Source organism: Flavobacteriales bacterium, from assembly GCA_016124845.1.
Lineage (GTDB): Bacteria > Bacteroidota > Bacteroidia > UBA10329 > UBA10329 > UBA10329.
Genome location: WGMW01000016.1, coordinates 1 through 57671, shown reverse-complemented (window position 1 = coordinate 57671; position 57671 = coordinate 1). Strand labels below are relative to the sequence as shown.

Here is a 57671-nt window from a genome sequence, read left to right as displayed (position 1 = left end):
GTAAATGGTACTCTTGGACCTTTCGGTTTTCAGGCTCTTTTCCTGGTGAGGGAGATCATCTTTCCAATGGAGATCCAAGGTTGTGGCCGTACGCTCGATGACATCGTCAACACCCACAAAATTCATGTCGAAGTCGATCATGTAGGAATTCCCGGTAAGCGTGTACAGGTATTCGATGTACTTGTTGTCGCCAGCGTAAAGACGCATGCCCAGACTCTTCTTTTCATCACCTGTTACAGAAAAGCCTTTTGTGGTAGGTTCGAAGTAGAGTTCCTGTGTACTTATTCTTCTATTCTGTGCAAAGAAATCGAGGGAGAAACGGTTCTGTTCGCCTTCAAAAAGCAGTAGCGGTAGCGAATCGTAGGTCTGATATTTTTTCAGTTGAACCGAAAGCGGATAGCCTCCTTTTTTGCTAAGCGTGATCGCCAGCAGTTCATTCTCGATAACAACGGTTCCATCTTCGCCAGTAGCAGCATCACCAAATGCCCCGAACTGCTCTTGCAGGCGTACGCTCTTGGTCGAGTCATCCAACGCCATAAAGGCAACGGAATCTTTTTTCGCCTCTGCAACGGCTTCATCAATCACAGGTGCGTCCAAACGCTGTTGCGCCTCTTCGGCAGCAACGATGGAATCCTGCACACGTTTCGCTTCGGCACGCTCTTCTTCCGAAGGCATTTGCCACCATTGAAAACCGATGAAAATGAGCAGGATGAGGGTTAGCCCAATGGCTGAATTCTTATCCATTCCGACTTTTTAATTGGGCGGCAAAGTTAGGGTTTGATGCTTCAAACCCAACTTAACTTTTGATGCGTGAGGAATGTCCCTGTTGGTTCAGCACTTGAGTGCTGCGCCAACGAACTTGGCAAACAACGGATGCGGCTGTGCCACGGTACTCTTGTATTCGGGATGAAACTGAACTCCAATGAACCACGGATGTTCTTTCAGCTCCACGATCTCCACCAAGTTCGAATCTGGGTTGATGCCAGAGGCGATCATTCCTGCCTTTTCGTAGTCGTCCAAGTACTTGTTATTGAACTCATAGCGATGGCGATGGCGTTCTTTGATATTGGCTGTTCCGTAAACAGAATATGCCTTTGTGCCTTTCTTCAGCTTGCATGGATATGCACCCAAACGCATGGTGCCACCTTTTTTGGTCACCTTTTTCTGTTCTTCCATAATGGCAATGACAGGGTGCGTGGTCTTCGGGTTCATTTCGGTGCTGTTGGCATCTTTAAAACCAAGCACATTGCGACCGAATTCCACCACCGCGCATTGCATTCCCAAGCAGATGCCGAGGAAGGGAATGTTGTTTTCGCGGGCGTGTTGCACTGCAAGGATCTTTCCTTCAATTCCTCGGTCACCGAATCCAGGCGCAACCAAGATTCCTTTCAAGCCGCGAAGTTTCTGTGCCACATTGGTTGAATCAAGTTCTTCGCTATGGATCCATCTTACATCCACTTTGCATTCGTTCTCAACGCCTGCGTGGATCAGTGCTTCCGCGATGGATTTATACGCATCCTTCAACTCCACGTATTTCCCGATCAACCCGATTCGTACTTCAGATGTCGGGTTTTTCAGAATGCCGAGGAAATGTTTCCAGTTGGTCAGGTCCGGTTCATTCTTGGATGGCAGCTTCAACTTACTGATCACCACGGAATCCAACTTTTCCTTTAGCATCAAAAGTGGCACATCGTAAATGGTCTCCGCGTCTAGCGATTCGATGACCGCATTCTGAGTCACATTACAGAAAAGCGCAATTTTCTTACGCTGCTCGCGAGGTATCTTCCTGTCGGCACGGCAAACAAGAATATCGGGCTGCAATCCGCTTTCCAAAAGCGTTTTTACCGAGTGCTGCGTGGGCTTGGTTTTCAGCTCGCCCGAAGTGGCCAAGTATGGAAGCAGCGTCAAATGGATCACCAAATGATTGCCCGCGCCAACTTCCCAGTTGAACTGACGAACTGCCTCTATATAAGGTAGAGATTCGATGTCGCCCACGGTCCCACCGATTTCGGTGATCACAATATCGTACTTCCCGGTTTCGCCAAGCAGTTTGATCCTGCGCTTGATCTCGTCCGTGATGTGCGGGATCACCTGCACCGTCTTGCCCAGGAATTCGCCTTCGCGTTCCTTGTTGATCACCGTTTGGTAGATGCGGCCAGTAGTAACGTTATTGTCCTGACTTGTTGGAACACCCAGAAAGCGCTCGTAATGACCAAGGTCGAGGTCGGTCTCGGCACCATCATCGGTCACGTAGCATTCGCCATGCTCGTATGGGTTCAGTGTTCCCGGATCGACATTGATGTATGGGTCGAGTTTTTGGATGGTGACACGGAAACCGCGTGCCTGCAATAGTGTGGCCAAAGAGGCCGAAATAATTCCCTTTCCCAATGAGGATGTTACTCCTCCCGTCACAAAAATATACTTGGTTCCCGGCATCTCTTAAGGTGGTTCGTTTGGTTGATGTCCGGGGGACAAACATACGAATATCTGATGCCCGGAATGGTTGAAAATCCGGTTGATTATCAATGATTTTCAACAGCCCTGCGGGCGGAATAGATTCTTAGTTTAGCCCCACCATGAACCGTCAACAATTATTTCAGCAGATCCGGAAAAAGCGCAGTTTTCTGTGCATCGGACTTGATACTGATATTGCCAAGATCCCTGACCATCTGATGGGTTATCAGGATCCCATTTATGAGTTCAATAAACGGGTTATTGATGCAACGCATGACCTTTGCGTTGCCTATAAACCGAATACGGCTTTCTATGAAGCGTTCGGTTTTGAAGGTTGGCTTTCGCTGGAAAAGACCGTGCAGCATATTCCCGACAAGGTTCTGAAATTGGCCGATGCCAAGCGGGGCGATATCGGCAACACGACCAGAATGTACGCCCGCGGCTTTTTCAACCAGATGAATTTCGATGCGATCACACTATCACCTTACATGGGTTCGGATAGTGTGTTGCCGTATTTTCAGTACGAGGGTAAGTGGGTGGTGCTGTTGGCGCTTACATCCAACGAGGGCGCGGCCGATCTTCAGTACCTGAATACCGAGAACGGACAACTCTTTGAGTCGGTATTGCGGCAGGGGAAAGAATGGGGAACGGTGGACAATACCATGTTTGTGGTGGGTGCCACCAAAGCAACCATGCTCAAAAAGATCAGAAAGATCGTTCCCGACCATTTTCTATTGGTGCCAGGTGTTGGCGCGCAGGGTGGAAGCCTGACGCAAGTTGCCAAGTACGGCCTGAACGACCATTGCGGTCTGTTGGTCAACTCATCACGTGCCATCATCTACGCCAGCAAAGGCGAGGATTTCGCAGAGGCCGCCCGTGCCGAAGCACTCATTCTTCAGCAGCAGATGGAAGTGATCTTGGAAGAAGCGGGGCTTTTGTAAGCACCGAGACGCGTATTCTCCACGAAGCCACGCTTATAACAGCATGAAATTTTAGTTTTGTGTTGTCTAATTCGAAAATGGTAAACGATTTGGGAATATCTGTGCCAGATGAGATTGTGCTGAACAAGATTTACCTCATAAGAGGAGAGAAGGTGATGCTTGATAGGGATCTGGCTGAGCTTTACGGTGTAGAGACCAAGTACCTTAAACGACAAGTGAGGAGAAATGAGAATCGATTCCCTGTGGACTTTATGTTTCAGTTGGATGAAGATGAGTTTAAGGAATGGAGGAGTCAATTTGTCACCTCCAATTCTCCCGATACTATGGGATTGCGGTATGCACCGTTTGCATTTACAGAACAGGGTGTGGCCCAGTTGTCAAGTGTGTTGAACAGCGAACGGGCCATTGCCGTGAACATTCAGATCATCCGTCTATTTACCAGAATGCGAAAACTGATACTGAATAATCAGGACATTCTTGCTCAACTGGAACACATGCGCGAAAGAATGGCTGGACAGGATGAGCGCATTGACCTGATTTTCGAATACCTCAAACAGTTTGAAGAGAGCAAACAACAGGAAACAATTCAACAGAACCGAAGAAAGATCGGTTACAGACGCAACGATGGCGAATAGTCATTTGCTTCGGTCCGGGTTGAAAGAATCGCTGTAAACGGAGAAGCGCCCTTTGAATCTGTAAAGATGCTGAACACAGAAACGTGACATGAATTCTCCATCTTTACTCCATGCCTTTTCCCAAGGAAGAACTTCTACATCACATTTGGCAACATCGGCTGTTCAGCCAGAAAGACCTTAGAACAACCGAGGGACAGCCGTTGGAAATTCTTCGTCCTGGGGAATTGAACGCTGATGCGGGGCCTGATTTCCGAAATGCCAGAATAAAGGTTGGTGGTACGGAATGGGTCGGAAATGTGGAGGTTCACATCCGCAGTTCGGATTGGTTGCGGCACAACCATCAGCACGATGCCAATTACGCCAACATCATCTTACATGTGGTTTTTGAGGATGACCTGAAAGAGCCGTTGGGTCCGTTCTCAACCTTAGCGTTGAAACCACTTGTTTCCGATCAGATTCTGAGACGGTATGAGAACCTGAGCAGTTCTTCGGACGAACTCCCTTGTGGAAAACAGTTTTTGGAGGTATCCGAACTGGTTCGCAATGCATGGTTCGATTCGTTGCTGATCGGTCGGTTGCAACGCAAATCGGAGTGGATGCATGCGTTGGTGGATGAATGCAAGGGTGATCTGGAACAGGCGTTTATGATCGTGCTGTTCCGCGCGTTTGGGATGAAAGTGAATGCCGAACCGTTTGAAGAACTTGGCAAACGGACTTCTTGGAAAGTGCTGGCAAAACATCAGGACAACCCATTTCAATTGGAGGCTATTCTATTCGGCAATGCGGGTTTTTTGGAATCTCCTAAGGATGATCATCAGCGACAGCTGAAAAAGGAATTCGACTTTCTGAGACACAAATACGGTTTGCAACCGATGGATAAAAGTCGCTGGAAGTTTCTGCGCTTGCGTCCTGCCAATTTCCCGACCGTTCGGATAGCGCAGTTGGCAGCGCTGTTCCATCAGACAGGGGCGTTTTACAGATGGTTCTCTCAACAAGAAGAGAAAGTGAATCCGCAATTGCTAAAAGTGAATCCATCCGAATATTGGCGAACGCACTACAATTTCGGTTCAGAATCCAGCGTAAAACCGAAACCATTGGGCAACACCATGGCGCAGCATATTCTTATCAACGCGGTTGCTCCGTTCCTGTTCGTGTCTGCTCATCGCGAAGCAAAACCTGAACTGCAAGACCGTGCATTGGCCATCTTGCAGCAACTCCCAGCCGAAAGGAACGTCAAGGTAAATGCGTTCGCAGATCAGGGTTTACAGGTGGATAACGCGGCCGAATCGCAGGCGCTTATTGAACTCAAAACCAATTTCTGCGACCTCAAAAAATGTTTAATTTGCAGCATCGGTGCCAATATTCTTAAGAGGGAATTATGAGTTCTGAGGAGAAAAACAAGGTTGTTTCGCTGTTCGAATTTCAACTTTTCGGGGTGTGCTCGTGGCTGGGCGACAAGCTCGGTATCAAGGCCACCAGCATCCGCATGTATTTCATTTATCTGTCGTTCTTCACGTTCGGCAGTCCGATCATCGTTTATTTCATCGCTTCGTTCATCCTCGAACACAAGCACTATTTCAAACCTACCTTGCATAAGCGAAGTAGTGTTTGGGATCTCTGACGAATCCGTTTCTTTAGTGCCGCTATGAAACGAATGCGGTCCATCTACTTCCCGTTTGCCATCATTCTGGCGCTCTTCGTTACAGGCGTGGTGGGGTTCATGTTTCTGGAGCACTACGATTTTTTCGAGGCGCTTTACATGACCGTCATTACCATTAGCACGGTGGGTTTCAATGAGGTAAGGCCGCTGACGCATGAAGGACGGATCTTCACCATATTTCTCATACTGGGCAGTTTCGGTACATTCGCGTACACCATCACGGAGGTCACCAGATATGTGATCGATGGCGAATTCAGAAGACTGCTATTACACATTCGCGTGGACCGATCCATCAATAAATTGAAAAATCATACGATCATTTGCGGCTACGGGCGCAACGGTAAACAGGCGTATCAGACCTTGGCCGAACATGGAGAGCATTGCGTAGTGGTGGAAAAGGACAAGGCCATCATCTCCGATCTGATGGAAGCAGATAAGATCCTTTATGTGGAAGGCGATGCTACGCAGGATGAGGTGTTGATGCGTGCGGGAATCAAAGATGCGCGTGCGCTGATCTCGGCACTTCCGAACGATGCGGATAATTTGTTTGTGGTGCTTACAGCGCGGGTCAATAATCCGAACATCAAGATCATCAGCCGAGCATCGGAGGACAATTCAGATACCAAGCTCCGACATGCGGGAGTAAATAACGTCATCATGCCCGACCGTGTCGGAGGTGCGCACATGGCGCAGCTGGTGGTAAAACCCGATGTGGTGGAGTTCATTGACCTGCTCATCGGTCAATCAACGGTCGAGACGCATATTGAAGAGATTCCGTGTCAGGCCTTGCCGAAAAGTTATTTCGGTAAGAGCATCATGGATCTGGATGTGCGTAAAAAGTGGGGAGCAAACATCGTTGGATTCAAGACCGAGGATGGCGAATATGTGTTCAATCCAACCCCTGACACCCTCATTCAGAAAGGGTCAAAACTGTTTGTTCTCGGTACGTTCGAAGAGATCAAGAACATGAAAAACGATATAACCAAAAATTGACGTGAAGAAGATTCTGGTTACAGGTTCCAACGGATTGTTGGGGCAGAAACTCGTTTACAAACTCAAAGTCCGCGATGACGTAGAACTCATTGCCACCGCTCGTGGTGAGAATCGACTGCTCGATCAATCGGGCTACACCTATTTTTCCATGGATATTTGTGAGCGAGCGGATGTTGACAGGGTCATCGACCAGGTAAAACCCGACCATATCATTCACACAGCCGCTATGACGCAGGTGGACGACTGCGAACTCGACCATGAGGCATGCGACCGTGCAAATGTGGATGCCGTTCGGTACATCGTGGATGCGGCTGAGCGCAACGATTGCCATTTGGTACACATTTCCACCGATTTCATTTTCAATGGCAAAGAAGGTCCGTATGATGAGGAAGGCGTTGCCGATCCGCTCAGCTATTATGGAATGGCAAAATGGAAAGGCGAGCAGATCGTTCAGAAAAGCAAGCTGCGTTGGGCCATTCTTCGTACCGTTCTCGTTTATGGAATCGTGGATAATATGAGCCGTTCCAATATTGTGCTTTGGGCAAAGGGCGCGTTGGAGAAAGGGAATCCCATCAATGTGGTTGATGACCAGTTCCGCTCACCGACCCTGGCAGAAGACCTTGCAGATGGATGTATTTTAGCTGTTGAGAAGAATGCCACAGGAATTTACAACGTTTCAGGGAAGGATCAAATGTCAATTGTGGAATTGGTGCGTACTGTGGCCGATTATTATGGTTTGGATAAAAGCCTCATCAATCCAGTTTCATCCGAAACGCTCAATCAACCCGCCAGGCGACCACCTGTCACGGGATTCATTCTTGATAAGGCAAGACGCGAACTCGGTTACGATCCGCACAGTTTTGTGGAAGGCATTGCTTTGATGGAAAAGCAGATGGAGGCCATGAAGGGCTGAGTTTGTTTCACAGAGATTTCTTGAGAAAGAGAGTGACACAGAGGGTTTGCCAAGCATTTTACACCAAGACGTCTCTGCGCATCTCACCATCTCCATCATCATCTCGGTGCAATAACCGCAAGGCATCCGACCAAACCGTTACATTTGTCCTTAACCATCTTTTCAACCAAGAATAACACAAACTTTATGAAGCAACTATTTGCACTTTTTACAGCAACCTTGGCACCCATGTTCACCTTTGCGCAGGACGCAATGGGTTTGGACGAAAAGATCGACTACTACTTCGGTGTCGCCACAGGTTGGTTTGTCGAAGCCATCTTCTACCAGATTCCATTCACAGACGACATTAAAGTGTTCTGGGTTCTGTTTCCGCTCATTTTGGGGGCGTTGTATTTCACTGTGGTTTTCAAAGTTCCTGGGCTTCGCTTGTTCGGAGTGGCCGTGAACACCGTTCGTGGCAAGTACGAGCACGTGGAAGAATTGCCGTCTGACCTGAACATAGTTGGAGGAGACGAACCCGATACCATCCGTGTGGAAGGTGCCGATGGCGAAGTGAATCACTTTCAGGCGCTTACGGCAGCATTGTCAGCAACGGTTGGCCTTGGAAACATTGCTGGAGTGGCCGTGGCCGTGGCCATCGGAGGTCCGGGTGCCACGTTTTGGATGATTCTTGCTGGACTTCTCGGCATGTCGTCCAAGTTTGTAGAATGTACCCTTGGTGTCAAATTCCGTGAGGTAGATGCCAACGGCCGTGTGTACGGAGGTCCGATGTATTACCTCTCCAAAGGACTCTCTCTGAAGAACATGGCGGGTCTTGGAAAAGTGTTGGCAACTCTTTTCGCCATCATGTGCGTGGGCGGTTCGTTCGGTGGCGGTAACATGTTCCAGTCCAATCAGGCGGCAAGCATTTTCCTCAATTCCATTGGAGTTGAGTCAGCTTACGGAGGAACTGTCTTCGGAATAATCCTCGCAGCACTGGTGGCCGTGGTCATCTTGGGTGGTATTCAGCGTATCGCATCGGTTACCGAGAAGATCGTACCGTTCATGGCGGTCATTTACGTGGGTGCCGCGCTCGTTATCATCTTCATGAATGCCGAGCACATTCCAGCCGCATTTTCGGCCATTTTCAGCGGAGCTTTTACAGGAGTTGGTATTGCAGGTGGTGCGGTCGGAGTGCTCATTCAAGGCTTCCGCAGGGCGGCCTTCTCCAATGAGGCCGGAATCGGCTCGGCCGCCATTGCTCACTCGGCCGTTAAGACCAAGCATGCGGCTTCCGAGGGCATCGTGGCCTTGCTCGAACCATTTATAGACACCGTGGTCATCTGTACCATGACAGCCCTTGTCATCGTGATTTACAACATTAATGGGTTGTTTGAGTACGGAAATGCAGATGGAAATGCGGTTATCGATGGGGTGGGAACACTCTCAGGGGTCGATCTGACGACTCACATTTTCGATAGTGCCATCCCACATTTCTCTTATGTGCTTACGGTGGCCGTGGTGCTGTTCGCCTTCTCTACTATGATCTCATGGTCGTATTACGGCCTACAATCCTGGACATTCCTCTTTGGAAAGACCCGCACCAACGAGATCGTGTACAAGGTCCTTTTCTGCCTCTTTGTCATTGTCGGTGCAGCATCCAACATGGGCAACGTGCTCGGCTTCTCCGATGCCATGATCTTTGCCATGATGGTCCCTAACATGATCGGTCTCTTCCTCCTCGCCCCATACGTCAAGCAAGAGTTGGGCAGGTACCTCGAGGCAATAAAAGGGAAATAACGTTTCCACATTATTGAATAATTCATAAACTTTGTTTCTGTTAAATCAGGAACATGGTACCAGACTGGTTCAAGGAATACCTTTCCTTTCACAAAAGCGAGCGGAACGCCATTATCGTTCTGATAGTTTTTCTTATTGGATTGATCGGTTTCAACATGTGCCAACGTTTATTCTATAAAGACGATTGGCAGGAAGTACGTCTCAAGTTCGGCCCTCAGATATTGGCGTTTGTTGAGAAAACCGATTCGTTGGAGGAAAAAGAGGACGATCACAAGCCTTGGATTCCAGAAACAAGGGAGCTGTTTGCTTTCGATCCCAATACATTGGACAGTATAGGTTGGGTAGCGTTGGGTTTCAGCCCCAAACAGGCCGCTTCCATCATCAACTATAGGAATGCAGGAGCTATTTTCCTAAAACCGGAAGATCTCAAGAAACTCTTTGTGGTGGATGACGAACGTTACGAAGAACTCAAACCCTATGTCGAGATCCAAGAACTTCCAGAAGAATCACCCAAGTTCGAAACGCCACCTAAATGGCAGAAACCCAAATACGAACCGATCGTGGTGGAACTCAATTCGGCAGATTCTACCGAGTTGGTGAAACTGAAAGGCATTGGTCCATCCTATTCCAAGCGCATCATCAAGTACCGCGATATGCTTGGTGGCTACGTTTCAAAGGAGCAGTTGCTCGAAGTTTATGGAATGGATTCTGCCCGTTTCCTCCCAATTCTGGAAAGCCTTCAGTTGGATACAACCATCCGCCAACGAATCAACATCAACACGGCCGAAGCCAAAGAACTTGCGCATCATCCATACATCGATTGGAATCAGGCCAAGGCCATCGCCAACTACAGGAAGCAGCATGGCAATTACACCGATCTCAACCAGATCAAAAAGATCCATCTCATAAACGAGGAAGTATTTGGCAGACTGAAACCATACTTGACGGTAGAGTAATTTGGCCTTGGCTGTGCTATTCGCTGATGGCCCTTCGCTATTCCCTCAAGTTATTGTAAAATTGCAGCCTGCTGTAAAACACGCATGCTCCAAACCCGCATTAAAGACGCCATTCGCGATGTTCCGGATTTCCCCAAACCGGGAATTCTGTTCAAGGACATCACTCCTATATTACTGGATTATCAATTGTGTGCAGAGATTGCGGAAAGCATCGCCACGCAAGTGGCCGATTGGAAAGTTGATGCCATTGTTGGGGTCGAAAGTCGCGGTTTCCTTTTTGGGATGATGGTGGCGCAAGCGCTCAAAGTACCTTTCATTCCGGTCCGCAAAGCGGGAAAACTCCCTTACCAGACCATCTCGCATGAATACGAATTGGAGTACGGAACGGCCAAAGTGGAAATGCACACCGATGCCATCCAACCAGGTTGGAATGTGCTCATCCATGATGACCTCTTGGCTACGGGTGGAACAGCCTGCGCAGCTGCAGAACTCATTCAGAAACAGAACGGAACGGTGGCAGGCTTTGCCTTCATCGTAACCCTCGATTTCCTCAATGGCAGGGAAGAATTGAATCGCTACTCAAATAACTTTAACAGCCTTGTCAACTACTGATGTTTCGGTATTCGTCATATTCGCAATCAATTCGAAATTCGTAACAGTACAACAAGGCTAAATTTAGAACTGAACCTAACATGGATTTTTCACAGAGCGAAAGCCAAAAGATGATCGCAGACATGTGTCGCGATTTTGCCGAGAAGAACATCCGTCCAAAAATGATGGAATGGGATGAATCGCAGGAATTCCCCGTTCCTCTTTTCAAAGAAATGGGCAAGTTGGGGCTAATGGGCATTTTGGTTCCAGAGGAATATGGTGGCGCGGGCCTTAGCTATTTCGAGTACGTAACTGCATTGACCGAGATCAGTAGCGTTTGCGGAAGTATCGGCCTTTCGGTGGCTGCACACAACTCACTATGTACTGGCCACATACTTCAGCATGCCAACGAGGAACAGAAGAAAAGATGGCTACCAAAATTGGCCACGGCCGAGTGGATCGGTGCTTGGGGTCTTACCGAGCACAACACAGGTTCAGATTCTGGAGGCATGGCCACCACGGCCGTGAAGGATGGGGAATACTGGGTGATCAATGGAGCCAAAAACTTCATCACGCATGCGATTTCTGGAGACATCGCAGTAGTGATGACCAGAACGGGAGAGAAAGGAGATTCGCACGGAATGACCGCATTCGCAGTAGAAAAAGGAACACCGGGTTTCTCTTCAGGTAAGAAAGAGAACAAGTTGGGAATGCGTGCATCAGAAACCGCAGAGCTGATCTTCCAAGATTGCCGCGTACACGAAAGCAACATGATCGGTCAGGAAGGTGAAGGATTCATCCAAGCAATGAAAGTGCTGGATGGAGGCCGAATCTCTATTGCCGCTCTTTCACTCGGAATTGCACGCGGTGCAATCCACGCAGCAACCAAGTATGCCAAGGAGCGCGAGCAGTTCGGACAACCGATCGCGAATTTCCAAGCCATCGGATTCAAACTTGCAGACCTTTATACAGAATATGAAGCAGCTGAGTTGTTGACCTTTCAAGCTGCTGACCTCAAGAACCGAGGTGAAAAAGTGACCACCAAATCCGCGATAGCGAAATACTACGCTTCGGAGGTTGCTGTAAGAGCAGGAAATGAGGCGGTTCAGATCTTCGGTGGCTATGGCTACACCAAGGATTTTCCAGCAGAGAAATACTATCGTGACAGCAAGCTTTGCACGATCGGTGAAGGAACGTCTGAGATTCAGAAACTCGTTATCGCAAAGAATATTCTGAAAGGGTAGTTCGATTCATTGAAAAAGTTATCTTTGCAGCCCATTTTGAACAAAAGGAGGTAAAAGACATGTTGATCATTCCAGTTAAAGAAGGCGAGAGCATCGAAAGAAGTTTGAAGAAATTCAAGCGTAAGTTTGACAAAACAGGTGCTATGCGCGAACTGCGAAACAGAAAGGAATACACGAAACCTTCTGTGGCCCGCAGAACAGAGATCAAAAAAGCTGCATACGTTCAGTCTTTGAGAAAAGAAGAAGAGTAGTCTTCATTTTCAGCCAACGCTGAAACAAATCATACAAATTCCAGTTAGACAAGTACTGACTGGAATTTTTTTATGGAGAAGATCGTAGCGGGGTTCATAGATTACATCCAGAAGGAAAAACGATTTTCCCAGCACACGGTTCTTGCTTATCAAAAGGACCTTGAGCAGTTCCTCCACCACATCTCAGAGAATCTTCAGATCACTTCCATTGAGGAGGTCGATCATCACGACATCCGCTCCTGGATCGTTTCCATTTTGGAGGATGAGAAACTTCAGGCAACAACGGTAAACCGCAAAATTTCCTGTCTGCGGTCATTTTATAAGTATATGGTGCGAAATGGCATTGTGGTCAAAAACCCGATGGCGCGCATCACATCTCTCAAAACCAAAAAGAAACTCCCACTTTTTCTGGAGCAGGCGCAGATGGAGAATCTGCTCGATCGCATGGAATTCGGGGAGGGCGTGGAAGGCGTACGCGACAAGTTGCTGATCGAGTTGCTCTATTGCACGGGAATGAGACGGGCAGAACTAATCGGTCTACAGCTGGCAAATGTTAATAAATCTAAAAACGAGCTGAAGGTTCTCGGAAAGCGAAATAAGGAACGGATCATCCCGTTAACCTCGCAAATGATCGACCTTGTACATGCATATCGTCAACTTGTCGAACAGCAGTTTTCGACTTCAGATTCAAGCAAGTATCTGTTGATTGACGACCACGGAAATCAGATGTCGGAAGGATTTGTTTATCGAAAAGTGAATAAGTACCTTCGATTAGTAACCACCATTGGAAAGAAGAGTCCACATATTCTCAGGCACACGTTTGCAACCCACATGCTCAATAATGGGGCAGACCTCAATGCCATTAAAGAGTTGCTCGGCCACGCCAATCTTTCCGCAACACAGGTGTACACACACAATACAATTGAGAAGTTAACGCAGATTTATAAACTCGCCCATCCACGGGCATAAATGAAGAATGTCATGAAAGTTAAGATCCAATCCATTCATTTTGATGCAGACGTCAAATTGTTGAACTTCATTGAGAGCAAAGTAGGGAAGTTGAACACCTACAGTAATTCGATCATCGATGGAGAAGTGTTCCTCCGTTTGGATAAAAGCAGTTCGCACGAGAACAAGATCGCGGAGATAAAGCTATTGGTGCCAGGTAATGACCTGTTTGCCAAGCGCCAATGCAAAACATTTGAAGAGGCCACGGATCTGGCCGTTGAGGCCTTGAGAAGGCAGCTTAAGAAGCAAAAGGCCAAGGAGGTTCATTGAGCTACTCGGCAATGGCTGACAAGCCATTGTTAGAAAAATCCGATGCGTAAATTTTTCGCATCGGATTTTTTTGTTGTTCGATGTAGAAAATGCTTACATTTGCAGTCCTTTTTCGAGGGGGTTGTATGTGCTAAAAACGCTGTAACCCGCATGAATAAAGGAAAAGAGGCCAAAAGCCGGTGTAGCTCAGCTGGCCAGAGCAGCTGATTTGTAATCAGCTGGTCGGGGGTTCGAATCCCTCCACCGGCTCGTTCTTTGAAAAATTAGGCTGGGGAGATACTCAAGCGGCCAACGAGGACAGACTGTAAATCTGTTGGTTTTTACCTTCGAAGGTTCGAATCCTTCTCTCCCCACCAGAAAGAAAAAAGCGGGAGTAGCTCAGTTGGTAGAGCATTAGCCTTCCAAGCTAAGGGTCGCGAGTTCGAATCTCGTCTCCCGCTCATTTTTCGAAAAACCCCGAAGCTGTGGGGGTGTGAAAGCCGATGTAGCTCAGGGGTAGAGCGCTTCCTTGGTAAGGAAGAGGTCAGGGGTTCAATTCCCCTCATTGGCTCTGCATAATTCGGAAGAGGCGAGAGAGAAATAGTTTTAGTAAGTAATCAGTAACATAAATAAATAACCCAAATTAATCTTTAACCATGGCCAAAGAAACCTTTGATCGTTCTAAGCCGCATGTTAACATTGGTACTATCGGCCACGTTGACCACGGTAAAACAACCTTGACAGCTGCCATCACCAAAGTATTGGCTGATGCCGGTCTGTCTGAGGCAAGAAGTTTTGATTCTATTGATAACGCTCCTGAAGAAAAAGAGCGTGGTATCACCATCAATACTTCGCACGTAGAATACTCTACTGCTAATCGTCACTATGCTCACGTTGACTGTCCAGGTCACGCTGACTACGTTAAGAACATGGTTACTGGTGCTGCACAGATGGACGGTGCCATCCTTGTTTGTGCTGCTACTGATGGTCCAATGCCACAGACCCGCGAGCACATCCTTCTTGCCCGTCAGGTAAACGTTCCAAGAATCGTTGTGTTCTTGAACAAGTGCGACATGGTGGATGATGAAGAGCTTTTGGAGCTTGTGGATATGGAAGTTCGTGAACTTCTTTCTTTCTACGAGTACGATGGCGACAACACTCCAGTTATCCAAGGTTCTGCTTTGGGTGCACTGAACGGTGAGCCTAAGTGGGTTGATACTGTAATGAAGTTGATGGAAGCTGTTGATTCTTGGATCGAGATTCCAGAGCGTGAAGTTGATAAGCCATTCTTGATGCCAGTTGAGGACGTGTTCTCAATTACTGGTCGTGGTACTGTTGCAACAGGAAGAATCGAAACAGGTGTTATCAATACAGGTGATGCTGTTGAGATCCTTGGAATGGGTGAGGAGAAGTTGACCTCTACCATTACTGGTGTTGAGATGTTCCGTAAGATCCTTGACAGAGGAGAGGCTGGAGACAACGTTGGTCTTCTTCTTAGAGGTATTGATAAAACTGACATCAAGCGAGGTATGGTTATCGCTAAGCCAGGTTCTATCACTCCACATACAGAGTTCAAGGCTGAGATCTACGTTCTTAAGAAAGAAGAAGGTGGTCGTCACACTCCGTTCCACAACAAATACCGTCCTCAGTTCTACGTGCGTACAACTGACGTAACTGGAGAGATCTTCCTTCCAGAAGGACAGGAGATGGTAATGCCTGGAGATAACTTGACAATCACTGTTAAGTTGATCGTGCCAGTAGCTATGAACGTGGGTCTACGTTTCGCTATCCGTGAGGGTGGTAGAACTGTAGGTGCAGGTCAGATCACTGAGATCCTTAAGTAAGGAGCAGATAATAACTGATGGTGAAAAGGTGTCCCGACTTGTCGGGATGCCTTTAGCCGTCAATAAACGGGTGTAGCTCAGTTGGTAGAGCACTGGTCTCCAAAACCAGGTGTCGGGAGTTCGAGTCTCTCCTCCCGTGCGAAGAAGAAAGAACAATGCACGAGAAAGACGAGAAGTTTATCCTGAGCGAAGTCGAAGGAAGTCTCTCCTCCCGTGCGAAGGGGAATAGTATTGGCGTGAGAATATCAAGAAGTTGATCTCCCGTTTTTAGGAAAGAAAGGAAATGGCAAACATCATTACATACGTAGAAGAGTCTTACAATGAGCTGATGACCAAGGTGTCTTGGCCAACTTGGGCCGAGTTGCAGAACAGCACTTTGATCGTGGCGGTTGCATCGGTGATCATTGCAGTAATGATCTTCTTGATGGATTTCATTTTCGGTATCAATGGTGGACAAGACTCCGTTTGGAAAGGAGTGTTAGGATTCTTCTATGAGCTATTCTGATCAAACTGAAGTAAAGACAAGGATGAGCGAGAGCAGCAAAAAGTGGTACGTGGTACGGGCCGTTAGCGGTCAGGAGAACAAGGTGAAGGATTACATCGAGGCAGAAATTCAGCATGCTGGAATGTCCGACCATGTTGCGCAGGTGCTTATTCCCAAAGAGAAGGTGTTTCAGATAAGAAACGGCAAGAAGGTAAGTAAGGAGAGAAGTTTCTTCCCCGGTTACATTCTTATAGAGGCCGATCTTATTGGAGAGATTCCTCACATCATTAAAAACATAACAGGAGTGATCGGGTTTCTTGGTGAGACCAAAGGCGGTGCTCCGGTTCCATTGCGTCAGTCAGAGGTAAACCGAATCCTCGGAAAAGTGGATGAGTTGGCCGAGAGCGATGAGGAAATGAATATTCCTTTCATCATTGGCGAATCTGTAAAAGTGATCGATGGTCCGTTCAACAGTTTCAGCGGAATCATCGAAGAGATCAATGAAGAGAAGAAGAAGCTCAAGGTTATGGTGAAGATCTTCGGAAGGAAGACACCATTGGAACTGAGCTACATGCAAGTAGAAAAAGAGTAAACCAAGGATATTACAGCGTTTTGACTTTAGAATGCTTCCCCCAACGCTGTCTATCATATAAATAGTTCAAACAACAAAAGTTAAACATGGCAAAAGAGATAAGCGCATTGATCAAGCTCCAGATTCGGGGTGGTGCGGCTAATCCTTCTCCGCCTGTAGGACCTGCATTGGGTGCCAAGGGAGTCAATATTATGGACTTCTGTAAGCAGTTCAATGCTCGTACTCAGGATACTCCGGGAAAGGTTTTGCCGGTGGTGATCACGGTGTTCGCGGACAAGTCGTTCGAGTTCGTGGTCAAAAAACCCCCTGTAGCTGTCTCAATCAAAGAGGCGATCAAGCTCAAGTCAGGTTCTGCTGAGCCTAACCGTGCGAAAGTCGGTAAGATCACAGTAGACCAGATCAAAGCTATCGCTGAAGAAAAACTGCCTGACATGAACTGTTTTACTGTTGAATCTGCCATGCATATGATCGCTGGAACAGCGCGTAGCATGGGAGTGACTGTGAACGGAAAACTTCCAGAAAAAGTTTAAGAAAATGGCACTTACTAAGAATAGAAAGAAAGCCCTTGAGCTTGTGGAAGCGGACAAGACTTACACACTCAACGATGCAGCAGGACTGTTGAAACAAATGCCCGCTCCGAAGTTCGATGCTTCGGTCGATCTGGCCGTAAGGCTCGGTGTCGATCCAAGAAAAGCGAACCAAATGGTGCGTGGTGTTTGCAGCCTGCCACATGGTACAGGAAAATCAGTAAGAGTTCTTGCGCTTTGTACTCCAGACAAGGAGGAAGAAGCGAAGGCTGCCGGTGCTGACTTCGTTGGACTTGACGAATATCTCGACAAGATCAAAGGGGGATGGACCGATGTAGATGTTATAGTAACCATGCCAACAGTTATGGCCAAGCTGGGTCCGTTGGGTAGAGTATTGGGTCCCCGTGGCCTTATGCCAAACCCAAAGGCGGGAACAGTGACCATGGACATTGGTAAGGCGGTTTCGGATGTAAAGGCCGGAAAGATCGACTTCAAAGTTGATAAGTATGGAATCGTTCATGCAGCCATCGGTAAAATGTCTTTCTCGGAAGACAAGATCGTTGACAATGCAACTGAGTTGATCCAGACGCTTCTCAAACTGAAGCCATCTGCGGCCAAAGGAACCTACATTAAAAGTATCGCTCTTTCTGGGACAATGACCCCAGGTGTTAAGGTCGATGTGAAATCAGTAAGTTAATTAAGGTAAGCAACTAAGAACAATGACCAAAGACGAGAAAAATCAAGCGATTGATGCTCTGGTAGCAGATCTTACTGCCACGCCTAATTTTTACTTGGCTGACATATCAGATCTTGATGCAGAGAATACGTACAAGCTTCGTGCAGCGGCATTCAAGCGCCAAGTAGGTATCAAAGTGGTTAAGAACACCCTTCTGAAAAAAGCTCTTGAAAGAGTTGAAGGCGACTTCTCTCCGCTTTATGATATACTGAAAGGCAACACTTCAATTCTGCTTTCTGAGACGGGAAATGCTCCGGCAAAACTCATCACAGAATTCAGAAAGAAGAGCGATCGTCCTGTATTGAAAGGAGCTTGGGTAGGCGAAAGCATCTATTTGGGTGATGGAAGTCTTTCTGCACTTGAGAACATCAAGTCGAAAGAAGAAGTTATCGGAGACATCATCGGACTTCTGCAGTCTCCTGCGAAGAACGTTATCTCCGCGCTTCAAACACCTGGAAGAAACATTGCCGGAATACTACAGACACTTGCCGAAAAAGGCGAATAATCGCCACATCGGTTACCAATCAATTAATCTAAAGTCAAACACGAATAACAATTAAATAAAATGGCAGATCTTAAAGAATTCGCAGAACAGCTCGTTAGCCTTTCTGTAAAGGAAGTGAACGAACTTGCGCAGATACTTAAAGACGAATACGGTATCGAGCCTGCTGCTGCTGCAGTAGCTGTTGCTGGCCCAGCGGCCGGTGGTGGTGAAGCTGGTGGTGGTGACGAGAAAACTGAATTCGATGTTATCCTTACATCAGCTGGAGCTTCTAAGCTTGCAGTTGTGAAATTGGTGAAAGAGCTTACAGGTCTTGGTCTTAAAGAGGCTAAGGAACTTGTTGATGGAGCTCCTAAGCCAGTTAAGGAAGGCGTTTCTAAGGAAGAGGCTGAAGCTCTTAAAACTCAACTTACTGAGGCCGGAGCTGAAGTTGAGCTTAAGTAATCTCACTTCTTAGACCTTTCAGGTTGAGGCCAGCCGCGTAAAAGCGCGGTTTGGCCTCGGCCTATTCCTGTTTACAGATAACACATTTCACAAACCTCTAAATTCAAGACCTTGGCGCTGAACACAAAATCCGGACGAAAGAATTTCGCTTCCACAAAAAACCAGGTAGATTATCCTGACTTCTTAGAGATACAGCTCAAGTCTTTTAAAGATTTTTTCCAGCTGGAGACAACTCCAGAGAACCGACACAACGAAGGTCTGTTCAAGGTGTTTGCGGAGAACTTCCCGATCACTGATACACGCAACAACTTCGTGTTGGAGTTCTTGGATTACTTTATAGACCCACCACGCTACTCGATAGAAGAGTGCATTGAAAGAGGACTGACGTACAGCGTTCCTCTAAAAGCCAAACTGAAACTTTACTGTACAGATCCCGAACACGAGGACTTTGAGACCATTGTTCAGGATGTGTATTTGGGAACCATCCCATACATGACACCGAAAGGTTCATTTGTGGTAAACGGTGCCGAGCGTGTGATCGTATCGCAGCTTCACCGTTCTCCAGGTGTGTTCTTCGGACAGAGCTACCACGCAAACGGTACCAAATTGTACTCTGCGCGTGTCATTCCGTTCAAAGGTTCTTGGATAGAGTTTGCAACAGACATTCACGGTGCGATGTATGCGTATATCGACCGTAAGAAAAAGCTTCCTGTTACCACGCTATTGAGAGCGATCGGTTACGAGAGCGATAAAGACATCCTTGAGATCTTTGGGCTTGCTGATGAAGTAAAAGTGAGCAAGGCCGGATTGGCAAGGGTAAAAGGCCGCAAGCTGGCCGCAAGGGTTCTCCGTTCATGGGTTGAGGATTTCGTAGATGAGGATACTGGAGAGGTTGTATCCATCGAACGAAATGAGGTGATCCTTGATCGTGAGACCATCATTGAAAAAGAACACATCGACCTTATCCTCGAGGCAGGCGTGAAGAGCATCATTCTTCACCGCGAGGAAGTGAATGCGGCAGATTTCGCCATCATTTACAACACACTTGCCAAGGATACTTCGAACTCCGAGAAAGAAGCGGTGGAGCACATCTACCGTCAGCTGCGTAATGCAGAACCACCAGATGAGGAAACAGCGCGTGGTATCATCGACAAGCTGTTCTTCTCTGACAAGCGTTATGATCTTGGAGAAGTAGGTCGTTTCCGTATCAACAAAAAACTTGGTCTTGACATACCAGAAACCGAGAAGGTTCTGACCAAGCAGGATATCATTTCCATCATCAAGCATTTGATCGAGCTGATCAATTCGAAGACCGATGTGGATGATATTGACCACTTGAGCAACAGACGTGTACGTACCGTTGGTGAGCAGTTGTATGCACAGTTCGGAGTTGGTCTTGCACGTATGGCAAGAACCATCCGTGAGCGTATGAACGTTCGTGATAACGAGGTTTTCACACCGATCGATCTGATCAACGCGAAGACCCTTTCTTCTGTTATCAACTCATTCTTCGGAACCAACCAGCTATCTCAGTTCATGGATCAGACGAATCCACTTTCTGAGGTAACTCACAAGCGTAGAATGTCGGCACTCGGGCCTGGTGGCCTTTCTCGTGAAAGAGCTGGTTTCGAGGTTCGTGACGTTCACTACACGCACTACGGACGTCTTTGTACCATTGAAACACCAGAAGGACCGAACATCGGTCTTATCTCATCTCTTTGCGTTTACGCGAAGGTGAACAAGCTTGGATTCATCGAAACACCATACCGTAAGGTACAAGATGGTAAGGTGAGCCTGAAAGACGATGTTGTTTACTTGAGTGCTGAGGACGAAGAGCAGAACGTAATTGCGCAGGCAAACGCTCCTGTAAATGAGAAAGGAGAATTTGAGAGCGATCGTATCAAGGCGCGTTTGGAAGGTGATTTCCCTGTGGAAAACCCAAGCAACTTGAACTTGATGGACGTTGCTCCTAACCAGATCGCATCTATTGCTGCATCATTGATTCCATTCTTGGAGCATGATGATGCGAACCGTGCGTTGATGGGCTCGAACATGATGCGTCAGGCAGTTCCATTGTTGAGAGCTGAGGCTCCAATTGTGGGAACAGGCCTGGAGCCATTGGTTGCGCGCGACTCTCGCGTGTTGATCAATGCTGAGAAGGATGGAGTTGTTGAGTACGTTGATGCGAACAAGATCCAGATCCGTTACGAGCGCAACGATCTTGAGAAACTGGTAAGTTTTGAGGATGACCTGAAGACGTACAACTTGGTGAAGTTCCAGAAGACCAACCAGAGTACTACTATGAACCTGAAACCGATCGTTCGCAAGGGCGAGAAAGTGAAGGAAGGTCAGGTGCTTTGCGAAGGCTTCGGTACGGAAGATGGCGAATTGGCGATCGGACGTAACCTGAAAGTGGCGTTCATGCCTTGGAAAGGTTACAACTTCGAGGATGCGATCGTAATCTCTGAGCGCGTTGCCAAAGAAGACATCTTCACTTCGATCCATATCGATGAGTACTCTTTGGAGGTTCGCGATACCAAGCGTGGTCTGGAGGAATTGACCGCTGATATTCCGAACGTGAGTGAGGAAGCAACGAAAGACCTTGACGAGAACGGTCTCATCCGTATCGGTGCTGAGGTTGGTCCTGGTGACATTCTTATTGGTAAGATCACTCCGAAAGGAGAGACCGATCCTTCTCCAGAAGAGAAACTCTTGAGAGCGATCTTCGGTGATAAGGCAGGTGATGTGAAAGATGCTTCATTGAAAGCACCTCCATCATTGAATGGTGTTGTTCTCGATAAGAAGCTGTTCTCTCGAAACATCAAGGACAAGAAAACCAAGGCTGAAGAGAAGAAGGTGCTTGCCCGTTTGGATGAAGAATACGAAAAGAACCTTGCGGAGTTGAAAAACGTGCTTGTTGACAAGCTTTTCGTTCTTGTGAACGGTAAGACGTCTCAAGGCGTGGAGAACAACTTGCGTGAAGTATTGATTCCGAAAGGAACCAAGTTCACACAGAAGGCGCTTTCGTCTATTGACTACGACAACATCAACCCAGCTGGATGGACAACTGATGAGGACAAGAATGACCTTATCAAGGAGTTGCTTCACAACTTCACCATCAAGGCGAATGACGTTCTTGGAGCATCTAAGCGTAAGAAGTTTGCCGTGTCTATCGGTGATGAGCTTCCAACAGGAATCGTTCAGTTGGCCAAGGTATTCATCGCTAAGAAGCGTAAGCTGAAAGTGGGTGATAAGATGGCAGGTCGTCACGGAAACAAGGGTATTGTTGCCCGTATCGTTCGTGAGGAGGACATGCCATTCCTTGAAGACGGAACTCCAGTAGATATCGTATTGAATCCATTGGGTGTACCATCAAGGATGAACCTCGGACAGATCTACGAAACCATTCTTGCTTGGGCAGGTGAAAAACTCGGACGTAAGTACGCAACACCGATTTTCGATGGTGCTACTTTGGATGAGATCGAAGCCGAAATTGCTGAAGCAGGTGTTCCATCGTTGGGTAGAGCTTATCTGTATGATGGCGGAACTGGTGAGCGTTTCGACCAGCCGGCAACAGTAGGTATCATTTACATGCTGAAGCTTGGCCACATGGTTGACGATAAGATGCACGCACGTTCAATCGGACCATACTCACTCATCACTCAGCAGCCGCTTGGTGGTAAGGCGCAGTTCGGTGGTCAGCGTTTGGGAGAGATGGAGGTTTGGGCACTCGAAGGTTTCGGTGCTGCCAACATCCTTCAGGAAATGCTTACCATCAAGTCGGATGACGTTGTGGGTCGTGCCAAGGCTTACGAAGCCATTGTTAAAGGAGATCCGATGCCAACTCCTGGCATCCCAGAATCCTTCAACGTATTGATGCACGAACTACGCGGTCTGTGTCTGAATGTAACACTTGACTGATAACGGTTTTCCTCCCGAGCCACGCTCGGGAGGGGAATTTTAACTCAACAGAATATTAAAAGTTAAAAGTTCTCAAATGGCCCTCAAAAGAGAGAATAAGATCAAAAGCAATTTTAAGAAGGTTATCATCAGCCTTACTTCACCAGAGAAGATATTGGAAGCTTCGAGAGGTGAGGTGTTGAAGCCTGAAACCATCAACTACAGGACCTATAAGCCTGAGCGTGATGGACTTTTCTGCGAAAGGATTTTCGGACCTGTAAAGGATTACGAATGTCATTGCGGAAAGTATAAGCGAATCCGTTACAAGGGAATCATTTGCGACCGTTGTGGTGTTGAAGTAACTGAGAAGAAGGTAAGACGTGAGCGAATGGGACACATCCAATTGGTTGTTCCTGTAGCACACATCTGGTACTTCCGTTCGTTGCCGAACAAGATCGGTTACCTGCTTGGTCTTCCAACCAAGAAGTTGGACATGATCATCTATTACGAGCGTTACGTGGTAATCAATCCAGGTGATGCCGTAAACAACGAAGGAGAACCATTGAATTACATGGATTTCCTTACGGAAGATGAGTATTTGGACGCGTTGGAAAGACTTCCAAAGGAAAACCAGTACTTGGATGACAGCGATCCGAACAAGTTCGTTGCGAAGATGGGTGCCGAGGCATTGGAGTCTTTGCTGATGGGCTTGAAGTTGGATGAGCTTTCATTTGAACTTCGCCACAAGGCAAATACGGAAACAAGCCAGCAACGTAAGAACGAAGCGCTTAAGAGACTTCAAGTAGTTGAGGCTTTCCGTGGAGCGCAGGCAAACATCGAAAACCGCCCAGAATGGATGGTTGTGAAGGTGATCCCAGTAATTCCACCAGACCTTCGTCCGTTGGTACCGTTGGATGGTGGTCGTTTCGCAACATCGGATCTGAATGACCTTTACAGAAGGGTGATCATCCGTAACAACCGTCTGAAGCGTCTGATCGAGATCAAAGCTCCAGAGGTGATCTTGCGTAACGAGAAGCGTATGCTTCAGGAATCTGTTGATTCGCTGTTCGATAACTCAAGAAAATCTTCGGCTGTCAAGACCGAATCGAACCGAGCGCTGAAGTCACTTTCAGACTCGTTGAAAGGAAAGCAAGGACGTTTCCGTCAGAACCTTCTCGGTAAGCGTGTTGACTATTCTGCACGTTCGGTAATTGTTGTAGGTCCAGAATTGGAAATGCATCAGTGTGGTCTTCCAAAAGGAATGGCTGCGGAGCTTTACAAGCCGTTCATCATCCGTAAGATGATTGAGCGAGGTATTGTGAAGACCGTGAAGTCTGCCAAGAAATTGGTTGATAAGAAAGACGCTGTTGTTTGGGACATCTTGGAGAATGTGTTGACAAACCACCCAGTTCTCCTAAACCGTGCTCCAACGCTACACCGTTTGGGTATCCAAGCGTTCCAGCCAAGATTGATCGAAGGGAAGGCGATTCAGCTTCACCCATTGGTCTGTACGGCCTTTAACGCTGACTTTGACGGTGACCAGATGGCGGTTCACTTGCCATTGGGCAACGCGGCCATTTTGGAAGCGCAGCTGTTGATGCTTGCTTCGCACAACATTTTGAACCCAGCGAACGGTGCGCCTATTGCCGTACCATCGCAGGACATGGTTCTTGGTCTGTACTACATGACCAAAGAGAAGCGCAGCACAGCTGATGAGAAAGTGAAAGGTGAAGGAATGACCTTCTACTCTGCGGAAGAAGTGATCATTGCTCACAATGAGAAGAAAGTCGATCTGCATGCGATCATCAAGGTGCGTGTTCCATCTCATATTGAGGGAGAGAAACCATCTGTGATCGAGACAACGGTAGGTCGTGTACTTTTCAATCAGGTTGTTCCTAAAGGCATTGCTTATATCAACGAAGTATTGACCAAAAAGGCACTTCGCGATATTATTGGTGACATCATCTACCGTGTAGGTATGGCCGAGTCAGCGCGATTCCTCGACAGGATCAAAGGTCTTGGTTTCATGAGCGCATTCCGTGGTGGACTTTCGTTCAACTTGGGAGATGTGCTTATTCCTGCTGCTAAGGAAGAGATGATTGATAAGGCGCAGGCGCAAGTAGATGAGGTGATGGCGAACTTCAACATGGGATTCATCACCAATAACGAGCGTTACAACCAGATCATCGACATCTGGACGCACACCAACTCTCGTTTGACGCAGACCTTGATGAAGCAGATGGCAGAGGATAAGCAAGGCTTCAACTCTGTTTACATGATGCTTGATTCTGGTGCGAGGGGTTCTAAGGAGCAGATCCGTCAGCTTTCTGGTATGCGAGGTCTGATGGCCAAGCCACAGAAATCTGGTGCTACCACGCAGGAAATTATCGAGAACCCGATCCTTTCAAACTTTAAGGAAGGACTTTCGATCCTTGAGTACTTCATCTCTACGCACGGTGCCCGTAAGGGTCTTGCGGATACGGCCTTGAAAACGGCTGACGCGGGTTACCTTACAAGACGTCTTGTTGACGTTGCGCAGGACGTGGTCATCAACGAAGACGACTGTGGAACACTCCGTGGTCTTGTTGCAACTGCGTTGAAGAAAAACGAGGATATTATCGAATCGCTTTACGATCGAATCATTGGAAGAACTTCGCTGCACGATGTGTTGAACCCAGAAACGGGTGAGGTGATCGTTGCTTCTGGCGAGCTGATCAACGAAGATGAAGGCAAAGCCATTGAGGCCGCTGGAATCGATTCAGTTGAGATCCGTTCGGTACTGACATGTGAAACCAAGCGTGGATGCTGCGCCAAGTGCTACGGACGTGACCTTTCAAGTGGTCGTGAGATCAAGAAAGGTTCGGCTGTTGGTGTAATCGCTGCACAATCGATCGGTGAGCCCGGTACACAGTTGACGCTTCGTACGTTCCACGTGGGTGGTGTTGCTTCGCACATTGCATCTGAATCACAGATCCGTGCCAAGTCTGAGGCTACTGCTGAATTTGACGAACTGAGAACCGTTAAGAGTTCTGAAGGTGACTACGAAGTGGTTATCGGACGTTCAGCGGAGCTTCGTTTGGTGAACAAGAGCACAGGTGTTCTTGTAGCCACACACAACATTCCTTACGGTTCTAAACTGTACATCAAGGATGGCGCGAAAGTGAAGAAGGATGAACTGATCTGCGATTGGGATCCATTCAACGCGGTCATCGTGTCTGAGGTTGATGGTAAGGTCATGTTCGAAAACCTTGCCGATGGTATCACTTACCGCGTGGAATCTGACGAACAGACAGGTTTCAACGAAATGGTGGTCATCGACACCAAGGACAAGAAGATGATCCCGGCCATTCACGTTGTGTCTGGTGGTAAGACCAAGGAGATCAAGAACTACAACACACCGGTAGGTGCGCACATTGCGGTTCAAGACGGTCAGGAAGTGAAAGCAGGTGAAACGCTTGTGAAGATTCCGCGTGTTTCTGGTAAGTCCGGTGATATTACGGGTGGTCTTCCACGTGTTACCGAGTTGTTCGAGGCTCGTAACCCATCAAACCCAGCGGTTGTATCTGAGGTTGACGGTGTGGCTTCATTCGGTAAGATCAAGCGAGGTAACCGCGAGATCATCATCGAAACCAGAACGGGTGATGTGAAGAAGTACCTTGTGTCGCTTTCTAAGCACATTCTGGTTCAGGAGAACGACTTCGTTCGTGCGGGACAGCCACTTTCTGAAGGTGCCATCACGCCATCTGACATCCTGTTGATCAAAGGACCAACGGCCGTTCAGGAGTACTTGGTGAACGAGATTCAGGAAGTTTACCGACTTCAGGGTGTGAAGATCAATGATAAGCACTTCGAAGTTATCGTGCGTCAGATGATGCGTAAAGTGAACATCCTCGATCCAGGTGATACAAGATTCTTGGAGAAAGAATTGGCCAACCGTTACGAATTCCGTGAGGAGAACGATTGGATCTTCGGTAAGATGTATGTGGAAGATCCAGGTGATTCGGAATCATTGAAGTCTGGTCAGATCATTACTGCCCGTAAGCTTCGCGATGAGAACTCGGTACTGAAGCGTAAGGACTTGAAGCCTGTTGTTGCCCGTGAGGCGATCCCGGCCACTTCAGAGCCAATGCTTCAGGGTATCACCAGAGCATCGCTTCAGACGGACAGCTTCATCTCTGCGGCATCGTTCCAGGAAACGACCAAAGTGTTGAACGAAGCAGCTGTAAGCGGTAAGATGGATGAACTTCACGGCTTGAAAGAGAACGTGATCGTTGGTCACCTTATCCCAGCAGGTACAGGTCTTCGTGAGTACGACAAACTGGTTGTCGGTTCCAAAGAAGAGTACGAAGCGCTTATGGCAGCTAAGGAAGAAGAGGCCGAAGCGTAAGCATAGCTATTTTGAAGAAAGCCATTAGCAGTTAGCCGACAGGTTATTGCTAATGGCTTTCTTTTTTGTTCATTCGTTGATCGATACATAAACCGCTAATGGCCAACGGCCAGCAGCTAACAGCTAAAAAATGGCAGACGATAATCAACAGCCCCAACAGGGACAACTGAGTATAGAATTGAGTGAGGAAGTGGCCGATGGCGTTTACTCCAACTTGGCCATCATCACGCATTCCACAGCAGAGTTCGTGGTCGATTTCATTAAAGTGATGCCGGGAGTTCCCAAAGCAAAAGTGAAATCGCGTGTAGTGCTTACACCGGAACACGCCAAGCGCTTTATGAAAGCATTGCAGGACAATGTGGCCAAGTACGAATCGGAGCATGGCACCATCAAGCATACCGATGGTCCGCCACCGCTACCGATGAATTTCGGAGGTCCTACAGCGCAGGCATAAACCGCCAAAGCGCGTTCATCTTTCGCGGCAGAAAGTTACATTTGCAGCCCTATTTGGCTCCGTAGTTCAACTGGATAGAATATCAGATTTCGGCTCTGAGGGTTGGGAGTTCGAATCTCTCCGGGGTCACATTTAGGTTTGTGAGGTCCTTGATGTTCAATTGAATGTCAAGGACTTTTCTTTTTGGGTGAAGCAATTTGTCGTTCTCATCCAGACGGTTCTCATGTTCATTTGAAAAAGCATTTTTTACCTTAGCGTTGCAAAATGAGCAGGGTAGTTTCCATATTGATGTCGGTGGTGCTGTTGCTGTCCACGTTCGGTGTGACGGTGAACAAGCATTATTGCCGTGGTCGGCTTTCGGGCATGAAACTGTATGTGATGGCCACCTGTGGAAACTGCGATGAAGACGAGGCCATGGAAATGGGCTGCTGCAAGCACGAGCAGAAGGTCTATCAGTTCGATGAGGATTTTTCGGTTGCTCCTGTACATACGGTGAGCCTTGAGGTTGCCACGCTTATTTCAATCCTTATCGGTCATCCATCCTTTGACCTTTTGTATGTAGCCGACCATGCATCCTATCTGCATTACAGGCCACCTATACCTGACAGGGACATCCCTGTTCTCATTCAATCCTTTCTTATTTAGAAACCCCTCCAATCCGCCTAAGGCGGAGAGGCTTTGGCGCGTCTGCATGCGATAGTTGCAGATGCAAGAGACGTTGCGTCTCACCAACTCTATTCATCATAGCGAATTCTCTCCTTGGGGGAGACAAAGAGGGGTAAAATGCTTAATAAATTCATACGGTTCTTTCTTGAGAACAAACTTGTAACGCTTCTGCTGCTGTGCGCGCTTGTGGCATGGGGCGTGGCCAATGCGCCTTTCAATTGGAAGAGCACTTGGTTTCCGCGCGACCCGGTGCCTGTGGATGCGATTCCGGACATCGGTGAGAACCAGCAGATCGTCTATACGGAATGGCCGGGCATGTCGCCACAGGATGTGGAGGATCAGATCACGTATCCGCTGACCACATCCCTGCTCGGAATTCCGGGGGTGAAGACCATCCGCAGCAATTCCATTTTCGGGCTTTCGAGCATCTATATCATTTTCAATGATGATGTGGAGTTCTATTGGAGCCGCTCGCGGGTGCTGGAGAAGTTGAGTTCGTTGCCAGATGGAACACTGCCCGATGGTGTTTCGCCTGCGCTGGGGCCAGATGCCACGGCCTTGGGACAGATCTACTGGTACACGCTTGAAGGGCGGGATGAGAACGGCAACCCCACAGGAGGTTGGGACCCGCAGGAGTTGCGGACCATTCAGGATTTTCAGGTGGGCTATGCGCTTACCGCGGTGGATGGCGTTTCGGAAGTGGCCTCCATCGGTGGCTTTGTGAAGGAGTATCAGGTGGATATCGATCCGAATGCCATGAAGGCCCACCACGTAACGGTGGCGCAGATCATGAACGCGGTGAAGAAGAGCAACCTCGATATCGGTGCGCGGACGATCGAGTTCAACCGTGTGGAGTATCTGATACGAGGATTGGGCTACATCGAAAACCTTCAGGATCTGGAGGAGAGCGTCATCATCTCGAAGGATAATGTGCCCATTAAGATCAAGGATGTGGCGAAGGTCAATTTCGGTCCGGCCACACGCAGAGGTGGGTTGGACAAGGGCGGTTCGGAAGCTGTAGGTGCCGTTGTGGTGGCGCGCTATGGTGCCAATCCGCTGCAGGTGATCAATAACCTGAAGGAGAAGATCAAGGAAATTGAACCGGGTCTGCCGAGCAAGAAGTTGGCGAATGGCACCACCTCTAAAGTGACCATCGTTCCGTTTTACGACCGCACGGGACTGATAAAGGAAACGCTCGGCACGCTGGAGGATGCGCTGACCTTGGAAATGCTGATCGCGTTGCTGGTGATCATCGTGATGGTGATGAACCTGCGGGCCTCTCTGCTCATTGCCAGCCTGTTGCCCATCGGGGTGCTGATGGCGTTTATTATGATGAAGCAGTTCGGTATCGATGCGAATATCGTGGCGCTTTCGGGTATTGCCATTGCCATCGGGGTGATGGTGGATGTGGGTATCGTCTTCACGGAGAATATCGTCCGGCACAAGGAAATGCCTGAGAATGAGGGTAAGCGAGGAAAAGAATTGCTGGAGGTTATTTATGAAGGTGCTGCGGAGGTGGCCACGGCCGTCATTACCGCTTTGATGACCACCATCGTCAGTTTTCTGCCTGTGTTCGCCATGCAGGCGGCCGAGGGAAAACTCTTCACTCCGCTGGCCTACACCAAGACCTTTGCGATGCTCGCTGCTTTGGTCATCGGACTCATCTTCATTCCCATGTTTGCGCATATCGTTTTCGGTTTGCGATTGGACAAGGGGCGCGTGGGTAAGGTCTGGAACATCTCGCTGATCGTGGTCGGTCTGTTGCTGGCGGTGGTCTTCGGAAAATGGCTGGCGTTGGCCTTGGTGCTGTTCGGTATCAATAACCTGTTGGAACCGCTTTGGCCCGAAGACAAACGGAAGTACGTGAATGTGATCGATGTGGTGCTTTCGGTGCTTGTTGTCGGTTACTTCATTGCGGTGCAATGGATGCCATTGGGCGCGCAGAACAGTTTCTTCTCCAACATGCTTTTTGTGCTTGTTGTGAATGGGGTCATTCTTGGGCTGCTGCTTTCGGTCATTCATTTTTACCGACCGATACTGATCTGGTGCCTCGCCAACAAATGGAAGTTCCTCGCCCTTCCGATTGTGGTCATCGTGTTTGGAGCGAACAGTTGGCTCGGGTTCGATACGGTTTTCGGGCCGATTGCCAAGGGTGTCGATAAGCTTGGTTGGGACATCCGTTCAACCTCGGGTTGGCAAAGCATGCAAACCACCTTTCCTGGATTGGGCAAGGAGTTCATGCCTTCCTTGGATGAAGGCTCGTTCCTGCTGATGCCCACGACCATGCCGCATTCGGGTATTGCCGAGAATTTGGATGTGATCCGAAAGGTGGACCGCAATCTGAATGCGATTCCCGAAGTGGATGTGACCGTTGGCAAATGGGGACGGGTGAATTCCGCCCTCGACCCGGCTCCGGTCTCCATGTATGAGAACCTGATCAATTATGTACCTGAGTTCAAATTGAACGAGGATGGCGAACGCATGCGGTTCAAAGTGAATGAGGATGGGGCGTTCATTCTGAAAGACAGCACTACGTATAAATACGGTGAGGATGCGTTCCGAGTAATTGAGAACGCGGAACTTATTGAAGACAAGGACGGAGAGTATTTCCGCCAATGGCGGGAACACATCCATTCGCCAGACGATATCTGGAATGAGATATTGAAGAACGCAGAGATTCCCGGTCTGACCTCGGCTCCCAAACTGCAACCGATACAGACGCGGCTGGTGATGCTGCAAACGGGCATGCGCGCCCCGATGGGCATCAAGGTGTTCGGCCCCGACCTCGAAAGCATTGAAAAGGCGGGTTACGAACTGGAGAATGTGTTGAAGCAAGTGCCAACGGTGGAAGCATCGGCCGTGTTTGCCGACCGCGTGGTGGGCAAGCCATATCTGGAGATCGATATTGACCGCAAGGCCATTGCGCGTTACGGCCTCACCATTGAGGACATGCAAAAGACCATCAGCGTGGCCATCGGTGGTATGAAACTGACGACCACGGTTGAAGGGCGGGAGCGTTTTCCGGTGCGTGTGCGGTATGCGCGTGAGTTCCGAGATAACCCGGATGATCTGAAGAATGTGCTCATCCCAACTCCGGCAGGTGTACAGGTTCCGCTGGAGGAACTGGCGTCCATCAATTACGTTCGCGGGCCGCAGGCGATAAAGAGTGAGGACACGTTCCTTGTCGGCTATGTGATCTTTGACATGAAGGACGGGAACGCGGAGGTGGATGTGGTGGAAGATGCCCAGAACGTAATCGATGCCAAGCTGAAATCGGGAGAGTTGGTGCTTCCGTCAGGTGTCAGCTATCACTTTACGGGCAACTATGAGAACCAACTGCGCGCCACCAACCGATTGATGGTGGTAATGCCCATCTCGCTGCTCATCATCTTTCTCATTCTTTATTTCCAGTTCCGTTCGGTAACGATGACAAGTATGGTTTTCAGCGGACTGTTTGTGGCGCTGTCGGGCGGGTTCATCATGCTGTGGTGCTACGGTCAGGGATGGTTCCTTCATTTCCATGTGGCGGGCATTGACATGCGCGAACTGTTCCAAGTACATACGGTCAATTTGAGTGTGGCCGTTTGGGTCGGGTTCATTGCGCTGTTCGGAGTTGCCACGGATGATGGGGTCATTATGGGAACCTACCTCAAACAGCAGTTCGAGAAGTTCCCACCAAAGGATCTTGCGGCAGTGAGGAAAGATGTGCTTGATGCCGCTTCCAAGCGTGTTCGGCCAGCCATGCTCACCGCAGCTACGGCCATCATTGCGCTCATCCCCGTACTCACCTCGCAAGGCAAGGGTTCCGACATCATGGGACCGATGTCCATTCCGCTTTTCGGGGGCATGCTTATACAGGTGATGACCATGTTCATTGTGCCTGTGCTATACAGTATGTGGCAGGAACGTATCGTGAAACGAACAGATAAAAAAGCAACGTCATGAAACGTATCATATCATCCATAGTGCCGCTGTTGCTTTTGGGTTGTTCCGTCTTCGCACAGCAAGAATTGGACAGCTATCTGGTGACGGCCGCTAAGAACAATCCTGGCCTGAAGGCCAAGTTCAATGAATATCTGGCGGCATTGGAAAAAGTACCTCAGGTTGGTGGCTTGCCCGATCCGAGCATCGCGTTCGGGTATTTCATTCTGCCTGTGGAAACGCGGGTCGGGCCGCAACTGGCCAAGTTTTCGGCCAAGCAGATGTTCCCGTGGTTCGGAACGCTGGGAGCCAAGAAAGATGTGGCCACCGAAGCTGCCAAGCAACGCTACGAGCAGTTTGAGGAGGCGCGTTCGGGGTTGTACTACGATGTGAGTTCCGCTTACTATGACATCTATCTGGTGCAGAAGGCCATCGACATCACCAAGGAGAATATTGACATAATCGGTACGCTCAATCGGTTGGCGCTTATCCGCTTTGAAGCGGGAACGGGTTCTGCCGTTGATGAGATGCGGGTGAGCATGGAATTGGCAGATCTTGAAAATCAACTTGCGCTGCTGCACGACAACAAGCGGGTGCTGGAGGTCAAGTTCAATAATCTGCTTGATGTGGCCGATGACGCCACTATTCTCATCCCCGACACCCTTTGGGATGACCCGCTGACCATTAGCAAGCAATCTGTGCTGGACAGCATCAAGGTGCAGAACCATCAGCTCAAGCAATTGGAGCATCGCATCATGACGTGGGAAAAACAGCAGACAGCGGCCAAGCGCATGGGGCTTCCTTCGTTTTCTGTGGGCGTGGATTACACGATGGTCGGTAAGAGCAGCAATCCTGCGTTGAACAGTAGCGAGAACGGCCGCGACATCCTCATGTTCCCGAACGTGGGCATCACCATTCCGCTTTACAGGAAGAAGTATAACGCCATGGTGAAAGAGGCATCATTGAACATGGAGGCTGCCCAGTTTGAACGGCAGGAAAAGGAGAACCAGCTTTCATCCCTGTTCGAAGCGGCATTCCGTGATTACAGCGATGCGGACAGGCGGCTGACGCTTTATCGCTCACAGCTCAAATTGGCGAAGAAGTCGCTCAACATCCTCATCACCGATTATTCGAATGATGGGAGAAGCTTTGAGGAAGTGCTTCGGATGGAACGGAAAGTACTGAAGTACGCATTGGAACTGGACAAGGCGAGGACGGATAAGAATTCGGCCACGGCATTTATTGAATACTTAACTGGAAAGTAACGGAACATGAAAGAGCTATTGAAAAACAATTGGTTGCGCTTGATCTTGGTTTTGGTGGTGGGAATTCTCATCGGCAAATTCATCATCCCGTCATCTCATCAAGAAACCGACACATCGGCAAATCAAGAAGTCAATCAACCAGAGCATCAGATATGGACGTGCTCCATGCATCCGCAGATAAGACAGGACGGACCAGGTAAGTGTCCGATCTGTGGAATGGACCTCATTCCATTGAAGAATTTGGAGAGCAAGGAAGACGTGTTGCCTGATGAAGTTCCGATGTCTGAATCGGCCATGAAACTGGCGGAGATACAGACCATGACGGTGAAGAAGGAAGATCCCGTAAAGGAGATCCGTCTGCTCGGAAAAGTAAAACCCGATGAACGGTTGAAACTCTCGCAAACGATCCATATTCCAGGGCGTATCGAAAAGTTGTATGTGAATTTTACGGGGGAAAAAGTGGAAAAAGGACAGCGGTTGGCGTCCATCTATTCGCCTGAGCTGGTCACCGCACAGAAGGAACTTTTTGAGGTATTGAAAGACAAGGCCACGAACCCTGAGTTTGTGAATGCCGCGCGGTATAAACTGCGCCAATGGAAGTTGACCGATGAGCAGATCGCGGAACTCGAACGGACCAAAGAAATAGAAACGGACTTCGATGTACTGTCAGATTATTCTGGTTATGTAATGCAGTTGAACGCCATTGAAGGTGAGCATGTGCATGAAGGACAGCAGTTGTTCCAAATTGTGGATCTGAGCACTGTTTGGGTGCTGTTTGAAGCATACGAAAGCGACCTGCCGTGGATCAAGGTCGGAGACCGCATTGATATTGAGGTGTCATCGGTGCCTGGACACACCTACAAGGGAAACGTCACTTTCATCGACCCGTTCATCGACCCTCAAACACGCGTTGCCTATGTGCGTGTGGAGCTTTCCAATCCGAAAACCGTACTGAAGCCCGATATGTTTGCCAACGGTATCATCACTTCCAAACTCAATGTTTCCAAGGCCGAGCTGTTGGTGCCAAAGTCTGCCGTTCTCTGGACGGGCAAACGGGCTGTGGTGTATGTGAAAGTGCCGAATCGGGAACACAACACGTTCATCTACCGTGAGATTATTCTTGGTGAGGACGCAGGCGATTTCTATGTGGTGAAAGACGGGTTGGAAGAAGGGGAGGAAATCGCGGTGAACGGGGTGTTCAAGATCGATGCGGCCGCGCAACTGGCTGGCAAGAAAAGCATGATGAATCCAACAGGTGGAAAAACATCCACGGGACACCATCATGGCGGTATGAAGATGGAAGGCATGGATATGCCTGAAGCGAAGAAAGACGCGGTGATTGACAAGGCCAAGGTTCCTGAAGTGTTCAAGCAACAGCTTGGAAAGGTGCTGATGGCCTATCTACCATTGAAAGACAAGCTGGCGGATGATGATGCCGACCTGAAAAATGAGGTCAGAAACTTGAATAAGGCCATCGCTTCAGTTGACATGAGCCTTCTTTTGGGAGATGCGCACAACGCTTGGATGAAGGATCTGAATTCCGTTACCAAAGACCTCAAACTGCTTGACGGCACACAGAACATTGAAGATGAACGGGCAGCGTTCGGTCGGATCAGCGAAACGCTGAAGGATGCTGTTTCCAAGTTCGGAGTGAAAATGGAGCCTGGGCATCCGATGTTCCTCGAGTTCTGCCCGATGGTCAATGACAACAAAGGCGGGTATTGGTTCAGTTCGGAAGAACAGATACGGAACCCCTACTTCGGTGCCAAAATGTTGAAGTGCGGCTCCGTAGAGGAAACCTATCAGTAAGCAATTGTCCCACAGAATGAATCAAGCAGAGAATTATACAATCAATAACAAATAGACCATGAGTTATTATTTCAGTAAAAAGGTGAATGTCGGCTTTGATGAAGCCATCGAAAACGTGACCGCTGCCCTAAAGGAAGAGGGTTTCGGTGTTTTGACAGACATTGATATGAAAGCCACGTTCAAAAAGAAACTGGATGTGGATTTCAGAAAGTACCGCATTCTCGGTGCATGCAACCCGAATTTCGCTTACAAAGCAGTTGGTGCAGAACCGAACATAGGGCTGATGTTGCCCTGCAACGTCATTGTGCAGGAACACGAGGACGGCTCCGTGGAAGTGGCTGCGGTAGACCCTGTGGCCTCCATGACAGCCGTTAAAAATGACAGCCTTGGCAGCATTGCCTCAGAAGTACAATCGCGTCTCAAAAAAGTCATCAATGACCTTTAGCGATATGCATTGGAAAAATGGAATAGCCACAGAAGCACAGAGAGACACAGAACTTATCTGGACATGATTTTTTCTGTGAAAACCTCTGTGAAAATCTGTGTCTCTGTGGCCTAAAAATATTTGGCAAAAGAATTATTGACCCTAAACATGAAAAACAGCATAATGAAAACAGTCAAAGTAGTTGTAATGAGCTTGACCATCGGTGCATTCATCGGTTGCGGTGGAGGTCACCACGATGGAGAACATCATCATGAAATGAACAGCGATACAACCAATCAAGTACAACATGCCGAGGCCAAGTATCAGTGCCCGATGGACTGTGAGGACGGAAAAACATACGAGCAGCCTGGTAAATGCCCCGTTTGTGAAATGGAACTGACCAAAGTGGAGGAATAAGCCGGGATGGATAGCATAACACAGGCCGCCTTGGGAGTCGCAATTGGGGAGGCCGTTCTTGGTAATAAGATCGGGAACAAAGGCACTTTTCCTTGAGTTTGTAAGACAATGAACCGTTGACGCGGGGGCATAAAATTCAACCTACCACTTCAATCTCACGTTTAGGGCTGAAATCGGTAAAATCCCGAACAGGAAACATATTTCCGTATGCCATTTCCGGTCTTTTCACCTTCAACATGACCCCGGGTTGAGTTCAACTTTTCATGTTCCGAGATCAACCTACGGCACCCCGATCTGGGCCGGGGGGGCTGGTCAGGGCTGACACAGTTCGTTGAACGGATCCTATAGAATAGGATCCTGAGCTTACGGATTTGCGTCCCACAGTTGTAGGATGCCAATTCGGGACAAAGAATTGCTACCCAACAGTTGTAGGATAGGATTCTGAGCTTATGGATTCGTGCCCCACAGTTGTAGGATGCCAATTCGGAGCAAAGGATTGCTACCCAACAGTTGTAGGATAGGAATCCGGACTAACAGATTCGTGTCCCACAGTTGTAGGATGCCAATTTGGAGCAAAGGATTGCCACCGAACAGTTGTAGGATAGGAATCCGGACTAACGGATTCACGTCCCACAGTTGTAGGATGCCAATCCGAGCCTCCGGATTTCGACTACACTTAGTTGAAACTGTGGTCGGCACCGAGCACTGCGCTGCTATGTTTTGGCGATGCCAATTACCTTTGCTCGATGGACAAACTCTCGCGGAAAGATTTTCTCAAACGTTCGCTGATGGCATCTGCTGCGCTGCCGTTTGTCCCTTCCCTGAGCGGATGCGAGGCAAAACCGCTGGTCGTTCCCGAAGGAGATGATCTTATAGGTGATGAAGATTTTTGGAGTGAGGTTCGGCAGCATTATCTGTTGGATGAGAAGGTGATCAACCTCAACAACGGTTCGGTGGGGCCGCAACCGCTGTCGGTGCAGGATTCGCACATCGATATGTACCGTCTCAGCAATAAGGCACCTGCGCACTACATGTGGCACGAACTGAACGACAAGCGAGAGCCGCTTCGCGAAGCATTGGCCAACCTGATGGATGCGGAATCGGAGGAAGTGGCCATCAACCGAAACACGACCGAAGGGTTGAACACGGTCATCTTCGGCCTGAACCTGAGAGAAGGCGATGAGGTGGTGGTGTCCGATTTCGATTATCCGTTCATGCTCAATGCGTGGCGACAGCGCCAAATGCGTGATGGAATCATTCTGAAAGAAGTCAAACTTCCATTACCGATTGAAGATGTGAGTCTTGCAGTGGAACTTTATGAAAAGGCCATCACACCTAAAACCAAAGTGGTTCATATTACGCATGTGATCAATTGGACGGGGCAGGTAATGCCTGTGAAGGAGATCACGGCAATGGCCAAGGCCAAGGGCTGCGAAGTGGTGGTGGATTCCGCGCATGCCTTGGCGCATGTTCCGCTATCGTTCAAAGAAATTGGTTGCGATTATTTGGCCACTTCGCTGCACAAATGGCTTGGGGCTCCGTTCGGTACGGGTGCTTTGGTTGTCAAAAAGGAGAAGAAGGCCGCACTATGGCCGCTCATGTCGCCCTACGAACCTCAGAGCGATGACATCAGGAAGTTTGAGTTTCTCGGAACGCGTTCCATTCCTGCCGAGATGGCGGCTTTGGATGCCATTGCTTTTCACCAGAAGCTGGGCGCGGAGAACGTGCATAAGCGGTTGCATTTCATCAAGAATTACTGGGCGGAGCGGGTGAAAGACCTTGAGGGCTTGACGCTTCATACTTCGCTGAAACCTGAATTCGGTGGAGCCATGGCCACCATCTCCATCGATGGTCTCACAGCTGGTGACATCGCCACAGCGCTACGAAAAAGCGCAAACTTCGATGTCGGTTTTATCGTTTGGAATGGGATGGACGCGGTGCGCATCAGTCCGCACATTTATACTTCTCTGGATGAATTGGACCGACTGGTCGTGTCCGTCAAGAAACTGGCAGGAAAATGATCGGTCGCATCATTCATTGGTTGTCAGAACATCGGTCGGTCAATCTCGCGTTGGTTGTCGGCTATGCCGTATTCATTGTATTTGCGCACGAGTGGTTCGTCAACCTGTCGGTGGAGGTGATGAACAGTCTTTCGCTACCCGTTTACAATAAGGTGGTGGCGAGTATTGCGGTTGTTGCGTTGCTGTTCGTGGTCTATCTGATGTATCGCGGCTTTAGGCAGCGCACGGCTATCGACAAGGTCGGACTTGGCTTTCTCGCCCTCACGTTGGTGGGATTGGTCATTCATTTTTTCGTGCTGACGGAAATGAACATCGAATTCATTCACGCCATTGAGTTTGGTCTGCTGGCGATGCTGATTTATCCGTTGGTAGGAAGGTTTGGTGGTGCCATTGCCTTTTCGCTGCCAGTAATGTTGTTCGATGAATGGCATCAGTACCAAGTGTTGTTCGATTATGTGGAGTATTTTGAACTCAATGATGTGGTGCTTGACCTGTTGGGTGCAGGATTGTTCGTTTCATTGTTGAAAATGTTCAACCAAGGGGTGAACTCTGCCTCAACTGCATTCTTCCAACGCGCGGAGGTTTACCTGCTGTTGGTTTTGATCATCGGTGTCGTTGCAGCTATGATGTTCGGATGGGTCGTCCCCTACGAGGAAACAGCGTCAGAAAATACATGGCTGGTGCTGAATGCCATCAAAGAGCCTCACGGATTTTGGCGCGTGCATCCGCTTATCGGTTCCACGTATCATGTGTTGGAACCGATCTCTGGACTGATCGCAGTCTTCGCGATCGGTACGATCTACTTGTTCATGGATTCCAGCAAACCCGCGAAGTAGGCGGGAGCGTATTTGAGCCGACTTCCGTACCAACTGAACATTTCTCCATCTACCAGTTTGATGGTAGCTTGAGGAAGCAAGGTCTGCAATTCGTGAATATGCTTCTCCCTGAACGGAAATGGCTCGGAGGAAAGCAAGACCATTTCGGGATTCAGTTCAATGATATCCTTTTCGGTAAGTTGTGGATAGCGGGTTTTGCCAACCACATTTTCGAAACCGCAGCGTTGCAGCATATCGTTAATGAAGGTGCCCGAACCTGCCGCCATGTAAGGTTTGTTCCAAATGAGATAGAGAACCCTTTTCGGTGGGTTCAGCGGTTTCAGTTTGGAGAAACCGTGGTTGATTTCATTGATAAGGTTTGATGAATCCGTGTCTGTGATCGCTTCAACGGACGCGATCATCTCCAATGCTGAGCTCAGGTCATTTACATCACTTACCCAGACAGGGTAATCCGTTTCAAGCCTCTCAATATCCTCTCGGTTATTCTCTTCTTTATTGGCGATGATGAGGTCGGGATGCAGTTCACGTATCGCCTCCAAATGCAGCCGCTTGGTGCCGCCAACGCGTGTTTTGGTTCGGAACCATTCTTCTGGATGCACACAGAATTTAGTGATGCCGACCACGCGTTCGCCCAAACCAAGGTCGAACAGCAGTTCAGTTTGGCTTGGAACCAACGAAATGATTCGCTGAGGGAATTTTGGAATGCGAACAGTTCGACCGAGTTGATCCGTTACGGTTCGGTATTCCATCAATCGGCAATTGCCTTGATGATGTCGTGCTTGGTGAGAATACGGTACGTACCAGAACCATCCTTGTAAAGTACGGCAGGCGTTTCCTTATCGAACACTTCCGCGATCTCGGTCACGCTTTTGCCGCCATCCACTTCGGGGAAAGGCTTCTGCATGATGTCGCGCACATGGCAGTTGCGGTCTTCGGGTTTGTTGAACAGATGACTGAACAGCTTTCCTTCCGTCACCGAACCAACAGGCTTACCGTCCTCGAACACGGGAACCTGTGAAATGCCGTTCTCGGTGAGCAATTTCACTACATCGCCAACGGAATCGCTGGCCTGCACGGACATCAGTTCGGGCTGCTTGGCGCCATGCACTTCCACCACGCTGATGCGGCCTTTGTCCAAGAAACCACGGTCGCGCATCCAGTCGTCATTGAAGATCTTGCCCACGTAGCGTGTTCCATGGTCGTGAAAGATGACCACCACCACGTCTTCAGGCTTCAGTTTGTCTTTCAATTGTAGCAATCCCTGAACCGCGCACCCAGCGCTGTTTCCCACCAACAGGCCTTCTTTCTTGGCCAATTCGCGGGTCATGAGCATACCGTCCTTATCAGTCACTTTCTCAAAAAGGTCGATCACGCTGAAGTCAACACATTTGGGGATGATGTCTTCACCGATACCCTCGGTGATGTAGGAGTAGATCTCACTGTCCACGATCTTGCCCGTTTCATGATAGGCTTTGAGTGCAGAGCCGTACGTGTCAATCCCCCAAACCTGAATGTTCGGATTCTTTTCCTTCAGATATTTCCCCGTTCCGGAGATGGTGCCACCCGTACCGACCCCGACCACCAAATGTGTGATCTTTCCTTCGGTCTGTTCCCAAATTTCTGGTCCTGTTTGCAGGTAATTCGCTTTTGGATTGCTTGGGTTGTCGTATTGGTTCGGGTAGAACGAATTTGGAATCTCCTCATTCAGTCTTTTGGCCACAGAATAGTATGAACGCGGATCATCAGCCTCCACATTCGTGGGTGTTACAACAACTTCAGCGCCCATGGCGCGAAGGATGTCCATCTTCTCTTTACTCTGCTTGTCCGGCATGGTGCAGATCAGGCGATAGCCTTTTACAATGGCTGCCAATGCCAATCCCATTCCCGTGTTGCCCGAAGTTCCTTCAATGATGGTTCCGCCTGGTTTCAGTCGGCCATCCGCTTCCGCATCCTCGATCATCTGTAGCGCCATCCGATCTTTGATGGAATGTCCTGGGTTGAACGTCTCGACCTTGGCAAGAACTGTACATGGCAGGTCTTTTACGACTTTGTTCAGCTTGACCAATGGCGTATGGCCGATGGTCTCTAAAATGTTGTTGTAATACATGGCCGCAAAGGTAGAAACCTCGGTTGGCTGGCATTGATTCACCCCAGTTCTTTTTCAATCCGACCATAAAGCTTTTCAACAATCACGCAGTTCTTAAATCGTGTTAGATCGGTCTTTGTCCGCAAGCAAAAAGTGTAATTTAGCCCGACTTCAAAACGATGGCAACAGCAGAGGAAAAGGCACACAAGAAGCAGATATGGTCGAGCAATGTCACGGCCATGGTCAGTATCTCATTGGTGCTTTTCATGCTCGGGCTGCTCGGACTGGTCATTCTTTACGCTAACGCACTTTCGGGTTATGTGAAGGAGAACATCGGGTTTACCATTTATATGAAGGATGACGCCAAGGAGGTGGATATTCTCCAGTTGCAGAAGTTCTTGGACGCTTCCGATTTCGTGCGGAGCACCAACTATATTTCTAAGGATGAAGCGGCCGAACAGCTGAAGGAAATGTTAGGGGAGGACTTCATCGGTTTTATGGGTTACAATCCGCTGAAACGGTCGATTGATGTGAAGATCAAATCGGAGTTTGCAACCGAAGATGGAATCGTCAATATTCAGTCGGATCTGCTGAAGAATGAGATGATCTACGAGGTGGATTATCCTGTAGATCTTATCCGTGTCATCAATCGCAACGTGCGGAAGGCTGGAATTGTGATCCTTGTGTTCTGCGGATTGCTCTCACTTATCGCCATCAGTTTGGTGAACAACAACATTCGACTTTCGGTGTATTCCAAACGGTTTCTGATTAATTCAATGAAGCTGGTCGGAGCCACGCAATCGTTCATCCGTAAGCCATTTGTGGTAGAGGGTGTGGTGCGTGGATTGATCGGTGCGGTGGTGGCCAACGTGCTGCTGGCAGGTGTCATTTATCTGGCCAATCAGAACATTCCCGAACTCTTCGGTTTGGACAACGTGGAGATAGTGGCCACGCTTTTCGGAGCGGTGCTCGGCCTCGGACTCATCATTTCATTCTTAAGTACGACATTTGCCGTCAGGAAATACCTGCGGCTCAACGCAGATCAACTTTATTATTGAACATGGCAACGGACGGAAACAACGAGAAGCAATTCGCATTCGGCAAGGAGAATTACATCATCTGCATTGTAGGAATGCTCTGCATCGGAATCGGATTTATTCTGATGGCAGGTGGCGGCTCAGATGATCCGAATGTATTCAGCTATGAGATTTTCAATACTACGAGATTGACGGTTGCACCGTTGGTGGTTCTGCTCGGTTTCGCGCTGGAGATCGTTGGTATCATGTACCCTTCCAAGGCTTAAAATGGGTCTTTTGGAAGCCCTGATCCTGGGCATTATTCAAGGACTTACGGAGTTCCTTCCAGTAAGCAGTAGCGGGCATTTGGAGTTGGCCAAAGCACTGCTCGGAGACAACAGCGTTCCAGAGGAAAGTTTGCTTTTTACCGTGGTGGTTCATGCGGCCACAGCCCTGAGCACGGTGGTCGTTTTCAGGAAGGACATTCTCGAAATCCTCAAAGGGCTGTTCCAATTCAAGTGGAACGAAGAGACCGAGTTCTCGGTCAAGATCATTATCTCCATGATTCCTGCAGCAGTTATCGGGGTATTGTTCAATGACGAGATCGAGGCGCTATTCAATAAACAGATTCTGCTGGTCGGAGCCATGCTCATCATAACTGGACTGCTTCTGTTTTTGGCCGACCGCGCCAAACGCACCGAGAAGCATGTCGGTTTCGGTCATTCTTTGATTATCGGTATTTCGCAGGCCATTGCCATTCTGCCAGGTATCAGTCGTTCTGGCGCCACCATTTCCACTTCGGTGTTGTTGGGTATCGACAGGGAAAAAGCCGCGCGGTTCTCATTCCTGATGGTCGTCCCACTTATTCTGGGCAAGATGGCCAAGGATGTGATGGATGGCAACATTTCGTCCGAAACAACAAATGTGCTGCCGCTCATCGTTGGTTTTTTGGCCGCTTTCGTCTGCGGGTTGCTTGCTTGCACATGGATGATCGCGCTGGTGAAGAAAAGCCAGTTGCGCTACTTCTCATTCTATTGCTTCGCTGTCGGTTTTGGAGCCATTTTCATTACGCTTTTTCTCTAAGGTTTGACCGAAGGATTCGACTTCAAAAACGGAGAAGTATTACTGTTCGATAAGCCTTACGGTGATTCGTCCTTTTCGGTGGTGAACCGTGTTCGCGGCATCATCAAGCGCAAGCTTAAGGTCAAGAATATTAAGGTTGGCCATGCTGGAACACTTGATCCGCTGGCAACAGGATTGTTGGTCATTTGCACAGGCAAAATGACCAAGAACATCACCACCATTCAAGATGCGGAAAAGGAATACACGGGAACGATCACAATCGGTGCAACTACGCCATCGTTCGATCTGGAAACAGGGGTCGATCAAACATTCCCGATCGAACACATTACGGATGAAATGATCCGCTCCGCTGCCGCTGGTTTTGAAGGCGAATACGATCAAATGCCGCCCATTTTCTCCGCGAAACAAGTGGATGGCAAACGTGCCTATCATCTCGCCAGAAAGGGAAAGGAAGTGAAACTCGAACCCAAAAGGATCACCATCCGTGAGTTCGAAATAGTGAACATTGACAGAGAAGGTGGACTGAAAATCGATTTTCGGGTTTCCTGTTCCAAAGGCACGTACATCCGATCTTTGGCACATGATCTTGGTAAAGCCTTGAATTCAGGCGCGCATCTTTCCTCATTGCGTAGAACGCGCATTGGAGAATATGATGTAAATGATGCTATTACGGCCGATCAATTCCAGTTTCTGATACACGGAGACGAACAGTCTTAGGATTGCGGTAATATCCACGAACAGTTTTCTTAATTTCGCAGCCCCATAAAAATGGGCCCGTAAGCTCAAAACAAACACAATGAAACTATCACAATTTAAATTCGACATTCCTCAGGAACTTATTGCCTACCACCCAACGCCAGACCGCGAAGAGAGCCGCTTGATGGTTCTCAACCGCAAGGACGGAACCATCGAACACAAGCTTTTTAAAGATGTGCTCGATTATTTTGATGATGGCGATGCAATGATCCTGAACAACACACGTGTTTTCCCGGCACGTTTGATCGGCAAAAAAGAGAAAACAGAAGCGAAGATCGAGGTATTTCTACTTCGTGAGTTGAACCGCGAGAGCATCCTTTGGGATGTATTGGTGGATCCGGCCCGTAAGATCCGTATCGGAAACAAATTGTATTTCGGAGATGATGACAGCCTTGTGGCGGAGGTCATCGACAACACCACTTCACGTGGCCGTACGCTGCGTTTCCTTTTTGATGGAACGCACGAAGAGTTCAAGAAGACCATCTTCGATATGGGCGAAACGCCACTTCCAAAGTACATTAAGCGTGAGGCTGAGCCAGAGGATGAAGAGCGTTATCAGACCGTTTTCGCCAAGCACGAAGGTGCTGTTGCAGCCCCAACGGCAGGACTTCACTTCAGTAAGCAATTGCTGAAGCGTTTGGAATTGAAAGGCGTGAACTTCGCGGAGGTAACACTTCACGTTGGTCTTGGAACATTCCGCTCGGTGGAGGTGGAAGACCTCACCAAGCACAAAATGGACAGCGAGCAGCTGATCATCACACAGGAAGCATGTGATATTGTGAATGCTGCCAAGGATGCCAAGAAAAAGGTGTGTGCGGTTGGAACAACCACAGTTCGTGCTTCGGAAACCTCGGTAAGCACAACAGGACACATGAAGCCGTTTGAGGGTTGGACCAACAAGTTCATCTTTCCTCCGTACGATTTCCAAGTTCCTAACTGCATGATCACCAATTTCCACATGCCACAGTCAACGCTGTTGATGATGGTAGCGGCATTTGCCGGTTACGACTTCATGCGCGAGGCATACGATCAGGCCGTAAAAGAGAAATACCGTTTCTACTCTTACGGAGATGCAATGCTGATTCTGTAAGCAGCACAGAAAGTTTAATTTCGATCCCGAACCGATAAAATGGTTCGGGATTTTTTTTGATGGAAAGAACCATGATCATCGTGGCGGGTGGCAGCGGAACCCGCATGGGAGCCGAGCTTCCCAAGCAGTTCATAGAACTGGATGGATTGCCCATTCTGATGCACACGCTTCAGCATTTGTATGCTATGGATGCAGACATGCAATTGGTTCTTGTATTGCCCGAAGACCAAATGGATTTTTGGGAGCAACTATGCTACAAGCATGGTTGGCGTGTGCCGCATCTGTTGGCAAATGGCGGTGCTACCAGATTTCTATCTGTAAAAAGTGGATTGGCGTTGTCTGAAGGAAAATTGGTGGGTGTGCATGATGGCGTACGTCCGTTTGTTTCTGAAGAAGTGGTGGAAGCCTGTTTCGCGGAAGCTGAAAAAACCGGTGCAGCCATTCCAGTAGTGCCGATCGTGCAAAGTCTCAGAAAATTGGAGGGAAATGGAAGTGTGGCGGTGGATAGAAACAGCTACCGTGCCGTGCAAACCCCGCAATGCTTCCAAACGGAACTACTGAAAAAAGCGTTTGCGCGGGCAGACCGTACAGACTATTCGGATGATGCCACCGTTGTGGAGGCAAGTGGTCATCAGATTGCGATGGTCGAAGGGAACAGCGAGAACATCAAGATCACATCGCCCATCGACCTCGAATTGGCGCAATTGATCATTGCGAGACGAAAAAAGTGACATGGAATTAACAAATTTGTGTTGATAGAAGACGGCTTCGTTGCTAACCTTTGGGGGCGGGGATGAGTATAATTGTGAGGAATCGAATCGGGTAGCTGAATGTTTCACCAACTTTTTCTGAGAAAATTGAAGTCATTTGGACTGTTGATCAGTCCAGTATTGTTGTTTTTGACCTTGCTCTTTTCCGAGCCGACCGCGCTTTTCGGATGGCAAAATCCAAGTGACCCAAACGATCCCAATAAGGAAGAGGTATCGGTAAAGCAGTTCAATTACATCAATATTGACATTGATTCGACCTTGGCGTATGAACCAGGTCTGATTCGTGCTGGCCTTATTTACGACTATACCGAGAACAGACTGGTTTGGGAGAAGAACCTCGAAGAGCAGTTCCCAATTGCATCGCTTACCAAAATGATGGTGGCATTGATCACCATGGAGCAGATCAAAGCGGGGAATGTTTCAATGCAAGACATAGTTACCATCAGCAAAAATGCAACATGGGTCGGAGGATCAAAGGTCTACGTAAAGGCTGGTCAGCAGCTTTCGGTTCTTGATCTGTTGCAAGCCGCCATGATCCGTTCTGGCAACGATGCTGCCTATGCGTTGGCCGAACATATCGGTGGCACCGAAGAGAAATTCGTGATGCTCATGAACAAGAAGGCCGAAGATCTGGGCATGGACAACACGTGCTACTCTAATTCTACCGGAATGCCTGAGCGTGCAAAGGATGTGGAAGACAATCAATCCACCGCAGGTGATCTTCTTTTGTTGGCCCGCGAACTTGTGAAGTATGATGATATTCTGGACATGACCTCGCGCAGCACCGAGAAAATTCAGAATGCGAACGGGCTTTACACCTACAGCAACCGTAACACGTTGGTTGAGAAATATGAGGAGATCGATGGACTGAAAACGGGTTTCACCAATGCGGCCAAATACTGCATTGTGGCTACGTCCAAGCGTTGCGACCACCGTGTGGTGACCATTCTCCTGGGCATGGAAACCAAGCGGTTGCGCTACAATGTGGCCGTCAACCTCTTCAATAATTACTATTCCAGCATTGGACTTGGAAAACTTGGCGAGGATATTGAGGAAACGGCCAGCGCAAACTAAGTTTACAGTCTAAAACCATTTGACATGAGAATCATTGCCCTGATGCTATTGGCATCACTACCCTTTAGCCTAATGGCTCAGAAAAAAGCCGAATTGAGTTGGCCAGCCATGAGTTTGGATCCGAAGACCAATCTGATCACATACACCGAAGTACCCGAAGTTGCAGGAGTTTCTGCGCAGGACCTGTACGACCGCGCCATGAAATGGGGAGGCGAATACTTCAAGAATTTTGCGGAGAAGGTGCGCAAACAGGACAAAGAGAATGGCGTGCTGGAGATTTTTAACCGTATTCCTTTTTATGCTTACGACAACAAGGGAAACAAGACCACGAGCCGTCAAGGTCTTGCGCAGTACACCATCACCATTCAGTTCAAGGATGGTCGGTATAAGTACACGGTTACCGATCTGAATCTAAAGGCCAGCAGCTATCAGCCATTGGAACCATGGCTTGACAGAGATGATGTTGATGCCGCGAATCACTCACATTACCTGACAGACATTGATGAGGACATCCGAGCAACCATTGCCAGTATGAAAGAAGGATTGTCCAAAGCACCTGAGAAATCCTCAGACGATTGGTGATTCAAAAGATGCGCTGAACGCTGGAATCGGCAAGGCTTTCCGTTTGCAGATTCACATTTTTCAGCCAAAGCACTCCAGGCAGTTTCCCTTTTTGGAAGCTGCCTATTTTTTTATCCATGTTCAACGCTTCAGCTCCGTTCATCGTGGCCATTTCCAATAAAATGGAAAGTGGAATTTGAGGGTGATTTTTCTGGATGAGTTTCAGTTCGTCCAGAATGGAAAGTTGATGATTGCTGGCGAGGCTGTCCGTGCCAACACAAACGGTTGCTCCCAAATCCAACCACATCGGAATATTCGGAATGCGGTTTTCAATGTAAAGATTGGCGTTGGCGCAGGTACACCAGAAAAGACGTTCGCGGAGTGCGTGTGCCAATTCCATTTCTTCTTTCGTGGAACAGGTATTGTGAATGAGTAGTGCGTTCTGGTCCGTTGGAAGTTGTGGTAGCGCAAAATCCAACGCACTTCGTTTCTGGGGGTTGAAATCTGTGAAATCCACACCGAAACCTTTGAATGTTTCCACCAACTCACCTGTTCCCGAAACAAACATCTCATCCTCGCTTTCCGTCTCTTGGTTGTGCATGCTTATCGGCCCACCAAAACGCGTCTGTTGTGCAGCAATGCCACCGAACAATTCCTCACTTACCGAATAAGGCGCATGCGGAACGATGGTCGCATTCAAATTGGCATTCTGATATGCTTCGGCCACTTGGATTCCAGTTTCCAGAACGGCTGGTGCTTTGGCGGGGTCGAATGAGAAAACCTCAACGAACGAATGGTAATCGATACGGCTGTTGAGTTTGGTTTCCAATGTGTCGGCCGTGTTGCAGATGTCGCCTACGGCTTGGATTCCGTTCTCCCACATTTCGGCATCGGCTTCCGCGATCTTCTCCAATTTCTCATGGCCATTCTCCTCACGTCTGCTCACAATTTCGGTGATGAACTTTGGAAGCCCAGTTTTCTCGGCCACCACGCCTTTCATGTGCGAAAGCTCCAAATGGCAATGCGCGTTCACAAAACCAGGACAGAGAATGCCTTTAAACCGCTCAATTCTGCTTGGTTCGGGCGCATTCTGATCGTCTGGCAACAGCAGATCCATAATAGTTCCGTTGGCGCTCACGGCCAGAATTCCGTTCGGTATCGGGTTGGTGTGGATCGGAAAGATGAGGTCGGCAGAAAGGAATCGCATGGTTAGCCCGTATCTTTGCGCCATGACCGAAAAACGGGACATACGCGCGTTGTCTGACGCTGAAATTACAGCATTTTTAATCGAGAATGGCGAGAAGGCTTTCCGCGCCAAGCAAGTGAATGAATGGCTTTGGAAAAAGGCTGCCCACTCGTTCGATGAGATGACGAATCTCTCTAAACCTACTCGCGATCTGCTGGAAGCGAACTTCACGATCAACGCAGTAGAAGTTGATGAGAAACAGGTCAGTTCAGATAGAACGATCAAGAGTTCGTTCAAAACAGCTGATGGAAAATTCGTGGAAGGCGTACTGATCCCAACAGCAAGCCGAATGACCGCTTGTATTTCATCTCAGGTTGGTTGTAGTCTGAGCTGTAAGTTCTGCGCAACGGGTCGTTTGGATCGGTTGCGCAACCTGAATGCGGATGAGATCTTCGATCAGGTCGTTCACATATCGCGCCAGAGCGAAGAACATTACGGCATTCCGTTGAGCAATATCGTTTACATGGGAATGGGCGAGCCGCTGCTCAATTACCGAAATGTGATCGATAGCGTTGAACGCATCACGTCACCGAATGGCTTGGGAATGTCGCCCAAACGCATCACGGTTTCCACGGCTGGCATTGCCAAGATGATACGAAAGCTGGGAGATGAAAAAGTGAAGTTCAACTTGGCACTTTCGCTGCATGCGGCCAATGAGGAGAAGCGGAATTACATCATGCCGATCAACGAGACCAACAACCTCGAAGCATTGGCCGAAGCCATGCGTTATTTCTACGACCAAACGGGAACGCGACCAACGTTGGAGTACATCATCTTCAAGGATTTCAACGACAGTTTGGAAGATGCGCGCGAACTGGCCGAGTTCTGTAAGAACTTCCCGACCAAGATCAACATCATCGAATACAATCCGATAGATGGTGGCGAATTCCAAAAAGCGAGTGAGGAACGCATCGAGGCTTTCAAGCAGTTTTTGGAAGACCGAAACCTGATCGTGAACGTGCGCAGAAGCCGCGGAAAAGATATTGATGCGGCCTGCGGACAATTGGCCAACAAACTTTCCTTACCGAACGGCTAATACGTAAATTCGGGCCGTTGTCATCCCTCGATAAAATAAAGGCACCCATCCGTGTTGAGATGGAGGAGTTTGAAGGACGGTTCCGTTCTTCCATGCGTAGCGAGGTGGCGCTTCTCGACAAGATCACGCATTACATCGTAAAGCGAAAGGGCAAGCAGATGCGCCCGATGTTCGTTTTTCTGACTGCCAAAATGCTGGGCGACACGAACGATATGACCTATCGTGCTGCTACGCTGATCGAGTTGCTGCACACAGCAACGCTTGTGCACGATGATGTGGTGGATGATGCCAACAAGCGAAGAGGTTTTTTCAGCATCAATGCGCTTTGGAAGAACAAAGTTGCCGTGCTTGTGGGCGATTATCTTCTCAGTCGCGGACTGTTGCTTTCGGTAAAGCACAAGGATTATCGACTGTTGGAAATCACATCCAATTCGGTGCGAGAAATGAGCGAAGGTGAGTTGCTGCAGATGGAAAAAGCGCGGAAACTCGACATTACTGAGGAGGTCTATTTCAATATCATCCGGAAGAAGACCGCATCGCTTATCTCAAGTTGTTGTGCTTCGGGCGCGGCAAGTATTTCGGAAGATGATGCGGTGGTGGAAAAACTGCGTTTGTTCGGAGAAACAGTTGGTATTGCATTCCAGATCCGTGATGATCTGTTCGATTATGGTTCGGACGATTCCATCGGTAAACCAACGGGCATCGATATCAAAGAGAAGAAGATGACGCTGCCGCTGATCTATGCGCTCAACAATTCAGACCGTTCTGAGAAGCGTTTTATCATCAACACGGTCAAGAACCACAACACGGATGAAAAACGTGTGGCAGAAGTGATCGATCTGGTGCGGAAAAAAGGAGGTATCAGATACACCACCGAACGCATGAATGAGTACCGAGACAAGGCGATTGCTATGCTGGCTGAATTCCCCGACAATGCAGCCAAGGAATCACTCATTCAGATGGTCAATTTTGTGATCGATAGAACGAAGTAGAGACGCGGTTCATCGCGTCTCTACGAAAGCAACTGTCTTACCACAGATGAAATCGTCTTTCCGTCAGCCTTTCCTGCCAATTCTTTGGAAGCAGCGCCCATCACTTTTCCCATGTCCTGCGGACCAGCGGCACCCACCTTTTCAATAATGGCCTGTAGAATAGGCTTCAGCTCATCCTCTGAAAGTTGTTTCGGAAGATACTTTTCAATGATGGCAGCTTCTGCCAACTCGGCTTCTGCCAGATCTTCACGGCCTTGGGTCTTGTACAGCTCAGCACTTTCTTTTCGCTGCTTCACCTGCTTCTGTAGCATTTTAATTTCAGCTTCCTCCGTAGATTCTCCACCGCCTTTGTCTGTTGCCGCCAACAGCAACTGCGATTTGATAGCGCGCAAGGCAGTTAGCGTAGTGGTGTCTTTGGCCTTCATGGCCTCTTTCAGGTCGTTGTTTATTTGGTCTGTTAAACTCATGGTTCAATGTTTAAGCGGTTGCGAATTACAGATCCGCTACGCGGTACGAATATACGAACCTACTTGTCTGCAACATTCTGTGGAGCGATTGCCAGCATCCGTGTCCAATTCGAATATTCGTATTCATTCGTAATTCGTAACCTAAAAGCTACCAACAATCTTGGCAAGGGTTGGTTTGTCCATCACATGTTTTCCCTCGAAGGACCAAACCTTCAGTTTCATTCCCATCTTTTCGAATTCTGCCACGCGTTCTTCCACATTAATGTGCTCCAGAAACTGATCTTTGTTTCCGTAGGCGAAATGCATATTCAGCTTTTTGAAAACATCTTCATGTTCCGTTGCGTCCACATCGTGTGGGAACGAACCCGCCCATAGAATGAGTTCATTTGGCCGAATATTGTTGTTTGCCAACCATCGCACAGCGGTTGCAGTGCCTTGAGAGAAACCGAGAACGATCAGTCGTTGGTTCATGTTTTTCACGTCAACGCCACAGTCTTTCAGCACTGCATTGATGTAATTCGATTGGTCTTTGATCTCCAACTCGCGGTCCTGCTTGGTCATCCAACTGGCACCCACACGGCCTGTCAATCCTTCCACATAAAACTTGGAAAGACCCTCCAGCGCGATGATGAAATTCTCTGACGGATCAAGGTCTCTGAAATGCTTGATGAAATACTCGGCCGATTGCCCGTATCCGTGGAAAACAACCCAAACATTCTTTGTCATTTTCTGTACAGAATTCATCCTGAAATAGCGGGCAGTTCTGGGAACTTCGACAAACGACACTTTGGATTGTTCCATGTTAAATTTCATTGGTGGGGAGAAATTCCCGATTCGTCTAAAATTACGTGATACTCGTAGTGGAAAAAGTAACTTGAAACTTCAAAACCTGACCGAAAATCTTTCCATTGAGGTATCAAAAGTATGTGTTTGTATTGCTGTCCCTGCTGCTTTCGGGGAATCTGCTTCGGGCACAATGCCTGATGGTTCCAGGTGCGTTTCAAGAACAACTTTCTGCAGCAAACAATATCATCGAAGGAAAAGTTGTGGCGCAGCAGACGTTCATCGGGCAGGATGGCAATATCTACACTTCAAATAGCATTGATGTGTATCGTGTGCTGAAAGGAACTTCGGATATAACCATGAATGTGGTGACCGAAGGCGGGGTTTTCGGAGACCTGATGCAGGTGGTGACGCCAAGTGCTCAAATGCAGACAGGAGATTACGGCCTCTTGGTGTTGGAGGAAGATGCGCAGCGTTCGATATCAAGTATCACAACCGCATTTTACCCAATTGATGAACGAACAGGTTCTGTTTACGGCTTGAGCAATATTGCGGAACGCGAACTTTTGTATGATGCCGTGGCGCGCATCACAGGTTCAAATAGCATTCAGATGCTGCGTGTTCCAGATGGCATGCTACATCCTGCTTCTTCTGCCAACCGAAGCGCACCGATAGTTTCATCCATTTTCCCGTTGGAAGTAACCGCTGGTACGCAGACAGTTGTCACCATTACTGGCGAAGGGTTCGGTGCGGAGCAGGGAAACGGTTTCATTGCTTTCAAGAACGCAGATGATGGCGGACAGAGTTTTGTTGGTTTGCACAGCGGGCCGCATTATCTGAGTTGGACCGACACGCAGATTGAACTGTATGTTCCTTCTTCCACACTTTACAACTCAATTGTGGCAGGAACCGGAAACATCAAGGTCGTGACAGACGCTGGTGAGTCGACCGAAAGCACGCAGCAATTGACGGTCGATTACGCCAAAAGCGAAGTGATCTACTCAGACCAATTGAACAGTACCATGCTGGTAGGAATGCAGGATGGCGGTTATCGCTTCAACCTGAGTCAGCAGCTGGTCGATTTGGCAGGTGCGCAAATGGTGGAGAATTCTGTGATGAAATGGGCCTGTAATACTGGTGTCAATTTTACGGTGGATGAAGAGCGTGTTTCACTTGCCGATTGGAGCCACGATGGAGTCAACCTGATCGGACTCTCAAACCCTGGACAGATTCCTTCCTACCTGTTGGGAAAGACGATCACCACGTTTTCCGGATGTGGTACGCCTGCTGGAATTCAATGGAACCTCATCGAGATCGATATCCTCTTCAATCGCGACATCAATTGGTGGACGGGAGAAGGTCTGCCGATGCCGAACCATTATGATCTCGAAACATCCATCCTCCACGAATTGGGTCATGCACATTTGCTACAGCACAACAATGATCTCGAGTCGCCCATGTATTTCCAGCTCACAACCGGCTCCATGCGCAGAAACCTGTACGCCCCGTCCATTGATGGAGGAAATTATGTGAGCTATCAGAGTGCGCAAGCAGGCACAACATGCAGCGAAGAACTACATCAGCTCTATGATTTCAATCAATGTGACCTGAGCGTAATAAATGGGGTTGAAGATGCAGTTGAAAAGCCGCTATCTGTCTATCCGAATCCATTCAAAGACCAGTTCACCGTTTCAGGAAATTGGAATACAGGAACGACTTACACGGTTATTGATGCTACTGGCCGTTTGGTTCTACAAGGCGTATTGAATGGGACGCAAGAGGTGCTTGATGCAAGCGATCTTGATGCTGGCATTTACATGATGTATATCGGAAACGGTGCAGAACGCCAAACCGTGAGGTTGCTCAAAAACTGATTCCTTTGCTGTATGAAAGCAGCAGTAGTAGGTTCCACAGGATTTATCGGATCGATTCTGATCGATCTACTCAAGGATGAAGATTCGTTCGAAAGGGTTGATGTGGTTACTCGTAGGCCGCTTGACCTCCCCGAAAAGTTCAACGTTTTGGTAAATGACGACATCGCGAAGCAAAGTTTTGAGCAGTTGGATGTTGCCTTTTGTGCCCTGGGAACTACCATAAAAACGGCAGGTTCACAAGAGGCTTTCTACCATGTAGACCACGATCTGGTGATTGCTTTTGCCAAAAATGCCAAAGCCGCTGGAGCCGAAATGTTTGTGCTGGTTTCTTCTGTTGGAGCTACTCCAAATACTTCTAATTTCTATTTAAGAGTAAAAGGAGAAACAGAACGCGATCTCGAATCCATCGGGTTTCATTCACTTGTCATTCTCCGACCTTCTATGTTGATGGGAGAGCGAAAGGAATTCCGATTTGGTGAACTTATAGGCAAGGGTGTAATGAATGTCATCAACCCGTTGATGATCGGTAGTTTGGCCAAGTACCGCGGCATACAAGGAAAAACCGTTGCCAAGGCGATGCTTAGACTTGGTACGGAGTCAGTTGCTGGAGTTCACGTACTTGAGGGTGCGGAATTGTATGCTTTTGGATAGAAAAATCGGGTTTCAGCTTTTGGCCAAAACCCGATCTGTGGTTCAACGTTTCAATAGAGGATTTATCTTCTAACCGTACCCGTCAACTCAAGGAGTTCTCTTGGTTTCCTGATAAGGATTCTTACTTGGTTCGGCAGTACCTGCAGGATGAACTGGTTGCACTTCGCTTGGAACATCTGGCTTCTTCACTGAATCATTCTGTTTCGGTTCAGAGCCTCTGTCCATCGGGAAGTTGGTTGGGTCTTCTGCACGGGCACTCGGATCATACTGTGGATCGCCAGGTTGAAAGACGGGATCAGCAGAGGTTTCATTTACAGAGAGGTCACGGGTTTTTGCTTTTATGCCTTCAGGAATGACCAGGTTGCTCATCAATTCTGGTGAAATCTTCTCGGATGCCTCGTTGGTTTTTGGTACGGTCAATTTTACAGCGGCAAACCAGTCAAAACTTAATGAACCATTTCCAGATTTCTTTATTCGGAATCCGTTAGTATTCTTTTCCACCACGGCAAATTCCACATTCATGCTATTCGGGGTTATCTGAACAGTTGGAATCTCTCCATTTTTCATTTGAGAAATAAATTCAGAATCATATTCTACCCAAAGAGTTTCACTACTCATGGTAGAACTGCCAAAGTCATTGATTTTGATTGTGCCATAACCCTTTTGCATAGCCTCAATTTGTTCCATGTTGTGTTTAACACCTACAATTCCAATCGAAGCCAGAGAGTAAAGGTCTATTCCACTAAACGCAGCATCCTGAAGATAATCTGGTGTTTCCTCCAAAATAAGTCCTAAGTGAAATTGGGGACGATATAGTCCCTCATTACCAGTTTCAAGGTTGTCCGTTTCATGTTTGTACTTATACAGACTTGGTTTTAGTTGCTTGAGGTCGTCAACTATATAACGTTCCAACGCAAGATTTTCTTCAAGAGGGTTGATGTTGCGTTTTGTGTCACGTCTTGATGTTCCGATAAAGTTATAACCGTAGAAATAACCCATGCCTACCTGTGGCCGTCCTACAAATCCCCACCCAGGGTTTCCTGAACGGAAATGAGGGTGTCCTGCATAATTCTCAATCCAGAAGTCCTGAGAGCTTCCAACATCAAAACGAACTCGGGTCTGGTCAAAATGAACAAGATCATTCTGATAATCGTAGATGGTATTCACTGTCATTGTATTGACGTTCCAAATACTATGGCCGTTCATGACAAGGTCTGTGTTGGTGTTCAAGTAGATATTGTTCCCACCATTTGGTTGATAGAAGTAAAGAGCACTGTTCCTCTGGTAGTAGATCACCCATCGGTTGTCAACATCGTTGTAAAGTCCAAACTCATTATCGTCAGCAGACATGAATGCATACCTTCCATTTATGTTATAACCTTCCCAGCTGTTTCTACCGCCACCATAGGTCCACATAGACCCATAGTCGCCATACCCGGTCTGACCATCTGCACCAACGCGGAGCATGATTTCATCATTATCTCTGAATTCTACATAAGCATTCAACTGCGTTCTGATGGTCCAGCGTCCTAATCTGTCAAGAAGACCGAAGCTGTCACCGTCATCGTGGTACAGATATCCTCGGTACGTGCCGGCCACATCGCCTATGATAATACCACGATTTGATCTTGAGAACCAGTAGTTCGCATCTATTCCGTAGAAATGGTTCCCATAGCTTTGGTTATAAAGCCCGGTCTGATTGTAGTTTCTGAACCACCCATCATACAGATAAAGGCCATTTCCATCAAGAACTGCTCTCTCACTATTGTTTCCCCTACCAAAACGAACGGTGTTTCCATCATAATAGTTTATGTAGGTGTCATGTCCTGAAGCCGCATCAAGATGTAAATTGCCATTAGTACTGGTAGCAGATGCTACAGTTGTATTGTCTATGTATCCATTGCGACCATCACCGCCAGTAAGCATATAGGCTCCCCAAGTTGGGTTAGGTCCGTGCAGGGATCCACCACGAATTCTTAATGCACTATTGGACGTACTGTTTGGATCCAGATAATATCCCGTGTCATTGGCATCATAGAAGAGCGGGGCCCTGAAACTATTCGAAGCCCATCCGATACCATTATTTGCATCCAGAATAACCCGTATACTGCCAGCAGCAGCTACATATAACCCCCAACCATTTACCCCGGCTGGAGTACCAAAGAAGTTTGAGTGGGAGTACCCTATGCCGTACATGTTGTTCAGCGCTGTTGCGGAAGGGTTGTAACTTGATCCGATTGTATAAATTGGGTTGGATTTGGCATCATTCGCCCCAACGTTATTGTAGCTTCCTTCCAGAAATCCAGTAGCATGATCATTCCGCTTTATTCCCGTAGTTGCAATGTGGTTGCCCAGATTGTCTCCCAATCCACTACCGTTCAGGTTTGCTATCGGGTAGAGGGTTCCGTTATTGTCCGTCATTACAATACGGTTTCCACCACCTGCGATGCTTGGTACCTGGATAGAAGCAGCACCCCAGCCAGCATTATATCCAAGTTGCATAACTCCTCCCCCTACTCTGATGTAGTCAACCCTTGAACCAGAATCATGGAAACCTATCGAAGAATAATCCAATGCAGAAAGCACCATTGTAGAACCTGAAGTTGACCAGTTGCCCGTGGTAGGGTTGTAATTGGCTGCTGTATTACCTAAACTGATTGCCCCGTCAACTCCACCGGGATCTGTAGAGTTTGTACCAACTCTTAACGCACCCCCACTAACGTACAATTTAGTGCTGGGAGAAGTTGTGCCGATGCCCACATTACCTGCTTCTGATATTGTGGTACTATAGCTGTTGGCCCCAACATAGAAATCAAGACCCGATCCATTTGTAAGCAAACGTGCGTTATTACCATTTTGAAGAGGGGAGAGCCAGATATAATCTGTGTTGTCATTGTTTTGAATTTGTAAGGCAGAGGTCCAAGAACCAGGGTATGAACCAAAGTTTATCTGACTCTGACCATCTGAAAGTATAGAAAGTGTTCTCGTGTTGGAGCTACTTCCATTTGTACCAAGAATTTGTCCACCAATCACATGAAGCTTGCTTTGAGGAGAATTTGTTCCGATACCCACGTTGCCTGACTGAGTTACCCTCATTCTCTCAGTTGCAGCGGCATTTCCATCAGTTGCATTTGCCTTTGTCAGGAACAGGAGGTGTCCCCCCTTGTCGCTGTTCCCATAGACGGTGGGTTCAGCAGCGATCGCGCGGATGACGGCACTGGCGTCCACAGAAGAGGGGTCGGTGTCCTCGGCATCGAAAAGGATCTCTCCGAGGGTCTCGTTG

51 protein-coding genes and 6 tRNA genes (1 of these 57 running past the window's edge) are annotated in these 57671 nt (G+C 48.3%); 49 read left to right on the top strand and 8 right to left on the bottom strand.

Features of this window, described 5'->3' with window-relative positions:
- Together yidC and GC178_08525 are read right to left on the bottom strand one after the other, a co-directional pair.
- On the bottom strand, nucleotides 1-744 hold the start of the coding sequence (gene yidC / locus GC178_08530; protein MBI1287608.1) for a membrane protein insertase YidC. It extends 1131 nt beyond the left edge of the window; only the first 744 of its 1875 coding nucleotides appear in the window; it begins with the start codon at nucleotides 742-744; the stop codon falls past the left edge of the window.
- An 87-nt stretch (nucleotides 745-831) separates the two neighbouring features.
- Complete coding sequence (locus GC178_08525; GenBank protein ID MBI1287607.1) at nucleotides 832-2436, bottom strand: CTP synthase; 1605 nt, start codon at nucleotides 2434-2436, stop codon at nucleotides 832-834.
- 140 nt (nucleotides 2437-2576) lie between these two features.
- Here GC178_08525 and pyrF point away from each other — a divergent pair, with 140 nt between their 5' ends.
- The 37 genes from pyrF to GC178_08340 all read left to right on the top strand — a co-directional run bounded on the left by pyrF (nucleotide 2577) and on the right by GC178_08340 (nucleotide 38903).
- Nucleotides 2577-3395: an orotidine-5'-phosphate decarboxylase gene (gene pyrF / locus GC178_08520; GenBank protein MBI1287606.1), complete on the top strand. Its 819-nt coding sequence runs from the start codon at nucleotides 2577-2579 to the stop codon at nucleotides 3393-3395.
- Between the two features lie 77 nt (nucleotides 3396-3472).
- Nucleotides 3473-4030, top strand: a complete 558-nt coding sequence (locus GC178_08515) for an ORF6N domain-containing protein (GenBank protein MBI1287605.1) — start codon at nucleotides 3473-3475, stop codon at nucleotides 4028-4030.
- Nucleotides 4031-4140: 110 nt separating this feature from the next.
- On the top strand, nucleotides 4141-5412 hold the full coding sequence (locus GC178_08510; protein ID MBI1287604.1) for a DUF2851 family protein: 1272 nt from the start codon (nucleotides 4141-4143) through the stop codon (nucleotides 5410-5412).
- Nucleotides 5409-5651, top strand: a complete 243-nt coding sequence (locus tag GC178_08505; protein ID MBI1287603.1) for a PspC domain-containing protein — start codon at nucleotides 5409-5411, stop codon at nucleotides 5649-5651. Before GC178_08510 ends, GC178_08505 begins: the two co-directional genes overlap by 4 nt.
- Nucleotides 5652-5684: 33 nt before the next feature.
- Entirely contained in the window at nucleotides 5685-6683 is a 999-nt protein-coding gene (locus GC178_08500) for a potassium channel protein (protein ID MBI1287602.1), read from the top strand.
- Between the two features lies 1 nt (nucleotide 6684).
- Nucleotides 6685-7596 (top strand): sugar nucleotide-binding protein, encoded by a 912-nt coding sequence (locus GC178_08495; protein ID MBI1287601.1) that lies wholly within the window; start codon nucleotides 6685-6687, stop codon nucleotides 7594-7596.
- Nucleotides 7597-7782: 186 nt separating this feature from the next.
- Nucleotides 7783-9375, top strand: coding sequence for an amino acid carrier protein (locus GC178_08490; protein ID MBI1287600.1), 1593 nt, complete (start codon nucleotides 7783-7785; stop codon nucleotides 9373-9375).
- Nucleotides 9376-9428: 53 nt separating this feature from the next.
- Entirely contained in the window at nucleotides 9429-10331 is a 903-nt protein-coding gene (locus GC178_08485; GenBank protein MBI1287599.1) for a hypothetical protein, read from the top strand.
- 84 nt (nucleotides 10332-10415) lie between these two features.
- Entirely contained in the window at nucleotides 10416-10943 is a 528-nt protein-coding gene (locus tag GC178_08480; protein ID MBI1287598.1) for an adenine phosphoribosyltransferase, read from the top strand.
- Nucleotides 10944-11023: 80 nt separating this feature from the next.
- Entirely contained in the window at nucleotides 11024-12166 is a 1143-nt protein-coding gene (locus GC178_08475) for an acyl-CoA dehydrogenase (GenBank protein MBI1287597.1), read from the top strand.
- Between the two features lie 59 nt (nucleotides 12167-12225).
- Entirely contained in the window at nucleotides 12226-12417 is a 192-nt protein-coding gene (locus GC178_08470; GenBank protein ID MBI1287596.1) for a 30S ribosomal protein S21, read from the top strand.
- Between the two features lie 72 nt (nucleotides 12418-12489).
- Nucleotides 12490-13386, top strand: a complete 897-nt coding sequence (locus tag GC178_08465; protein MBI1287595.1) for a tyrosine-type recombinase/integrase — start codon at nucleotides 12490-12492, stop codon at nucleotides 13384-13386.
- 12 nt (nucleotides 13387-13398) lie between these two features.
- Nucleotides 13399-13695: a ribosome-associated translation inhibitor RaiA gene (raiA, locus tag GC178_08460; protein ID MBI1287594.1), complete on the top strand. Its 297-nt coding sequence runs from the start codon at nucleotides 13399-13401 to the stop codon at nucleotides 13693-13695.
- 175 nt (nucleotides 13696-13870) lie between these two features.
- Nucleotides 13871-13944, top strand: a tRNA-Thr gene (locus GC178_08455).
- Between the two features lie 21 nt (nucleotides 13945-13965).
- A tRNA-Tyr gene (locus tag GC178_08450) sits at nucleotides 13966-14051 on the top strand.
- Between the two features lie 11 nt (nucleotides 14052-14062).
- Nucleotides 14063-14135: transfer RNA gene (locus tag GC178_08445), tRNA-Gly, on the top strand.
- 38 nt (nucleotides 14136-14173) lie between these two features.
- A tRNA-Thr gene (locus GC178_08440) sits at nucleotides 14174-14245 on the top strand.
- A gap of 85 nt (nucleotides 14246-14330) precedes the next feature.
- Nucleotides 14331-15518: an elongation factor Tu gene (gene tuf, locus GC178_08435; protein MBI1287593.1), complete on the top strand. Its 1188-nt coding sequence runs from the start codon at nucleotides 14331-14333 to the stop codon at nucleotides 15516-15518.
- 66 nt (nucleotides 15519-15584) lie between these two features.
- Nucleotides 15585-15657, top strand: a tRNA-Trp gene (locus GC178_08430).
- 144 nt (nucleotides 15658-15801) lie between these two features.
- On the top strand, nucleotides 15802-16023 hold the full coding sequence (gene secE, locus GC178_08425; GenBank protein MBI1287592.1) for a preprotein translocase subunit SecE: 222 nt from the start codon (nucleotides 15802-15804) through the stop codon (nucleotides 16021-16023).
- A 22-nt stretch (nucleotides 16024-16045) separates the two neighbouring features.
- Entirely contained in the window at nucleotides 16046-16594 is a 549-nt protein-coding gene (nusG, locus tag GC178_08420; GenBank protein ID MBI1287591.1) for a transcription termination/antitermination factor NusG, read from the top strand.
- Nucleotides 16595-16680: 86 nt separating this feature from the next.
- The gene (rplK, locus tag GC178_08415; GenBank protein MBI1287590.1) at nucleotides 16681-17124 is read left to right on the top strand and encodes a 50S ribosomal protein L11; all 444 of its coding nucleotides are present in this window, start codon (nucleotides 16681-16683) and stop codon (nucleotides 17122-17124) included.
- 4 nt (nucleotides 17125-17128) lie between these two features.
- A complete protein-coding gene (locus GC178_08410) occupies nucleotides 17129-17818 on the top strand; it encodes a 50S ribosomal protein L1 (protein MBI1287589.1) in 690 nt (229 codons plus the stop codon).
- A gap of 22 nt (nucleotides 17819-17840) precedes the next feature.
- A complete protein-coding gene (locus GC178_08405) occupies nucleotides 17841-18362 on the top strand; it encodes a 50S ribosomal protein L10 (GenBank protein ID MBI1287588.1) in 522 nt (173 codons plus the stop codon).
- Between the two features lie 60 nt (nucleotides 18363-18422).
- On the top strand, nucleotides 18423-18803 hold the full coding sequence (locus GC178_08400; GenBank protein MBI1287587.1) for a 50S ribosomal protein L7/L12: 381 nt from the start codon (nucleotides 18423-18425) through the stop codon (nucleotides 18801-18803).
- Between the two features lie 117 nt (nucleotides 18804-18920).
- Nucleotides 18921-22724: a DNA-directed RNA polymerase subunit beta gene (rpoB, locus tag GC178_08395; protein MBI1287586.1), complete on the top strand. Its 3804-nt coding sequence runs from the start codon at nucleotides 18921-18923 to the stop codon at nucleotides 22722-22724.
- A 76-nt stretch (nucleotides 22725-22800) separates the two neighbouring features.
- Nucleotides 22801-27090, top strand: a complete 4290-nt coding sequence (gene rpoC, locus GC178_08390) for a DNA-directed RNA polymerase subunit beta' (GenBank protein ID MBI1287585.1) — start codon at nucleotides 22801-22803, stop codon at nucleotides 27088-27090.
- Nucleotides 27091-27220: 130 nt separating this feature from the next.
- On the top strand, nucleotides 27221-27544 hold the full coding sequence (locus GC178_08385) for a DUF3467 domain-containing protein (protein ID MBI1287584.1): 324 nt from the start codon (nucleotides 27221-27223) through the stop codon (nucleotides 27542-27544).
- A 55-nt stretch (nucleotides 27545-27599) separates the two neighbouring features.
- A tRNA-Arg gene (locus GC178_08380) sits at nucleotides 27600-27673 on the top strand.
- Nucleotides 27674-27808: 135 nt separating this feature from the next.
- Complete coding sequence (locus GC178_08375) at nucleotides 27809-28189, top strand: hypothetical protein (GenBank protein MBI1287583.1); 381 nt, start codon at nucleotides 27809-27811, stop codon at nucleotides 28187-28189.
- A 138-nt stretch (nucleotides 28190-28327) separates the two neighbouring features.
- Entirely contained in the window at nucleotides 28328-32155 is a 3828-nt protein-coding gene (locus tag GC178_08370; protein ID MBI1287582.1) for a cation transporter, read from the top strand.
- Nucleotides 32152-33396, top strand: coding sequence for a TolC family protein (locus GC178_08365; GenBank protein MBI1287581.1), 1245 nt, complete (start codon nucleotides 32152-32154; stop codon nucleotides 33394-33396). The genes GC178_08370 and GC178_08365 overlap by 4 nt, the downstream gene beginning before the upstream one ends.
- Before the next feature lie 6 nt (nucleotides 33397-33402).
- Nucleotides 33403-35205 (top strand): efflux RND transporter periplasmic adaptor subunit, encoded by a 1803-nt coding sequence (locus GC178_08360; protein MBI1287580.1) that lies wholly within the window; start codon nucleotides 33403-33405, stop codon nucleotides 35203-35205.
- A gap of 58 nt (nucleotides 35206-35263) precedes the next feature.
- Nucleotides 35264-35650, top strand: a complete 387-nt coding sequence (locus GC178_08355) for a DUF302 domain-containing protein (GenBank protein ID MBI1287579.1) — start codon at nucleotides 35264-35266, stop codon at nucleotides 35648-35650.
- Between the two features lie 162 nt (nucleotides 35651-35812).
- Nucleotides 35813-36046 carry a hypothetical protein gene (locus GC178_08350; protein ID MBI1287578.1) on the top strand — a complete coding sequence of 78 codons (234 nt, stop codon included), beginning with the start codon at nucleotides 35813-35815 and terminating at the stop codon, nucleotides 36044-36046.
- A 746-nt stretch (nucleotides 36047-36792) separates the two neighbouring features.
- Nucleotides 36793-38067, top strand: a complete 1275-nt coding sequence (locus tag GC178_08345; GenBank protein ID MBI1287577.1) for an aminotransferase class V-fold PLP-dependent enzyme — start codon at nucleotides 36793-36795, stop codon at nucleotides 38065-38067.
- On the top strand, nucleotides 38064-38903 hold the full coding sequence (locus GC178_08340; protein ID MBI1287576.1) for a hypothetical protein: 840 nt from the start codon (nucleotides 38064-38066) through the stop codon (nucleotides 38901-38903). The genes GC178_08345 and GC178_08340 overlap by 4 nt, the downstream gene beginning before the upstream one ends.
- Here the strand turns inward: GC178_08340 and GC178_08335 are convergent.
- Together GC178_08335 and GC178_08330 are read right to left on the bottom strand one after the other, a co-directional pair.
- Complete coding sequence (locus GC178_08335; GenBank protein ID MBI1287575.1) at nucleotides 38867-39652, bottom strand: ABC transporter substrate-binding protein; 786 nt, start codon at nucleotides 39650-39652, stop codon at nucleotides 38867-38869. The two genes, GC178_08340 and GC178_08335, sit on opposite strands and share 37 nt — an antisense overlap.
- The gene (locus tag GC178_08330) at nucleotides 39652-41010 is read right to left on the bottom strand and encodes a pyridoxal-phosphate dependent enzyme (protein ID MBI1287574.1); all 1359 of its coding nucleotides are present in this window, start codon (nucleotides 41008-41010) and stop codon (nucleotides 39652-39654) included. Before GC178_08330 ends, GC178_08335 begins: the two co-directional genes overlap by 1 nt.
- A 158-nt stretch (nucleotides 41011-41168) precedes the next feature.
- On the opposite strand from GC178_08330, the gene GC178_08325 reads away from it, so the two are divergent.
- The 8 genes from GC178_08325 to GC178_08290 all read left to right on the top strand — a co-directional run bounded on the left by GC178_08325 (nucleotide 41169) and on the right by GC178_08290 (nucleotide 47360).
- Entirely contained in the window at nucleotides 41169-42047 is an 879-nt protein-coding gene (locus tag GC178_08325; GenBank protein MBI1287573.1) for an FtsX-like permease family protein, read from the top strand.
- A 2-nt stretch (nucleotides 42048-42049) separates the two neighbouring features.
- On the top strand, nucleotides 42050-42292 hold the full coding sequence (locus GC178_08320) for a DUF3098 domain-containing protein (protein MBI1287572.1): 243 nt from the start codon (nucleotides 42050-42052) through the stop codon (nucleotides 42290-42292).
- 1 nt (nucleotide 42293) lies between these two features.
- Nucleotides 42294-43088 carry a UDP-diphosphatase gene (locus GC178_08315; GenBank protein ID MBI1287571.1) on the top strand — a complete coding sequence of 265 codons (795 nt, stop codon included), beginning with the start codon at nucleotides 42294-42296 and terminating at the stop codon, nucleotides 43086-43088.
- A gap of 3 nt (nucleotides 43089-43091) precedes the next feature.
- Entirely contained in the window at nucleotides 43092-43805 is a 714-nt protein-coding gene (gene truB, locus GC178_08310; GenBank protein ID MBI1287570.1) for a tRNA pseudouridine(55) synthase TruB, read from the top strand.
- Nucleotides 43806-43884: 79 nt separating this feature from the next.
- Complete coding sequence (queA, locus tag GC178_08305) at nucleotides 43885-44934, top strand: tRNA preQ1(34) S-adenosylmethionine ribosyltransferase-isomerase QueA (GenBank protein ID MBI1287569.1); 1050 nt, start codon at nucleotides 43885-43887, stop codon at nucleotides 44932-44934.
- 59 nt (nucleotides 44935-44993) lie between these two features.
- A complete protein-coding gene (locus tag GC178_08300; protein ID MBI1287568.1) occupies nucleotides 44994-45665 on the top strand; it encodes a 2-C-methyl-D-erythritol 4-phosphate cytidylyltransferase in 672 nt (223 codons plus the stop codon).
- Between the two features lie 99 nt (nucleotides 45666-45764).
- Complete coding sequence (locus GC178_08295) at nucleotides 45765-46778, top strand: hypothetical protein (GenBank protein ID MBI1287567.1); 1014 nt, start codon at nucleotides 45765-45767, stop codon at nucleotides 46776-46778.
- A gap of 24 nt (nucleotides 46779-46802) precedes the next feature.
- Nucleotides 46803-47360, top strand: coding sequence for a DUF4468 domain-containing protein (locus GC178_08290; GenBank protein ID MBI1287566.1), 558 nt, complete (start codon nucleotides 46803-46805; stop codon nucleotides 47358-47360).
- Nucleotide 47361: 1 nt separating this feature from the next.
- Here GC178_08290 and GC178_08285 read toward each other — a convergent pair whose 3' ends face one another.
- The gene (locus GC178_08285) at nucleotides 47362-48588 is read right to left on the bottom strand and encodes an amidohydrolase family protein (GenBank protein ID MBI1287565.1); all 1227 of its coding nucleotides are present in this window, start codon (nucleotides 48586-48588) and stop codon (nucleotides 47362-47364) included.
- Between GC178_08285 and rlmN the strand changes: the two genes are divergently transcribed.
- A complete protein-coding gene (gene rlmN, locus GC178_08280; GenBank protein ID MBI1287564.1) occupies nucleotides 48569-49621 on the top strand; it encodes a 23S rRNA (adenine(2503)-C(2))-methyltransferase RlmN in 1053 nt (350 codons plus the stop codon). The genes GC178_08285 and rlmN overlap by 20 nt on opposite strands.
- A gap of 59 nt (nucleotides 49622-49680) precedes the next feature.
- Nucleotides 49681-50613: a polyprenyl synthetase family protein gene (locus tag GC178_08275; protein ID MBI1287563.1), complete on the top strand. Its 933-nt coding sequence runs from the start codon at nucleotides 49681-49683 to the stop codon at nucleotides 50611-50613.
- 20 nt (nucleotides 50614-50633) lie between these two features.
- Here GC178_08275 and GC178_08270 read toward each other — a convergent pair whose 3' ends face one another.
- Nucleotides 50634-51080, bottom strand: a complete 447-nt coding sequence (locus GC178_08270; GenBank protein MBI1287562.1) for a GatB/YqeY domain-containing protein — start codon at nucleotides 51078-51080, stop codon at nucleotides 50634-50636.
- A 141-nt stretch (nucleotides 51081-51221) separates the two neighbouring features.
- Nucleotides 51222-51893: a phospholipase gene (locus tag GC178_08265; protein MBI1287561.1), complete on the bottom strand. Its 672-nt coding sequence runs from the start codon at nucleotides 51891-51893 to the stop codon at nucleotides 51222-51224.
- Nucleotides 51894-51988: 95 nt separating this feature from the next.
- Between GC178_08265 and GC178_08260 the strand changes: the two genes are divergently transcribed.
- Nucleotides 51989-53737 carry a T9SS type A sorting domain-containing protein gene (locus GC178_08260; protein MBI1287560.1) on the top strand — a complete coding sequence of 583 codons (1749 nt, stop codon included), beginning with the start codon at nucleotides 51989-51991 and terminating at the stop codon, nucleotides 53735-53737.
- A gap of 12 nt (nucleotides 53738-53749) precedes the next feature.
- A complete protein-coding gene (locus tag GC178_08255; GenBank protein MBI1287559.1) occupies nucleotides 53750-54388 on the top strand; it encodes an NAD(P)H-binding protein in 639 nt (212 codons plus the stop codon).
- An 87-nt stretch (nucleotides 54389-54475) separates the two neighbouring features.
- Here the strand turns inward: GC178_08255 and GC178_08250 are convergent, their stop codons facing one another.
- Nucleotides 54476-57616 carry a hypothetical protein gene (locus GC178_08250; GenBank protein MBI1287558.1) on the bottom strand — a complete coding sequence of 1047 codons (3141 nt, stop codon included), beginning with the start codon at nucleotides 57614-57616 and terminating at the stop codon, nucleotides 54476-54478.
- Between the last annotated feature and the right edge of the window lie 55 nt (nucleotides 57617-57671).

What these genes read in the sequence shown, in the direction of transcription:
- GC178_08490 (MBI1287600.1), top strand. Translation starts at nt 7,783, where the DNA reads ATGAAGCAACTATTTGCACTTTTTACAGCAACCTTGGCACCCATGTTC.
- GC178_08410 (MBI1287589.1), top strand. Translation starts at nt 17,129, where the DNA reads ATGGCACTTACTAAGAATAGAAAGAAAGCCCTTGAGCTTGTGGAAGCG.
- GC178_08320 (MBI1287572.1), top strand. Translation starts at nt 42,050, where the DNA reads ATGGCAACGGACGGAAACAACGAGAAGCAATTCGCATTCGGCAAGGAG.
- GC178_08360 (MBI1287580.1), top strand. Translation starts at nt 33,403, where the DNA reads ATGAAAGAGCTATTGAAAAACAATTGGTTGCGCTTGATCTTGGTTTTG.
- GC178_08340 (MBI1287576.1), top strand. Translation starts at nt 38,064, where the DNA reads ATGATCGGTCGCATCATTCATTGGTTGTCAGAACATCGGTCGGTCAAT.
- rlmN (MBI1287564.1), top strand. Translation starts at nt 48,569, where the DNA reads ATGACCGAAAAACGGGACATACGCGCGTTGTCTGACGCTGAAATTACA.
- GC178_08500 (MBI1287602.1), top strand. Translation starts at nt 5,685, where the DNA reads ATGCGGTCCATCTACTTCCCGTTTGCCATCATTCTGGCGCTCTTCGTT.
- GC178_08375 (MBI1287583.1), top strand. Translation starts at nt 27,809, where the DNA reads ATGAGCAGGGTAGTTTCCATATTGATGTCGGTGGTGCTGTTGCTGTCC.
- GC178_08475 (MBI1287597.1), top strand. Translation starts at nt 11,024, where the DNA reads ATGGATTTTTCACAGAGCGAAAGCCAAAAGATGATCGCAGACATGTGT.
- GC178_08295 (MBI1287567.1), top strand. Translation starts at nt 45,765, where the DNA reads ATGTTTCACCAACTTTTTCTGAGAAAATTGAAGTCATTTGGACTGTTG.
- GC178_08405 (MBI1287588.1), top strand. Translation starts at nt 17,841, where the DNA reads ATGACCAAAGACGAGAAAAATCAAGCGATTGATGCTCTGGTAGCAGAT.
- GC178_08355 (MBI1287579.1), top strand. Translation starts at nt 35,264, where the DNA reads ATGAGTTATTATTTCAGTAAAAAGGTGAATGTCGGCTTTGATGAAGCC.
- raiA (MBI1287594.1), top strand. Translation starts at nt 13,399, where the DNA reads ATGAAAGTTAAGATCCAATCCATTCATTTTGATGCAGACGTCAAATTG.
- GC178_08315 (MBI1287571.1), top strand. Translation starts at nt 42,294, where the DNA reads ATGGGTCTTTTGGAAGCCCTGATCCTGGGCATTATTCAAGGACTTACG.
- nusG (MBI1287591.1), top strand. Translation starts at nt 16,046, where the DNA reads ATGAGCGAGAGCAGCAAAAAGTGGTACGTGGTACGGGCCGTTAGCGGT.
- tuf (MBI1287593.1), top strand. Translation starts at nt 14,331, where the DNA reads ATGGCCAAAGAAACCTTTGATCGTTCTAAGCCGCATGTTAACATTGGT.
- GC178_08400 (MBI1287587.1), top strand. Translation starts at nt 18,423, where the DNA reads ATGGCAGATCTTAAAGAATTCGCAGAACAGCTCGTTAGCCTTTCTGTA.
- rpoC (MBI1287585.1), top strand. Translation starts at nt 22,801, where the DNA reads ATGGCCCTCAAAAGAGAGAATAAGATCAAAAGCAATTTTAAGAAGGTT.
- GC178_08270 (MBI1287562.1), bottom strand. Translation starts at nt 51,080, where the DNA reads ATGAGTTTAACAGACCAAATAAACAACGACCTGAAAGAGGCCATGAAG.
- pyrF (MBI1287606.1), top strand. Translation starts at nt 2,577, where the DNA reads ATGAACCGTCAACAATTATTTCAGCAGATCCGGAAAAAGCGCAGTTTT.
- GC178_08470 (MBI1287596.1), top strand. Translation starts at nt 12,226, where the DNA reads ATGTTGATCATTCCAGTTAAAGAAGGCGAGAGCATCGAAAGAAGTTTG.
- rplK (MBI1287590.1), top strand. Translation starts at nt 16,681, where the DNA reads ATGGCAAAAGAGATAAGCGCATTGATCAAGCTCCAGATTCGGGGTGGT.
- GC178_08325 (MBI1287573.1), top strand. Translation starts at nt 41,169, where the DNA reads ATGGCAACAGCAGAGGAAAAGGCACACAAGAAGCAGATATGGTCGAGC.
- GC178_08290 (MBI1287566.1), top strand. Translation starts at nt 46,803, where the DNA reads ATGAGAATCATTGCCCTGATGCTATTGGCATCACTACCCTTTAGCCTA.
- GC178_08300 (MBI1287568.1), top strand. Translation starts at nt 44,994, where the DNA reads ATGGAAAGAACCATGATCATCGTGGCGGGTGGCAGCGGAACCCGCATG.
- GC178_08365 (MBI1287581.1), top strand. Translation starts at nt 32,152, where the DNA reads ATGAAACGTATCATATCATCCATAGTGCCGCTGTTGCTTTTGGGTTGT.
- GC178_08265 (MBI1287561.1), bottom strand. Translation starts at nt 51,893, where the DNA reads ATGAAATTTAACATGGAACAATCCAAAGTGTCGTTTGTCGAAGTTCCC.
- GC178_08370 (MBI1287582.1), top strand. Translation starts at nt 28,328, where the DNA reads ATGCTTAATAAATTCATACGGTTCTTTCTTGAGAACAAACTTGTAACG.
- GC178_08505 (MBI1287603.1), top strand. Translation starts at nt 5,409, where the DNA reads ATGAGTTCTGAGGAGAAAAACAAGGTTGTTTCGCTGTTCGAATTTCAA.
- GC178_08275 (MBI1287563.1), top strand. Translation starts at nt 49,681, where the DNA reads ATGGAGGAGTTTGAAGGACGGTTCCGTTCTTCCATGCGTAGCGAGGTG.
- GC178_08525 (MBI1287607.1), bottom strand. Translation starts at nt 2,436, where the DNA reads ATGCCGGGAACCAAGTATATTTTTGTGACGGGAGGAGTAACATCCTCA.
- GC178_08510 (MBI1287604.1), top strand. Translation starts at nt 4,141, where the DNA reads ATGCCTTTTCCCAAGGAAGAACTTCTACATCACATTTGGCAACATCGG.
- GC178_08515 (MBI1287605.1), top strand. Translation starts at nt 3,473, where the DNA reads ATGGTAAACGATTTGGGAATATCTGTGCCAGATGAGATTGTGCTGAAC.
- GC178_08465 (MBI1287595.1), top strand. Translation starts at nt 12,490, where the DNA reads ATGGAGAAGATCGTAGCGGGGTTCATAGATTACATCCAGAAGGAAAAA.
- GC178_08385 (MBI1287584.1), top strand. Translation starts at nt 27,221, where the DNA reads ATGGCAGACGATAATCAACAGCCCCAACAGGGACAACTGAGTATAGAA.
- GC178_08480 (MBI1287598.1), top strand. Translation starts at nt 10,416, where the DNA reads ATGCTCCAAACCCGCATTAAAGACGCCATTCGCGATGTTCCGGATTTC.
- GC178_08345 (MBI1287577.1), top strand. Translation starts at nt 36,793, where the DNA reads ATGGACAAACTCTCGCGGAAAGATTTTCTCAAACGTTCGCTGATGGCA.
- queA (MBI1287569.1), top strand. Translation starts at nt 43,885, where the DNA reads ATGAAACTATCACAATTTAAATTCGACATTCCTCAGGAACTTATTGCC.
- GC178_08350 (MBI1287578.1), top strand. Translation starts at nt 35,813, where the DNA reads ATGAAAACAGTCAAAGTAGTTGTAATGAGCTTGACCATCGGTGCATTC.
- GC178_08255 (MBI1287559.1), top strand. Translation starts at nt 53,750, where the DNA reads ATGAAAGCAGCAGTAGTAGGTTCCACAGGATTTATCGGATCGATTCTG.
- GC178_08285 (MBI1287565.1), bottom strand. Translation starts at nt 48,588, where the DNA reads ATGTCCCGTTTTTCGGTCATGGCGCAAAGATACGGGCTAACCATGCGA.
- GC178_08485 (MBI1287599.1), top strand. Translation starts at nt 9,429, where the DNA reads ATGGTACCAGACTGGTTCAAGGAATACCTTTCCTTTCACAAAAGCGAG.
- GC178_08330 (MBI1287574.1), bottom strand. Translation starts at nt 41,010, where the DNA reads ATGTATTACAACAACATTTTAGAGACCATCGGCCATACGCCATTGGTC.
- secE (MBI1287592.1), top strand. Translation starts at nt 15,802, where the DNA reads ATGGCAAACATCATTACATACGTAGAAGAGTCTTACAATGAGCTGATG.
- GC178_08335 (MBI1287575.1), bottom strand. Translation starts at nt 39,652, where the DNA reads ATGGAATACCGAACCGTAACGGATCAACTCGGTCGAACTGTTCGCATT.